The sequence below is a fragment of the Thermanaerothrix solaris genome, assembly GCF_032334255.1.
GTDB classification, from domain to species: domain Bacteria; phylum Chloroflexota; class Anaerolineae; order Anaerolineales; family Anaerolineaceae; genus Thermanaerothrix; species Thermanaerothrix solaris.
In genome coordinates, this window is record NZ_JAUHMF010000001.1 from 1206261 (window position 1) to 1263643 (window position 57383).

Annotated in this window: 60 protein-coding genes (2 of these 60 cut by a window edge); 22 read left to right on the forward strand and 38 right to left on the reverse strand. The window is 53.9% G+C overall.

Annotated features, from left to right (window positions below; genetic code table 11):
* The 8 genes from rplD to rpoB all read right to left on the reverse strand — a co-directional run.
* Positions 1-478, reverse strand: the 5' portion of a protein-coding gene (gene rplD, locus QYE77_RS05570) for a 50S ribosomal protein L4 (RefSeq protein WP_315624384.1). The gene continues 152 nt to the left of window position 1, outside the view; the window shows 478 of its 630 coding nt (coding positions 1-478); the start codon lies at positions 476-478; the stop codon falls past the left edge of the window.
* A 31-nt stretch (positions 479-509) separates the two neighbouring features.
* On the reverse strand, positions 510-1151 hold the full coding sequence (rplC, locus tag QYE77_RS05575; RefSeq protein WP_315624385.1) for a 50S ribosomal protein L3: 642 nt from the start codon (positions 1149-1151) through the stop codon (positions 510-512).
* Between the two features lie 210 nt (positions 1152-1361).
* Positions 1362-1670: a 30S ribosomal protein S10 gene (gene rpsJ / locus QYE77_RS05580; protein WP_054521310.1), complete on the reverse strand. Its 309-nt coding sequence runs from the start codon at positions 1668-1670 to the stop codon at positions 1362-1364.
* A 13-nt stretch (positions 1671-1683) separates the two neighbouring features.
* Positions 1684-2886: an elongation factor Tu gene (gene tuf / locus QYE77_RS05585; RefSeq protein WP_315624386.1), complete on the reverse strand. Its 1203-nt coding sequence runs from the start codon at positions 2884-2886 to the stop codon at positions 1684-1686.
* Positions 2887-2921: 35 nt separating this feature from the next.
* Positions 2922-4994 (reverse strand): elongation factor G, encoded by a 2073-nt coding sequence (gene fusA, locus QYE77_RS05590; RefSeq protein ID WP_315624387.1) that lies wholly within the window; start codon positions 4992-4994, stop codon positions 2922-2924.
* Between the two features lie 39 nt (positions 4995-5033).
* On the reverse strand, positions 5034-5501 hold the full coding sequence (gene rpsG / locus QYE77_RS05595) for a 30S ribosomal protein S7 (RefSeq protein ID WP_315624388.1): 468 nt from the start codon (positions 5499-5501) through the stop codon (positions 5034-5036).
* 29 nt (positions 5502-5530) lie between these two features.
* Positions 5531-5959, reverse strand: a complete 429-nt coding sequence (gene rpsL / locus QYE77_RS05600) for a 30S ribosomal protein S12 (protein WP_315624389.1) — start codon at positions 5957-5959, stop codon at positions 5531-5533.
* Between the two features lie 141 nt (positions 5960-6100).
* The gene (gene rpoB, locus QYE77_RS05605) at positions 6101-10036 is read right to left on the reverse strand and encodes a DNA-directed RNA polymerase subunit beta (protein ID WP_315624390.1); all 3936 of its coding nucleotides are present in this window, start codon (positions 10034-10036) and stop codon (positions 6101-6103) included.
* Positions 10037-10335: 299 nt separating this feature from the next.
* Between rpoB and QYE77_RS05610 the strand changes: the two genes are divergently transcribed.
* From QYE77_RS05610 to QYE77_RS05640, 7 genes are all read left to right on the forward strand, one after another.
* Entirely contained in the window at positions 10336-11229 is an 894-nt protein-coding gene (locus QYE77_RS05610; RefSeq protein WP_315624391.1) for a hypothetical protein, read from the forward strand.
* A 3-nt stretch (positions 11230-11232) separates the two neighbouring features.
* Positions 11233-12426: a radical SAM family heme chaperone HemW gene (gene hemW / locus QYE77_RS05615; protein ID WP_315624392.1), complete on the forward strand. Its 1194-nt coding sequence runs from the start codon at positions 11233-11235 to the stop codon at positions 12424-12426.
* A gap of 344 nt (positions 12427-12770) precedes the next feature.
* Positions 12771-13223 (forward strand): hypothetical protein, encoded by a 453-nt coding sequence (locus tag QYE77_RS05620; RefSeq protein ID WP_315624393.1) that lies wholly within the window; start codon positions 12771-12773, stop codon positions 13221-13223.
* Between the two features lie 19 nt (positions 13224-13242).
* Entirely contained in the window at positions 13243-14124 is an 882-nt protein-coding gene (locus QYE77_RS05625; protein WP_315624394.1) for an ATP-binding cassette domain-containing protein, read from the forward strand.
* A 4-nt stretch (positions 14125-14128) separates the two neighbouring features.
* Complete coding sequence (locus QYE77_RS05630) at positions 14129-14956, forward strand: ABC transporter permease (protein ID WP_315624395.1); 828 nt, start codon at positions 14129-14131, stop codon at positions 14954-14956.
* Between the two features lie 113 nt (positions 14957-15069).
* Entirely contained in the window at positions 15070-15690 is a 621-nt protein-coding gene (locus QYE77_RS05635) for an HAD family hydrolase (protein ID WP_315624396.1), read from the forward strand.
* Positions 15691-15726: 36 nt separating this feature from the next.
* The gene (locus tag QYE77_RS05640; RefSeq protein ID WP_315624397.1) at positions 15727-16347 is read left to right on the forward strand and encodes a metallophosphoesterase family protein; all 621 of its coding nucleotides are present in this window, start codon (positions 15727-15729) and stop codon (positions 16345-16347) included.
* A 9-nt stretch (positions 16348-16356) separates the two neighbouring features.
* Here the strand turns inward: QYE77_RS05640 and QYE77_RS05645 are convergent, their stop codons facing one another.
* Genes QYE77_RS05645 through QYE77_RS05660 form a run of 4 tightly spaced genes read right to left on the reverse strand, consistent with a single transcriptional unit; the run spans position 16357 to position 21037 of the window.
* Complete coding sequence (locus tag QYE77_RS05645) at positions 16357-18978, reverse strand: FtsW/RodA/SpoVE family cell cycle protein (RefSeq protein WP_315624398.1); 2622 nt, start codon at positions 18976-18978, stop codon at positions 16357-16359.
* A complete protein-coding gene (gene mtnP, locus QYE77_RS05650) occupies positions 18975-19844 on the reverse strand; it encodes an S-methyl-5'-thioadenosine phosphorylase (protein WP_315624399.1) in 870 nt (289 codons plus the stop codon). The genes QYE77_RS05645 and mtnP overlap by 4 nt, the downstream gene beginning before the upstream one ends.
* Positions 19841-20287 (reverse strand): FHA domain-containing protein, encoded by a 447-nt coding sequence (locus tag QYE77_RS05655; RefSeq protein ID WP_315624400.1) that lies wholly within the window; start codon positions 20285-20287, stop codon positions 19841-19843. The genes mtnP and QYE77_RS05655 overlap by 4 nt, the downstream gene beginning before the upstream one ends.
* Before the next feature lie 3 nt (positions 20288-20290).
* Positions 20291-21037 carry an FHA domain-containing protein gene (locus QYE77_RS05660; RefSeq protein WP_315624401.1) on the reverse strand — a complete coding sequence of 249 codons (747 nt, stop codon included), beginning with the start codon at positions 21035-21037 and terminating at the stop codon, positions 20291-20293.
* Between the two features lie 63 nt (positions 21038-21100).
* On the opposite strand from QYE77_RS05660, the gene QYE77_RS05665 reads away from it, so the two are divergent.
* Both QYE77_RS05665 and QYE77_RS05670 read left to right on the forward strand, forming a co-directional pair.
* Positions 21101-21517 carry an archease gene (locus QYE77_RS05665; RefSeq protein ID WP_315624402.1) on the forward strand — a complete coding sequence of 139 codons (417 nt, stop codon included), beginning with the start codon at positions 21101-21103 and terminating at the stop codon, positions 21515-21517.
* 117 nt (positions 21518-21634) lie between these two features.
* Complete coding sequence (locus tag QYE77_RS05670) at positions 21635-23086, forward strand: RtcB family protein (protein ID WP_315624403.1); 1452 nt, start codon at positions 21635-21637, stop codon at positions 23084-23086.
* Here QYE77_RS05670 and QYE77_RS05675 read toward each other — a convergent pair.
* On the reverse strand, positions 23083-23601 hold the full coding sequence (locus QYE77_RS05675) for a YbaK/EbsC family protein (protein ID WP_315624404.1): 519 nt from the start codon (positions 23599-23601) through the stop codon (positions 23083-23085). The genes QYE77_RS05670 and QYE77_RS05675 overlap by 4 nt on opposite strands.
* A gap of 7 nt (positions 23602-23608) precedes the next feature.
* A complete protein-coding gene (locus QYE77_RS05680; RefSeq protein WP_315624405.1) occupies positions 23609-24682 on the reverse strand; it encodes a CehA/McbA family metallohydrolase in 1074 nt (357 codons plus the stop codon).
* A gap of 64 nt (positions 24683-24746) precedes the next feature.
* On the opposite strand from QYE77_RS05680, the gene secG reads away from it, so the two are divergent.
* From secG to QYE77_RS05705, 5 genes are all read left to right on the forward strand, one after another.
* On the forward strand, positions 24747-24968 hold the full coding sequence (gene secG, locus QYE77_RS05685) for a preprotein translocase subunit SecG (RefSeq protein ID WP_315624406.1): 222 nt from the start codon (positions 24747-24749) through the stop codon (positions 24966-24968).
* Between the two features lie 104 nt (positions 24969-25072).
* Entirely contained in the window at positions 25073-26773 is a 1701-nt protein-coding gene (locus QYE77_RS05690; RefSeq protein ID WP_315624407.1) for an ABC transporter substrate-binding protein, read from the forward strand.
* A 96-nt stretch (positions 26774-26869) separates the two neighbouring features.
* Positions 26870-27439, forward strand: a complete 570-nt coding sequence (locus QYE77_RS05695; protein WP_315624408.1) for a hypothetical protein — start codon at positions 26870-26872, stop codon at positions 27437-27439.
* A 15-nt stretch (positions 27440-27454) separates the two neighbouring features.
* Entirely contained in the window at positions 27455-28006 is a 552-nt protein-coding gene (locus QYE77_RS05700; protein WP_315624409.1) for a cob(I)yrinic acid a,c-diamide adenosyltransferase, read from the forward strand.
* 17 nt (positions 28007-28023) lie between these two features.
* Positions 28024-28740 (forward strand): DUF554 domain-containing protein, encoded by a 717-nt coding sequence (locus QYE77_RS05705; RefSeq protein ID WP_315624410.1) that lies wholly within the window; start codon positions 28024-28026, stop codon positions 28738-28740.
* Positions 28741-28759: 19 nt separating this feature from the next.
* On the opposite strand, the gene QYE77_RS05710 is transcribed toward QYE77_RS05705, so the two are convergent.
* Genes QYE77_RS05710 through QYE77_RS05775 form a run of 14 tightly spaced genes read right to left on the reverse strand, consistent with a single transcriptional unit; the run spans position 28760 to position 40934 of the window.
* Positions 28760-29458, reverse strand: coding sequence for a DsbA family protein (locus QYE77_RS05710; protein ID WP_315624411.1), 699 nt, complete (start codon positions 29456-29458; stop codon positions 28760-28762).
* Between the two features lie 26 nt (positions 29459-29484).
* Positions 29485-30351 (reverse strand): GNAT family N-acetyltransferase, encoded by an 867-nt coding sequence (locus tag QYE77_RS05715; protein ID WP_315624412.1) that lies wholly within the window; start codon positions 30349-30351, stop codon positions 29485-29487.
* Positions 30352-30365: 14 nt separating this feature from the next.
* Positions 30366-30911: a tetratricopeptide repeat protein gene (locus QYE77_RS05720; protein WP_315624413.1), complete on the reverse strand. Its 546-nt coding sequence runs from the start codon at positions 30909-30911 to the stop codon at positions 30366-30368.
* Between the two features lie 18 nt (positions 30912-30929).
* A complete protein-coding gene (locus QYE77_RS05725) occupies positions 30930-31613 on the reverse strand; it encodes a helix-turn-helix domain-containing protein (protein WP_315624414.1) in 684 nt (227 codons plus the stop codon).
* A gap of 21 nt (positions 31614-31634) precedes the next feature.
* Complete coding sequence (locus QYE77_RS05730; protein WP_315624415.1) at positions 31635-32960, reverse strand: CpaF family protein; 1326 nt, start codon at positions 32958-32960, stop codon at positions 31635-31637.
* A gap of 8 nt (positions 32961-32968) precedes the next feature.
* Positions 32969-33277 (reverse strand): DUF6812 domain-containing protein, encoded by a 309-nt coding sequence (locus QYE77_RS05735; protein WP_315624416.1) that lies wholly within the window; start codon positions 33275-33277, stop codon positions 32969-32971.
* Positions 33278-33293: 16 nt separating this feature from the next.
* On the reverse strand, positions 33294-34001 hold the full coding sequence (locus tag QYE77_RS05740) for a response regulator transcription factor (RefSeq protein ID WP_315624417.1): 708 nt from the start codon (positions 33999-34001) through the stop codon (positions 33294-33296).
* Between the two features lie 22 nt (positions 34002-34023).
* Positions 34024-35223 (reverse strand): GAF domain-containing sensor histidine kinase, encoded by a 1200-nt coding sequence (locus QYE77_RS05745; RefSeq protein ID WP_315624418.1) that lies wholly within the window; start codon positions 35221-35223, stop codon positions 34024-34026.
* On the reverse strand, positions 35210-36286 hold the full coding sequence (locus QYE77_RS05750; RefSeq protein WP_315624419.1) for a sensor histidine kinase: 1077 nt from the start codon (positions 36284-36286) through the stop codon (positions 35210-35212). The genes QYE77_RS05745 and QYE77_RS05750 overlap by 14 nt, the downstream gene beginning before the upstream one ends.
* Positions 36265-37854 (reverse strand): amidohydrolase, encoded by a 1590-nt coding sequence (locus QYE77_RS05755; protein ID WP_315624420.1) that lies wholly within the window; start codon positions 37852-37854, stop codon positions 36265-36267. Before QYE77_RS05755 ends, QYE77_RS05750 begins: the two co-directional genes overlap by 22 nt.
* A 10-nt stretch (positions 37855-37864) precedes the next feature.
* Complete coding sequence (locus tag QYE77_RS05760; protein ID WP_315624421.1) at positions 37865-38713, reverse strand: ParB/RepB/Spo0J family partition protein; 849 nt, start codon at positions 38711-38713, stop codon at positions 37865-37867.
* Positions 38710-39516 (reverse strand): ParA family protein, encoded by an 807-nt coding sequence (locus QYE77_RS05765; RefSeq protein WP_315624422.1) that lies wholly within the window; start codon positions 39514-39516, stop codon positions 38710-38712. The genes QYE77_RS05760 and QYE77_RS05765 overlap by 4 nt, the downstream gene beginning before the upstream one ends.
* 15 nt (positions 39517-39531) lie before the next feature.
* Positions 39532-40383, reverse strand: coding sequence for a PfkB family carbohydrate kinase (locus QYE77_RS05770; protein WP_315624423.1), 852 nt, complete (start codon positions 40381-40383; stop codon positions 39532-39534).
* A gap of 29 nt (positions 40384-40412) precedes the next feature.
* Positions 40413-40934: a zinc ribbon domain-containing protein gene (locus QYE77_RS05775; protein ID WP_315624424.1), complete on the reverse strand. Its 522-nt coding sequence runs from the start codon at positions 40932-40934 to the stop codon at positions 40413-40415.
* A gap of 177 nt (positions 40935-41111) precedes the next feature.
* On the opposite strand from QYE77_RS05775, the gene QYE77_RS05780 reads away from it, so the two are divergent.
* The 4 genes from QYE77_RS05780 to QYE77_RS05795 are packed head-to-tail and all read left to right on the forward strand — an operon-like array spanning position 41112 to position 43924.
* Positions 41112-41375 carry a hypothetical protein gene (locus QYE77_RS05780; RefSeq protein WP_315624425.1) on the forward strand — a complete coding sequence of 88 codons (264 nt, stop codon included), beginning with the start codon at positions 41112-41114 and terminating at the stop codon, positions 41373-41375.
* 12 nt (positions 41376-41387) lie between these two features.
* Entirely contained in the window at positions 41388-41786 is a 399-nt protein-coding gene (locus QYE77_RS05785) for a cupin domain-containing protein (RefSeq protein ID WP_315624426.1), read from the forward strand.
* Positions 41787-41843: 57 nt separating this feature from the next.
* Complete coding sequence (locus tag QYE77_RS05790) at positions 41844-43064, forward strand: Tm-1-like ATP-binding domain-containing protein (protein ID WP_315624427.1); 1221 nt, start codon at positions 41844-41846, stop codon at positions 43062-43064.
* Positions 43065-43093: 29 nt separating this feature from the next.
* A complete protein-coding gene (locus tag QYE77_RS05795; RefSeq protein ID WP_315624428.1) occupies positions 43094-43924 on the forward strand; it encodes a phosphoenolpyruvate hydrolase family protein in 831 nt (276 codons plus the stop codon).
* A gap of 73 nt (positions 43925-43997) precedes the next feature.
* On the opposite strand, the gene QYE77_RS05800 is transcribed toward QYE77_RS05795, so the two are convergent.
* Positions 43998-44951, reverse strand: a complete 954-nt coding sequence (locus tag QYE77_RS05800) for a class II fructose-bisphosphate aldolase (protein ID WP_315624429.1) — start codon at positions 44949-44951, stop codon at positions 43998-44000.
* 154 nt (positions 44952-45105) lie between these two features.
* Between QYE77_RS05800 and QYE77_RS05805 the strand changes: the two genes are divergently transcribed.
* The gene (locus QYE77_RS05805) at positions 45106-45438 is read left to right on the forward strand and encodes a thioredoxin family protein (protein WP_315624430.1); all 333 of its coding nucleotides are present in this window, start codon (positions 45106-45108) and stop codon (positions 45436-45438) included.
* Between the two features lie 25 nt (positions 45439-45463).
* On the forward strand, positions 45464-47350 hold the full coding sequence (locus tag QYE77_RS05810; RefSeq protein ID WP_315624431.1) for a S9 family peptidase: 1887 nt from the start codon (positions 45464-45466) through the stop codon (positions 47348-47350).
* A 14-nt stretch (positions 47351-47364) separates the two neighbouring features.
* On the opposite strand, the gene mnhG is transcribed toward QYE77_RS05810, so the two are convergent.
* From mnhG to QYE77_RS05855, 9 genes are all read right to left on the reverse strand, one after another.
* Positions 47365-47781: a monovalent cation/H(+) antiporter subunit G gene (gene mnhG, locus QYE77_RS05815; RefSeq protein WP_315624432.1), complete on the reverse strand. Its 417-nt coding sequence runs from the start codon at positions 47779-47781 to the stop codon at positions 47365-47367.
* Entirely contained in the window at positions 47781-48044 is a 264-nt protein-coding gene (locus QYE77_RS05820) for a monovalent cation/H+ antiporter complex subunit F (RefSeq protein ID WP_315624433.1), read from the reverse strand. Before QYE77_RS05820 ends, mnhG begins: the two co-directional genes overlap by 1 nt.
* The gene (locus QYE77_RS05825) at positions 48041-48520 is read right to left on the reverse strand and encodes a Na+/H+ antiporter subunit E (RefSeq protein WP_315624434.1); all 480 of its coding nucleotides are present in this window, start codon (positions 48518-48520) and stop codon (positions 48041-48043) included. The genes QYE77_RS05820 and QYE77_RS05825 overlap by 4 nt, the downstream gene beginning before the upstream one ends.
* Positions 48517-50016 (reverse strand): Na+/H+ antiporter subunit D, encoded by a 1500-nt coding sequence (locus QYE77_RS05830; protein ID WP_315624435.1) that lies wholly within the window; start codon positions 50014-50016, stop codon positions 48517-48519. The genes QYE77_RS05825 and QYE77_RS05830 overlap by 4 nt, the downstream gene beginning before the upstream one ends.
* Positions 50016-50417: a Na+/H+ antiporter subunit C gene (locus QYE77_RS05835; RefSeq protein WP_315624436.1), complete on the reverse strand. Its 402-nt coding sequence runs from the start codon at positions 50415-50417 to the stop codon at positions 50016-50018. The genes QYE77_RS05830 and QYE77_RS05835 overlap by 1 nt, the downstream gene beginning before the upstream one ends.
* A gap of 1 nt (position 50418) precedes the next feature.
* Positions 50419-50832, reverse strand: a complete 414-nt coding sequence (locus QYE77_RS05840; RefSeq protein ID WP_315624437.1) for a Na+/H+ antiporter subunit B — start codon at positions 50830-50832, stop codon at positions 50419-50421.
* Positions 50816-53173, reverse strand: coding sequence for a putative monovalent cation/H+ antiporter subunit A (locus QYE77_RS05845; protein ID WP_315624438.1), 2358 nt, complete (start codon positions 53171-53173; stop codon positions 50816-50818). The genes QYE77_RS05840 and QYE77_RS05845 overlap by 17 nt, the downstream gene beginning before the upstream one ends.
* A gap of 137 nt (positions 53174-53310) precedes the next feature.
* Positions 53311-54651 carry a 6-phospho-beta-glucosidase gene (locus QYE77_RS05850; RefSeq protein WP_315624439.1) on the reverse strand — a complete coding sequence of 447 codons (1341 nt, stop codon included), beginning with the start codon at positions 54649-54651 and terminating at the stop codon, positions 53311-53313.
* An 8-nt stretch (positions 54652-54659) separates the two neighbouring features.
* Complete coding sequence (locus QYE77_RS05855; protein WP_315624440.1) at positions 54660-55640, reverse strand: N-acetylglucosamine kinase; 981 nt, start codon at positions 55638-55640, stop codon at positions 54660-54662.
* Positions 55641-55826: 186 nt separating this feature from the next.
* Between QYE77_RS05855 and QYE77_RS05860 the strand changes: the two genes are divergently transcribed.
* Together QYE77_RS05860 and QYE77_RS05865 are read left to right on the forward strand one after the other, a co-directional pair.
* Complete coding sequence (locus QYE77_RS05860; protein ID WP_315624441.1) at positions 55827-56789, forward strand: AAA family ATPase; 963 nt, start codon at positions 55827-55829, stop codon at positions 56787-56789.
* A gap of 34 nt (positions 56790-56823) precedes the next feature.
* Positions 56824-57383: the 5' end (the start) of a vWA domain-containing protein gene (locus QYE77_RS05865; protein WP_315624442.1), read on the forward strand. 817 nt of this gene lie beyond the right edge of the window; only the first 560 of its 1377 coding nucleotides appear in the window; its start codon is at positions 56824-56826; the stop codon falls past the right edge of the window.

Sequence of the window (57383 nt, forward strand, 5' to 3'; positions counted from 1 at the left end):
AGGCTTTTTGCGGTAGCAGGATCAACGCACTGGAGTCACCCACCAGAGCACTCAAAGCCTGAGCCATAAGACGCGTGCGCGGTTCAGGCAACGCCAGGTTATCCACCAACACAATCGCCTGCTCGGCAGCCTTTACCGAAAGCGCTGAACGCAGCGCTGCCCGACGCATCTTGCGTGGCATGGCCAGGGTGTATTTATGCGGATGCGGGGTATGTACACGACCGCCACCTTTCCACTGCGCCGCACGGATAGAACCCTGTCGTGCACGCCCGGTGCCTTTCTGCCGCCAGGGCTTGCGCCCACCCCCCGAGACCTCATTACGGGTCTTGGTGTCATGGGTACCCAGGCGCGCATTGGCCATCTGGCGCACATAAGCCTGGTGCATCAAACTCACATTGATTGGGGCATTGAAGATCTGATCAGGCAATTCCACCTGACCCACCTTCTGGCCCGAGAGGTTATAAACATCGGCTAACATAGTTCTACTACTCCCTCAGTCCCGGTAATACTCACCGCTTTTGTTTGCGTGCCTCGCGGATCATCACCAGGCCACCTCGCGGACCCGGAACCGAACCGCAAACACCGATTAGGTTGCGCTCAGCATCTACCAGCACGACCTTGAGATTCTGGGCCGTAACACGCTGGTTACCCATATGCCCCGGCCCCCGTGAACCCTTATAAACTCGCCCAGGCGTGGTACCGGAACTGCGCGAACCCGGCGCACGATGCCGATCCGACTGACCATGGGTTTTAGGGCCGCCGCGGAAGTGATAGCGTTTGACACCGCCCTGGAAACCACGTCCCTTGCTGGTGCCAATAACATCCACGCGTTCGCCGATCGAAAAGACCTCAACGGTAACTTTATCACCCTCGTTGACCTCTGGCGTCTTAACCCGGAACTCACGCAAAAAGCGCAATGGTGGAAGATTAAGACCATTGCGTTTGAGGTGCCCGAGTTCACCCGCCGTCAGGCGCTTGGGCTTGACTTCCTGGTAACCCAGTTGCACCGCTGAGTAGCCATCTCGATCCGGCAAGCGCACCTGGGTAACGTAGCATGGCCCAGCCTCAATGACGGTGACCGGGATAGCGGCACCCTGCTCATCGAAGATCTGGGTCATGCCGATCTTCTTGCCAATCAGCCCTTTGAACATCTCTGTTGTTCTCCTTACTGTTTTAGTTTTTCCGAGACTGTCAGCCTGGGCTAGGCTGCATCATCTCTGACCGCGGTGCAGTCAGTAGCGGGCTGCGTCACCTTCACGTTGTCTGCGCGGGCGCCCACCCGTCTACTCTTGCATCGCCTTGTCGGGTCTTACCCGAAAAACCGCTCTATTTTACCGCAATGTTGCGCTTTTGACTAGACCCTAAATCTTGATTTCAATGTCCACGCCCGCCGGTAGATTCAGGCGCATCAGCATGTCAATGGTCTTCGAATCAGGGTCTAAAATGTCAATCAAGCGCTTATGCGTTCGGATTTCAAAGTGCTCGTGCGAATCCTTATCAATGAACGTCGAACGACGAACGGTGAAGCGTTCAATGCGGGTGGGTAAGGGCACCGGCCCCACCACCCGCGCCCCGCTTCGCTCCGCGGTCTCGACAATCCGCCGCGCCGACTGATCCAAAACGCGATGATCATACGCTTTAAGACGGATGCGAATACGTTGTTTCGCCACCATAATTAGCCACCTAATCCAGAATCTTGGTGATGACGCCGGCACCCACGGTCAAGCCACCTTCGCGGATCGCAAACTTCGACCCTTGCTCCAGCGCTACCGGCACGATCAACTCCACTTCCATGTTCACGTTATCGCCCGGCATCACCATCTCTACCCCTTCCGGTAACTTGATCGTCCCCGTCACGTCCATCGTCCGAATGTAAAACTGCGGCCGATACCCACTGAAGAACGGCTTGTGCCGCCCTCCCTCTTCCTTCCGCAGCACGTACACTTCCGCCATGAACCGCTTGTGCGGCGTGATGCTCCCAGGCTTCGCTACCACCATCCCACGTTCCACATCCGTCCGCTCAATCCCGCGCAGCAACAACCCTACATTGTCGCCCGCAATCCCTTCATCCAGCGTCTTGTGGAACATCTCCACCCCCGTCACCACCGAACTCAAACTCCGATCCCGCAACCCAACAATCTCCACCGGGTCCCCTACTTTCACCCGTCCTCGCTCTATCCGCCCCGTTACCACCGTCCCGCGCCCTTTGATCGAGAACACATCCTCAATCGGCATCATGAACGGCTTGTCCACATCCCGCTGCGGCTCCGGGAAGTAACTGTCCATCGTGTCCAACAATTCTTTGATGCACGCATACTCCGGCGCATTCGGATCCTTCGACGGACTCTCCAACGCCTTCAACGCACTCCCTCGGATGATCGGCGTCTCATCCCCAGGATACCCATACTCCTTCAGCATCTCCCGCAACTCTAATTCCACTAACTCCAATAATTCCGGATCATCCATCTGGTCTATCTTGTTCAAAAATACAATGATATACGGCACTTCTACCTGCCGCGCCAGCAGCACATGCTCCCGCGTCTGCGGCATCGGCCCTTCCGGCGCCGCTACCACCAGGATCGCCCCATCTACCTGCGCCGCCCCCGTGATCATGTTCTTGATGTAGTCTCGGTGCCCAGGCATGTCCACATGCGCATAGTGCCGCTTCTCACTCTCATATTCGACATGCGCAATGTTGATCGTGATCCCGCGCGCTTTCTCCTCCGGCGCATTATCAATCTGATCGTACGCCTTGAACTCCGCGCGCCCTAATAAGTTACAATACTTCGTGATCGCCGCCGTCAGGGTCGTCTTCCCATGATCTATGTGACCCATCGTCCCTACATTCATGTGCGGCTTCGTCCGCTCAAACTTTTGCTTAGCCATGTATCACATTCCTCCTGATCATATGGCAGTTTAGATTATCCAAGAATTTTGACCCGAACTGACTCAGGCACTGGAGCATAATGATCAAACTCCATGGTATAAATGCCGCGCCCCTGGGTTGCCGAGCGCAGTTCGGTAGCATACCCAAACATTTCGGCCATTGGAACCAACGCCCGCACGGCCTGCATTCCACCCGGGCGCGGTTCCATCCCCTGGATCTCCGCCCGCCGGGCATTTAATTGACCCAACACATCTCCCAAATTGGCTTCCGGTACTAACACCTCCACTTTCATAATCGGCTCCAACAGAACCGGAGCGCCTCGTTGCACCCCTTCCTTGAAGGCAAACGAAGCAGCCACCTTGAAGGCCATATCGCTGGAATCCACCTCGTGGTAGGATCCCCCCAAGAGCGTGACCTGCACATCGGTCACCGGGTAACCCGCTAGAACACCTGCTTCAGCCGCTTCGAGAATCCCCTTTTCAATCGCCGGAATGTATTCCTTGGGGATCACACCACCCACAGTCTTATCAATGAATTTGATCCCATTCCCTCGCTCTAAGGGCTCCAGCGAGATGATGACATGGCCATATTGCCCACGCCCACCGGTTTGTTTCACATAGCGATAATTAACCTCGGGCACCGGGCGGCTGATGGTTTCACGATACGAAACGCGCGGGCGACCTACGTTGGCTTGAACACGGAACTCGCGCATCATACGATCCACGATGATATCGAGATGAAGTTCACCCATGCCCGAGATAATCGTCTGGCCGGTATTCTCATCAAAGCGCACTTTGAAGGTGGGGTCTTCTTCGGCCAAGCGGCGCAAAGCCTCAGCCATACGATCTTGATCAGCGGTGGTCTTGGGTTCAACCGCTACAGAGATGACCGGTTCGGGGAAGGTAATGCTTTCCAACAAAATAGGATGTTTGGGATCACACAGGGTATCACCGGTAAAAGTGTCTTTTAATCCCAACACCGCACCAATATCACCGGCACAGATTTCGCTCACGTCTTCCCGCCGATCGGCATACATGCGTACAATACGCCCAATGCGTTCTTTACGCCGCCGCGATGAATTCAGCACCATGTCCCCCTGGGTCACCTTGCCCGAATAAACACGGAAATAAGCCAACCGACCCACATAAGGATCCGCAACAATCTTAAAGACGAGCGCGCACATTGGCTCGTCATCCGATGGCCGGCGCTCAATAATAACGTCTGGGTTATCCGGGTCGGTGCCTTTAACGGGGGGAATATCTGCCGGTGAGGGCAAATAATCAATTACTGCATCTAAGAGGGGCTGAATACCGCGATTGCGCAGGGCTGAGCCACAGAATATTGGGGTAGCCTTGTTTGCGATAACGGCTTTGCGCAGTGCCTGTTTAAGTTCCTCGACGCTGATCTCTTCCCCTTCCAGGTATTTGACGATCAACTCATCCTCAAACTCGGCGATGCGCTCCACCATGATTGCTCGCCACTCCTCAGCCTGGGCGCGCAGGTCCTCTGGAATGGGCGCATACACCGGCTCGCGGCCTAGTTCATCCTCCCAATAAATGGCTTGCATCGTGAGCAGATCAACGACCCCGCGGAACGCCGCTTCGCTTCCAATAGGAATTTGCATGGGGATTGGATTGGCGCCTAACCGTTGACGAATGGATTCGATGGTTCGCTCAAACGACGCTCCCACCCGATCCATTTTATTCGCAAAGCAAATTCGCGGTACATTGTAGCGATCTGCCTGGCGCCACACCGTCTCACTCTGCGGCTCGACCCCTTGCACGGCATCAAAAACGACAATACCGCCATCCAAAACACGCAGGGATCGCTGTACTTCGGCAGTGAAATCAATATGCCCCGGAGTGTCAATCAGATTGATCTGATACCCTTTCCACTCCGCCGTCACCGCCGCAGAAACAATGGTTATGCCGCGCTCCCGCTCCTGCTCCATCCAATCGGTAACGGTTGTACCTTCATCTACCGACCCCAGGCGATAGGTGCGCCCGGTGTAGAACAGGATACGCTCGGTCGTGGTGGTCTTGCCCGCGTCAATGTGGGCAATGATCCCAATATTACGACACTTCTCCAACGGAAAATTGCGTGGCATAACCGCTTACCTCTAAGAGATCCCTTTCTGCTCGATAGCCTAGACGCGGTAGTGAGAGAAAGCGCGGTTCGCCTCGGCCATCTTGTGGGTCTCATCACGTTTGCGGATCGCCGCACCCTGGCCACTGGCAGCATCCAATAATTCCGCCGAAAGTTTCTCAACCATAGATTTACCCGTCCGTGCCTTGGCCGCCTCTAAAATCCAGCGCATGGCCAGGGTTGTGCGACGATAATCGGGTACCTCCATAGGCACCTGATAGGTCGCACCACCAACGCGCCGCGGACGCACTTCCATGATCGGACCGACATTACGAATGGCTTGCTCGAAGACCTCCAGCGGATTCTTACCCGTCTTCTCGCGGATGACGTCAAAGGAATCATAAACAATCCGCATGGCCAGGCTTTTCTTGCCTCGCCGCATCACATGATTGATAAACTTCTGCACCAGAACGCTTCCGTAGCGCACGTCCGGGGGCAATTCACGTCGTTCAGGTTTTCCGCGCCGCATGCTTTATCCTCTCCGTCTTCAGGACCTGATTATTTCTTGGCCTCTTTCGGCTTCTTCGTGCCGTATTTCGATCGCCCTTGCATCCGTTTAGCCACACCGGTCGCATCCAACGTACCACGCACGATGTGATACCGCACACCCGGCAGGTCTTTCACACGTCCACCGCGCACCAATACCACCGAGTGCTCCTGCAATTGGTGACCTTCACCAGGAATGTAGGCCGTTACTTCAATCCCGTTGGTCAAACGCACACGGGCGATTTTGCGTAGGGCCGAATTAGGCTTCTTGGGGGTCATAGTACGCACCACCGTACACACCCCACGCTTTTGGGGCGCGCCCTTATCCACACGGATACGTCGCTGACGCATCGTGTTCAAAATATACTGCAAGGCTGGCGCTTTGCTCTTTTCCTTTTTGACTTGGCGTCCTTTTCGAACAAGTTGATTTATCGTTGGCACGTCCTCGCCTCCAAAAAATCGTAGTACATCTGATCCGTTTCTCAACAACCGAGGCCATCGTATGTAGGCCGATGGCCTCACCATTGCTTGCCTACAACATCGCCGCAGGCAAAGGCACGGCGGCTGATTATATCATGGGGGTTATGAACCGTCAAGTTGAGAGGTTTCCTCCAACTCCTCACCCAACCCCAATAATCCGGTCTCTAACCGCGGCGGACGCACCCGCTCCTCATCTTTTCCGAAGCGGATAACCTCGCCGTTATCCATGTAGGCTTCCACCGCCAGACCCAGGCTTTGCAACTCCTTGACCAAGACACGGAACGAGGCGGGAAGGCCTGGTTCTTCGATGGGTTCACCCTTGACAATAGCCTCGTAGGTCGCCACACGCCCCTGCACATCATCCGACTTGACCGTTAACATCTCTTGCAGGGTGTAGGCTGCACCATAGGCTTCCAATGCCCACACTTCCATCTCACCAAAGCGCTGACCACCGAATTGCGCCTTACCACCCAACGGCTGCTGGGTTACCAGCGAGTAAGGGCCGGTCGAGCGGGCATGTACTTTGTCCTCAACCAGGTGGTGCAGTTTCATCACACTCATCACCCCAACCGTAACCGGTTGGTCATATGGCATCCCGGTTTTCCCATCGCGCAGGATCTGTTTACCGATGATCGGCATGGGCAACCCGGTGCGCGCCATGTAATCCTCTGCCGTCCGACGGATTTGAGCATCGGGCACCTGGCTAACGTCTTCACCCTGACGCATCAGCCACAACCGCAGACACACCTCAATAGCACGTTCGTCCTTTTGCGGCTGACGCTTGTCGTTGGCGATGACGCTCTCATAGACCAGAATCTCTTCAGGGTCATACCCCTGTTCGCGCAGCCAGGCTTCTAGATTGGCGTAGCGGGCATAGTTATAATCGTAGGATAAACGCGAGACGTCGTATCCTTTTTCCGCTAACCACTGCTCCAGGTAAACCAGCCGCACCTCATCGTCATCACGGAAGTATTCGGGGTCGTAATCGGGCTGCTGCTTGACCCAATCCCAGGCCGCCCTCATGGCATCCTTCCAAGCCTCATCCATTAGCCAGGCCCGCGCCAGTTCGGCTTCAATTTCTCGCTCCGACGCACCGTCGAATACCGGCGTAATCGCGCGGAAGCCGAGGCGATGGGCCGCCCAGCCCAGGTGAGTCTCCAATACCTGGCCGATATTCATACGGCCGGGTACGCCCAACGGGTTGAGGATGATATCCACCGGTGTTCCGTCTTCCAGGAACGGCATATCTTCAATCGGCACCACGCGCGATACTACGCCCTTGTTACCGTGACGTCCGGCCATCTTATCACCCGCAGTGATCTTGCGGCGCTGGGCAACGAATACGCGCACCATCATATCCACGCCCGCCGGTAAATCGCTGTTATCCTCGCGGGTGAAGACTTTAACATCTACGACCTTACCTCGCTCGCCGTGCGGCATGCGCAGCGAGGTATCCTTCACATCGCGCGATTTCTCGCCAAAGATAGCCCGTAATAGGCGTTCTTCTGGGGTCAGTTCCTTCTCGCCCTTGGGTGTGATCTTCCCAACCAAGATGTCGTTCGGCCCCACTTCAGCGCCGATGCGGATGATGCCCCGTTCGTCCAAATCCTTGATTGCGTCCTCACCGACATTGGGAATGTCGCGGGTGATCTCTTCCGGCCCCAATTTGGTGTCGCGGGCCTCCACCTCGTATTGCTCAATATGCACCGAGGTGTACATATCATCCCGCACTAAGCGCTCAGAGATGAGGATCGCATCCTCAAAATTACCGCCTTCCCATGAGAGGAACGCAACCACCACATTTTGTCCCAACGCCAAGTTGCCGTTGACCGTGGACGAGGAATCGGCCAGTACATCACCCTTGCGCACGCGCTGACCCTTGAACACCGCTGGGCGCTGATCAATGCAGGTGGATTGGTTGGAACGTTGATATTTCTTCAACGGGTAACGGCGCAGTCCATTAGCACCGCGAATGACGATTTCGCGCCCGGTGACCGAAACCACCTCACCGTCTTCTTCTGCAACCAGAACCTGGCCCGAATCAATCGCCGCATGGGCTTCCATGCCGGTCGAGACAATCGGGATATCCGGACGCACCAACGGGACGGCCTGGGCCTGCATGTTTGAACCCATCAGCGCGCGGTTAGCATCATCGTGTTCGAGGAAGGGAATGAGCGAAGCACTGATGCCAACCACTTGGTGTGGTGCCACGTCCATGTAATTCACACTGTCCGGGGGCACGACGCGGAAGTCGGAGTGGAAGCGGCAGGTCACGCGGTTAGAAGCAAACTCGTTGTATTCATTCAACGGCGTATTAGCCTGGGCGATCACAAATTTATCTTCCGCATCCGCCGAGAGATATTCCACCTCGTTAGACACAAACGGTACCACAAAGACTGTGCGCCGATCCAATTTCTTGATCAAGGGTAAGTGCTCGGGTTGAATGCGCTCACCCGGCTTTAGGAACACCTCCCCGGTTTCCGGATCGGCTAATGTCTCATTGACCGCTCGTCCAACCAGGTTCGGGTCGTCCGTTGACATGACCTTGATCACACGGCGGTACGGGGTTTCAATAAATCCATATTCATTGACCCGCGCGTAGGTCGCTAAACGTCCGATCAAACCAATGTTGGGACCTTCGGGCGTTTCAATCGGGCAAATGCGCCCATAGTGCGAATGGTGGACATCGCGCACATCAAAGCCCGCCCGTTCACGGCGCAAGCCGCCCGGCCCCAGAGCCGAGAGCGTACGCTTGTGACGTAGTTCGGCTAAGGGATTGGTTTGATCCATGAACTGCGAGAGCTGGCTGGAGCCAAAGAACTCGCGCAGAGCTGCCACGACCGGACGAATATTGACCAGGCTAACCGGGGAGAGTTGATCCTGGTCGCGGATGGACATGCGTTCTTTGATGACGCGCTCCATACGGCGCAAGCCGATGCGCAACTTATTCTGGATCAATTCGCCCACGGTCTTGACGCGGCGATTGCCCAGGTGGTCAATATCGTCTTTATCTTCACGCTCATTGTTAATCAAAATCATGCGGCGGATGATCGCCACAATATCCCAGCGCGTCACCGTGCGGTGCGTGATCGGGACATGCTCCATTAGATCCAGTTTCTGATTGAGTTTGTAGCGCCCCACCCGCTCCAGGTCATAGTGACGCTGATCAAAGAGTTGCTCTTCTAAGAACTGGCGCGCGTTTTCCAACGTCGCCGGATCCCCTGGTCGCATGCGCTTGAAGAATTCAATCAGCGCGGCTTCAGCAATGGTTAAGCCACCCGAGAGATCCCACTGCGGTTCCTGGTGGAACGATGAGGCAATGAAGAGGCGATCCGGATTGTTGTCTACATCGCGGAAAAGCGCGATCAGTTCCTCATCCGTACCCTCTTTGATCGGCGAGTCGGGAAGGCCATCGTTAACTGCCGCCAATGCACGCAAGAAAATGGTGATCGGAACCGTGCGCTTGCGGTTGAATTTGAGAATAATATAGTCGTTCTTGCGGGTTTCAAACTCCATCCAGGCGCCGCGGTCAGGGATCAACTTGGCCATTGCCATGCGATGCCCGGTTGCACGATCTACCGGGGCCTCAAAATAAACGCCTGGAGACCGGATCAATTGTGAAACCACCACCCGCTCTGTGCCGTTAATTATGAAGGTGCCCTTCTCGGTCATCTCGGGGAAATCCCCCAAGAAAATATCCTGCTTGATCGGTTCGGGCACATCAGGGCCCGCCAGCAAAACGGATACATACAGCGGGCGCGCATAGGTTAAATCACGCTCAACGCATTCTTCAATACTGTGCTTGGGCTCACCAAACCAATACTTCAACCCCCACTGTTGCGCCTCAGGGGTACGGCTGGGAAAATACAATTTCATCCCCTTGTTATAGGACTCAATCGGGGTAATCTCATCAAAAAGTTCCGCCAACCCTTCGCTCTTGAGGCGCTTGAACGACTCAATTTGCACCTCAATCAGGTTGGGTAAATCAAAAACAACCGGAATGCGAGCGTAGGATTTTACTGTGGGAATCGAAAGCATCACTCACTCCTGACTTAAATACCTGACCAAACCGTTTGCCGTAAAAGCGGAATACGCAAAGGTTTATTATAAGCCGCACAGATGAATATCGTCAAGGAAACCGCACGTCGAGATTTTGGCTTTATCTTTCCTTTTTTTCTCCCCCACGCCAAAATAGTATAACCCGCTATTGGATCGGGGACAAGACGGTCCTTTTTGCTATGCCACTGGCACACAGGCTACAGCAAAGGGTTCCCCTGAAGGCAGGCTTATTGTTTTGTGCATGTCCGGTGTTAAAATTCTTTAGAGGATTCTTGAGAATGACAGGGCTTCGTCCTTTGACTCGGCTACTCCTAGTTATGGGGCTAATGGGGTTAACGGCCTGCACCCCCCAGGTGCCTTCCCCAACCCTATTAGGGACTACGCCCATCCCTTCCCCTACCCTTCTACTGCCCACATCCGTATCCATTGAACCCACTCTGACACCGTGGATTTTCCCCTCCGGCCTGGTCATTGAAGAACACCCACTTCGCAATCTCCCTTCTGTCGAACCCTTATACTTCGAACCCTTGACGGGCACCTTTGACCAAATTATGGCCCGCCATGCTGACTTGCGCACCAATGTCATTCAGCACAACACCTTTTTTGATCCGCAAGAGAATGCCTTTGAACTCTGGACGCCATGGCAAGGACAGCGGCTGGAGGTCGTGACCAAAACCAACTCTGCTAACCAGGTCATGGCAGAAGTACGCCGGGGCGACCAGGTAATTTACACCCTGCCCCTTGGTCAACCAGGGGCACTCTCTCAGGTGCAGGGGGTGTGGGCACAGGGAGACACCTGGGTTGCCGAAGTGGTGTACCTCACCTGCCATTCCGTTCGCACGGGTGAAAGTCAAAGCGTCGAGTGTCAACCTCGAGGCCTGATCATTCAAAACGGTGAGGTACTGAATGAGCGTTATGGCTATGAAGAAGCCTTTGGCTTTCAATGGTTGAACGGAAAACCGTTCTACTTCTTCCAAAAATCGGGGTGGATCGGAATTCACTATCATGACCAAGAGATACCACTGAGATATGCTGAAATCCCTCACTATAGGTGTTGTAGCGCAGCCGAATTAAATCCGCTTCATGCTGCCCAAATGGTCGCCTTCTTCGCCCGTCGCGGCGAACAGTGGTATTATGTCGAGGCCGGGCTTTTTACCCCGGGCCAACAATAAACCATGAGCGACGTTTACAGCCTTTATCTTCATATCCCCTTCTGCCGCCACCGATGCGCTTACTGCGACTTCAATACCTACAGTGGTCAAGAGAGTCTCATCCCCGCCTACGTCAAAGCTCTCTGCGCTGAAATCCGCTATGTCGGCCAAACTGCCCCTTACCGCCTACCTGTGCATACCATTTACTTTGGCGGCGGAACACCTTCCCTTTTACCTGCGGATGCCATTGCATTGATCCTGAAGGCCTGCCACGAGGCATTTGATGTGATTCCCGAAGTTGAGATCAGCCTGGAAGCAAACCCCGGCAGTATCACCTTTGAGTGGCTGAAAGCCGTGCGGCGCTTGGGCATCAACCGCCTCAGCCTGGGCATGCAATCCGCTCACCCCGACGACCTGCGCCTGTTGGAACGGCAACATGATTTTTTTGATGTAAGCCAGGCCGTGCGCTGGGCACGCCGTGCAGGCTTTGACAATCTCAATCTCGATCTGATCTATGGGATTCCGCATCAATCGCTTTCCCGCTGGCAAGAGACCCTGGAGCGTGCGTTGGGATTACATCCCGAACATCTCTCGCTTTATGCCCTAACCATTGAGCACACCACCCCGTTCCATCATTGGGTCGCACGCGGCCTAATCCCGTCGCCTGATGACGACCTCGCTGCCGAGATGTACGAGTGGGCGGACGAGCGGTTAAGTCAGGCCGGTTTTGTACAGTATGAGATCTCCAACTGGGCCCAGCCACGGGGTGGTGATCTGCTGATGTGCCGACACAACCTGCAATACTGGCTCAATGCGCCATATTTAGGACTCGGCGCCGGTGCCCACGGCTTTGCCAACCACACCCGCACCGCCAACGTTCGGGGGATCAAGGCGTATATCGATCGCCTGGCTCAACTCACAGAACGTCCTTTCCCACTTACGCCAGCCACCGAACAGGCTCAAACCATTGATCTGTTAACCGAAATGCAGGAAACCATGCTGATGGGACTACGCCTGACCCGCGAAGGGGTCTCCCAGCAGCGCTTTTACGAACGCTTTCATCAGGCCATGGAAGAGGTCTTTGGTTCTACGATATCCTACCTGGTCAACTTAGGACTGCTAGAATGGCGCGAGGAACGTTTGTGTCTGACTCGCCGAGGCCGGCTTTTGGGCAACCGGGTATTCATTGAATTCGTGGGCGAGACTCGGCCCCGCTGATACCACATTGAAACCTTAAAATTTTCTAAATAAGCCCCAATTTCCTTGACAGATCGTACCGGTGCAGATAGACTAAAATCCGATATTGAAACGAAAGGACGCACTCGAGAGGATGGTGGAGATGACTTACTTTTCCGGAGGCACCTTTACCCTGCGCGATAGCAGTGGTGGGGTTGCTTTACCTTCTCGGAGTGCGCCTGTTTGCGGATAGAAAGCGGTTAGCGCGACAGCAACGGCCACGGGTGCACTCCGATCCCGTGGCCGAATTATTTTAAACTGATGCAATATCCCAATAGGCCACGGGAGTCTCCCGGTGGCCTATTTGTCTTTTGGAGGCAAGCATCATGTTTGAGATCCTGAGTCAACTTAATACCTTCCGTATAGACTACTTTGCCGACCCGCGTATCCCGCAACCCGAAGGCGTGGGGCTCTATGTGAACGGCGCCCTTTCCTCTAACCAGCCTTACAGCCGCGAAGCCAAACAGGCGTTAGTCGTAGGATTATGCCTCATCCTGCGCTGTGGATTGGCTGGACAACTGGCAGTTGTATATGTGGACATCACCTCAACTTCCAACTTGCTCCCGCCCGCCTATGCCCAAATGAAACAGGATTTAGAGCGCGGTTTTATCCAGTGCATCCTGGTGGCCAACCCCCCAGCCCTTCAACGCAGCCCCGCCTTGCACGAGGATTGGAAAGCCTTCCGAAAGCAACATTCCGAGGTCAGATGGTTCATCCCCGACCCACGCTGGAAACAAGTTCGTCCGATTCGCTCTACTTTACTCATCATGTCAGCCTGATTTTATAGGAGGTTCATCCATGTCGCACGCCGTTGTGGTAAACGATGTATACAAACAATTTGGAAAGAACGAAGGCCCTTTTTGGAAAGCGCTTTTCCCCCCTCGTTCTTCCAATGGTAACGGTAACGGAAAACACGGCGCCTCAACACCCCACAGCCCATTTCAGATCATCGTGGCCGTGGATCACGTATCCTTTACCGTGGAAGAAGGGGAAATCTTCGGTATCCTTGGGCCGAATGGTGGTGGTAAGTCCACCCTGATTCGCCTGATCGCGACCCTCTTGCTCCCGGATAAGGGCAAGATCAGTGTTTTTGGTTACGATGTTGTGCGCCAGCCCTTGCAGGTGCAGCGCCTGATCAATCGCGTGAGTGTCGAGGCCTCGTTCTTCAAAAAACTCTCCCCGATGGAGAACCTGATGTACGGCGCACGCCTGTACGGTCTTTCGGCACGTGAGACGCGCAAGCAGGTCGTCGAGATCTTATTACGCCTGGGGTTAAAAGAGCGCGATATCTACCACCCCATGGAAGAAATGTCGCGCGGGATGCAACAGAAAGTGGCCATCGCCCGTGCGTTGCTATCACGACCGCGCTTGCTTCTGCTGGATGAGCCTACCACGGGTCTTGATCCCCGTTCGAAACGTGAGGTGCAGGCCGTGGTGCGCGAACTGCGTGAGGTGCACGGCACCACCATCCTGCTCACAACGCACGACATGAACGAAGCCGAAACGTTGTGTGACCGCATTGCAATTATGGATAGCGGTCGCGTCGTTGCCCTAGATACCCCCGCGGGGCTCAAGAATCGTGTGCGCGGTTCATCGGAAGCCTCGCCCACACTGGAAGAGGTCTTTCTTGAATTGACCGGTAAACAACTGCACAACCCCGAAGAGGATGAGGAGGCATGATGTTATGACGACATTAAGTTACCAAATGCGCGCATCCTTTGCGTTTGTAGAGCGCAATTTTAACCTGATCAAACGCTATTGGTCCTGGGAGTTGGTCTGGCTGGTTTACTCCATTACCGATAGCATGGCGGTTTCGTTCATTGGACTAGGTATGGAACGGATTGGTGGAGCCGCCGCGGTCAATACCCAATACCTGGTGCTCTATCTGTTGGTCGGTACATTAGTGTGGCGTTTTCTCTCCACAATCTTTTACTGGATCACCGATTTGATCAGCATCGAGCGCTGGGAGGGTACCATTGAATACACGCTGATGGCCCCAATTCGACGCCTGACCCACATGGCCGGGCAAACGGCGTTCTCGCTCGTTTACAGCCTGATCTTCACCGGCGTCATCCTGATCGTCATCTCACTGGTCTTTGATATTGACCTGCGTCATGCTAACCTGTTCAGCGCCACGGTAATGCTCCTGGCCGGAAGTGTGTCCTTTGTCGGCATCGGGGTAATGGCTTCGGTACTGCCTTTACTCTTTCCGGAACGCGGTTCACAGATGACCCATGTGTTTATCGCCCTAATGCTGCTCATCTCCGGAGTGTATTACCCGGTGGATGTACTGCCCGGCATATTGCGCACTTTGGCTGTTTACAGCCCGGCCACGTATGTCCTGCGTGGAGCGCGCATGGCTATCCTAGAAGGTGCATCCGTGCCGATGTTGTGGCCGCAAATCTGGCCCGCGCTCTTAATGGGATTGTTCCTTATCCCATTGGGGTTGTGGATTTTCCAACAGGCGGAGCACTACGCCAAGCGCACTGGAAAACTACACCGTAATGGTTAAGCCAGTACCACTACTACAATCGCATTGGGTGGCAGCCAAGTTCTCACGGCTGCCACCCAGTGTTTTAGTCGTGTTATACTTTGAGCGCATATCCTAACGAGGGTAATTCAAAAATGATTAAAGCCGTGATCTTCGATATGGGAGGGGTGCTTCTACGTACCGAAGACCCCACACCTCGCACCCAATTGGCGGGGCAGTATGGATTAAGCGTATCAGCGCTGGAAAATTTGGTTTTCAACAGTGAGAGTTCCATCCGAGCCGAACGCGGCGAGATCTCCGAACAAGAACACTGGGCTTGGGTCTGCGCCCAATTGGGATTACCACCTTCCGCAATCCAGGACTTACAAACCCAATTTTGGGCCGGTGACCGGCTGGATACCGAACTAGTTACCTTCATTAAGAACCTGCGCCCCCACATCAAAACAGGTCTATTGAGCAACGCCTGGACTGGCACCCGTCAAATTGTGGAAGCACGCTATGGCTTCCTGGATGCGTTCGACGTGGTTATCTTCTCTGCCGAAGTGGGAATGCGCAAACCTGACGCACAGATTTTTCACCACACCCTCAAGCAACTCCAGGTAGCTCCCCATGAGGCTGTTTTTGTGGATGATCTACTCCCCAACGTCGAGGGAGCACGTCGGGTGGGTTTACACGCCATTCACTTCACCCATCCAACCTCCGTACGTGAGGCCATCCAAGCCCTCTTGGACCACCATTTTCAACCCCGCTCATAACCCTGATTTATGCAAGGCCAGATCCACCATCCACCCATGCCCTGGTCGCCTCCTCCAGAACTTGCTGCACGCCTTCCGCTTATGGTTGCCGTCGTCGCCGATACGCATGTGCCAGACCGCTTTGAGCAGTTACATCCCCACCTGCTCCCGGCGTTGCACAGTTATCATCCCGACCTAATCCTGCACGCCGGTGATATCTGTATCCCTGAGGTTCTGAAAACCCTTACCACAGTAGCGTCGGTGGTTGCCGTGCGGGGCAACCGGGATTGGGCTTTTCAGAATACCTTGCCCTGGCAACGCGAGTTCACCCTGGGAGGTGTTACCGTCGCCCTTATGCATGGTCATGGCTCATGGCGCACTTACGTCTTAGACAAATGGCAGCACCTTCTCAACGGCTACCAACTGGAACGTTATCGCCAACGCCTACTTAATCAGTCACCCAATGCCCAGGTCATCATCTTTGGACACACCCATCGCCCGGTAGCCGAGTGGTACCAAGGGCGCTTATTTCTCAATCCTGGTTCTGCCGGAACCGGGGTCAGACCAGATTACTTACCTTCCTTTGGTATACTCCATGTTCGATCCCCCGAACAAATTCACGCTACCATCCATCATTTACCACCCTTCCCACGGCGGGGCGTGACTGGTAAACCTTAAGGGTGGCTATTAGCGCAAAGCCACTGTAAGCACTTCGCGCACAATTTGTTCCCCTTCTTCTGCCGTACCTTCTTCCAGTGCCAGAACCACTACCAGCGGAGAGCCCTGCCAACTGGGCACCGTACCGGCCAGCACCCACACCACTGCCTTATTGCCGCTCTGGCCGCGACCAAAAGCCATCCAAATCGGCAAATTACTATCTGCCCAGGCTTCTAATTGTTGGACCCTACGCCCGGCCAGTTCAACCTTCGTCCCGCTTCCTACCGGTAGCACAATCCACTCTTGTTGGGGTGATTTAACCGCCCCAACCAGGTGAATATCCGGGCGCAACCCCTGCTGAAGAACCGCAACCGCCTGCGCCATTTGCAGGGGAGAAAGATACCAACCCGCTTCGCCAGTGATAAGGCTCTCCAAACTGGCATCAGCGGGCGGTAAACTTGCTTTGGCTATAGGCAGAGGAAGTTGAATAGGAGTTCCCCAACCCAATTCCGACCCAAGCGCCGATAATTGCTCCCCACTCAGTCCCTGTGCGAGCGCCAAAGTCACCCATGGGCACCCAGCCTGCGCCGCACTCGCCCAATTGAGCGGAAGTGCGGGCGTTCGCGCACAGGGGAACCGCCCTTGCGCCGTTTGCAGGGCCAGACTTTGAGGCGAGGTATCGGTCTGTTCTGGTGAAAGCCGTTGAATCCCCCATAAGAAAGGCGTCAGCGCTGTGCCCGGCGGATACTGCCCCTGGGTAACCCGATTCAACAACGGGGCGCGTGGATCCGCCTTCCACCGCTCCCAGTCTTCATCCAAACGGTTAGGATCATAGGAAGGTTGTGACACCATAGCCAGGATTTCACCGCTCTGGGCATTCAAAATCACCAGAGCGCCTTGTTTCCCCGTCATGGCAGTATCCGCGGCACGCTGAAGTTCCAAGCTCAGGGTCAATCTTACGTCTAAACCTTGTGGAGGCTGCGCATAGAGCAGGCGCGCCAGCAAGATATTCCAGGCCGGCTGTCCCACCCACCCTCGCAGGTAGCCATCTAGGCCGGCTTCTAAACCGGTCTTACCCAATTGAGGGTGGATAAACCCCAACGTTGAAGCCAGGGGAGGATAAAGCACAACCCGCCGATAGTTACCCGCTTGTCCTTCACTTTGAACCAGCACATTTTCCTGGCGATCTAATATCTGACCCCGCGGCACGAAGCGTTCAGCAACCACCCAACGCAAGTTATCGGCACGGTTGCGCAATGCCTCACCCCGAATTAGCCCCCACCATCCTCCCAGCACCGCGAGTAGGGCTAAAAGGCCTAGAAATCCACCCCCTACCACCCGAAAAGGTTGCACAGCGGTTACGGGCGTGACCATGGTTTCCTCGGTAGCACTGATTTGAAGTAAAAACAACAGCGCAACAAAAGAAACGATCAGAGATGACCCCCCATAAGAAACAAAAGGTAGCGTGACTCCGGTCAAGGGGAACAGGCGCAGGTTCCCCCCGATGATCAACGCTGATTGTCCCCCTAGGTAAACCCCTAATCCAGCCGCCAGTAAACGCCGATAGAGATTAGGTGCACGGACAGCCACAATGAAGCTGCGGGTTACCAGTAAACCAATCAACCCCAATAATCCCACCAACCCCAACAGTCCGGTCTCTTCGGTTATGGCCACCGCGATGAAATCCGAATGAGCCACTGGCACAAAACCCGGACTACCCAACCCCGGGCCGGTGCCCAAAAGCCCACCCTCGGCCACCGCAATCAGGGATTGGATGATCTGGTATCCCACACCTCCCGCTTGCGACCAAGGATCCCACCAGGCTAAAAGGCGGCCATGAATCAAACCAAACACAGCCCCACCGACCCAGGCGGCAAGGATCAACCCAGCCAGGGTAAAGAGCAGAATCCTGCGTTTCCCCGTTGCTAAATAAAGTACCAATGTATAGAGAATGAGAAGCAATGAAGCAGTGCCTAAATCGCGTTGGATCACCAGGAGTGCTACGGCAATCCCTACTACGACCAGGGTTGGCGCTATCAAGGAGGTTAAGTCAAACGAAAAAGGAAGTCGTTCGGCCAGGTAGGCGGCCAGATAAATGAGCAAGAGAATCTTCAACGGTTCTGCTGGCTGAAGGTAGAACCCACAACACCCCAACCACAGGCCTGGTCCTTCCCCCGCCGGGTAGGTGCCGAACACCAGGGTTAATGCCACCAGAAGCAGCCCTAATGCCAGCCAGACGTATTTATACCGCCGCAGCCAGAGCAACAGATTGGGCCAACGCACCCCCATGCCTAAAAGCAGCCAGCCGAAACCCAGCCAGAGCATCTGCCGCAATCCCAGGCTTGCATCCAGACGCCAAACCGTGAGCAATCCCCAACCGCTCAACAATGCCCCTAACGGTAGTAAATAAGGATCATGGTCGCCTAAATACGTCTGAAGGGCGCGCCGTACCCACCAGGCACCTGCGGCCCAAACCGCAAATCCCATCCAATGGCGCCAGTTAAGCGCCGTCTGCAGGGTATGCACCCGCACCGCCGGTGCCAGGGTAAGAATTAAAGCGTAGAGGAAAAGGAAAGCCGCCGCCAAATTAAGGAGACGGCTTTCCTTGATTGCGTTATCAAGAAAGGACGAAGACTTGAAGAGAGTGTTCACGCCGGGAGGTATTTATCCACCAACAAACTTAATTTACGCCGCGTTTCGAGGGGAATCTTCTCCGGGGCGGTAATCAGGGCTTTGGAAAGGGCTTGCGGGCATTCGCAGGTGCGTACCCCGTCTAATAATCCCACCAGGTTCCGAATCACCTCTTGAGCGGCTTGAACATTTTCGCTGAGCGTACGGATCACCATCTCCACGCTCACCGGCTCTTCGCTGGTATGCCAGACATCATAATCAGTGACATGTGCCAGAACCGCATAACACAACTCGGCTTCACGGGCCAGGAATGCCTCAGGGCAGGTAGTCATGCCGATTATGGACATACCCCACGCCCGATACAGATTAGATTCGGCGCGCGTGGAAAAACGAGGTCCTTCAATGGTGATAAACGTTCCGCCCCGATGGACCGTAGCCCCGCTCCCAGAGGCTGCGCGGTAAAGCAAACCCGAGAGATTGGGACAGAAGGGATCAGCCACACCAATGTGGGCCACCAGGCCCTCGCCGAAGAATGAACGTTGCCGGGCCCGGGTGAAGTCAAATAATTGATCTGGCACCACAAAATGCCCCGGACGATAATCATCCCGCAGTGAGCCGCACGCGCTCACACCGACGACATACTCTACCCCCAGTTGTTTCAAGGCGTAGATGTTGGCACGATAATTCACCTCGCTGGGAAGGATAAAGTGCCCCAGCCCATGCCGCGCCAGAAACGCGATCCGCTTGCCTTCTAAGGTGCCCAGCACGATGGGAGAACTGGGCGAACCGAACGGCGTTTCGACCTCGATAGTCTCCACATTCTCTAAAGCACTGAACCGATACAACCCCGAACCACCGATGACACCGAGAATGGGTTTTTCGTTCATACCTCCTCCTGTGATTGAATTTGAATGCGCAGCAGGGCCTGACCGCAGCGCAGAGTATCCCCAGAAACGACCACTGTGGGCATCTGCACCCGTTCGTCATTCAGAAACGTACCATTCGTTGAATGTAGATCCTCAACCCACCATTGGTGATCCCGATAACGTAAACGCACATGACGAGTTGAAACCGTCTCATCCTTTAGAACCACCTGACAAGAGGGATGTCTTCCTACCAGGATCTCCCGCTCCACAAACCGATAAACTTGATTTTCCCCTTCTTTTTCAGAGACGACTTCCAGGGCAATCGCGGGTGTCGCCTCCCGGGCCCCACGTTGCAAATGAAAATTCAGTTCACGCCACAGGGTCAGTAGTGCCCAGCCCAGGAATGCATAGAGCACAACCGCCAGCAAAATGCGCAAAATAAGCACGAAAATACCGGTGATCATACATTATTCCATAGGTTGGGTTCCGGCTGTGCCATCGGGCTGACTCTCTTCTCCATAGATCAAAGGGACACCAGCCAGTGAGATCACATCCCCTGCCTGCAGTTCACGCTGGAAAATACGCTCTCCATTAACATAAGTGCCACCAGTCGAATTGAGGTCGAAAAGCACAAAACAGTCACCAACGCGACGAATCTGCGCGTGATGACGAGAAACGCGCAAATCGGTAATGACCAGCGTGTTATCGCTGTGACGACCAATGCTGATCACGCTTTGTTCCAGGGGGAATACCTCCTGGCCTCGCACGATCAGAAAGGCCCGACGCCCATGTGGCACACGAGACTCCGGCTCCGCGTTTAGCGTGATGACTGCTGTTTCGCCCAACCTCTCATCCTCCCATTCCCAATGAACACGCATTTCATCCCCTTCGAGATTGGGATTCTCCCTTAGCACAATCTGAGGGGTTCCCAGGAAGTTAAACCCTGCCTCTCCAGCCAATTCTTCCAATGCCCGAATCAAAGGCGCTTGCCAATCACCTTTGCGATGCCATGTGGCGTAAATCGCGTGCGGCACCTCAATGACACAGAGATTCGGCAACGGGCGCCCGGTAGGTTGATTGAGCAAAGCGGTTTGCAGAGCCTCAAAGAGATGACGTGACCAGTCTTCGGTATGATCGCGCCAGGGTACACGCCCCAGGTAATCCTCAACCAGGGCGCGCAGGCGCTGTTCAAGGTGTTCGAGACGAAAACCCATACGTTATAATATTATAAGACACAACCTGAATCAAAAAATGAAGCCCGGTCAAGCCAACCTTCCATGAACACGGTGCCCATCTCAGGCTTTGAAGAAATCCGCCATACCGCCGATTGGGCGTTACGGGTATGGGCGCCGGATTTAGCTACCCTCTTCACCCAAGCAGCCCGTGGGATGTATTACCTGGAAGGTGTGGAAACGGCACCAGATCCTCAAGTAGACCGTCAGATTACCCTCCGCGGCGAAGATTTTGAAAGCCTATTGGTAGCCTTCTTGAATGAACTGCTTTATCTGCAAGAAACCGAGCGGCTGGCGTTTGAGATCCTCCACTGCAACATTCACGACCATGTCTTAGACGTCTTGGTTTTGGGTAAGCCTATTCGCCACCTCAACAAGGCCATCAAAGCCGTCACCTTTCACAATTTAGCCATTCGTTCCACACCTCAAGGGCTTGAAACGATCCTTACGTTCGACGTTTGATCATCACCGTTGTAGACCTTATTACAAAGGCTACCGCCGAGGCTGATAGAAAGCCACCACTCGCCGCTTCTTTTATCGTGCAATTTGGGATGGACGGATGAGAATGGAGGTGCTGCCATGATCCGTTTACAAGATATTCGTAAAGTTAACGACTATGAGTGGGAAATCCCGGCGACCTACCGCTCGGATATGCGTGCCTCGGTGCGCCTTTTTGTTACCCGCCGCCTGCTTGAGGCCTCACTTGAAGATCTCTCCCTCGAACAGGCCATTAATGCCGCCACCTTGCCCGGTGTGGTGGATCCGGTGGTCGTGATGCCGGATATGCACCAAGGGTATGGCTTTCCCATTGGTGGGGTTGCGGCTACCCGAGTCTCAGATGGCGTGGTTTCACCCGGTGCCATTGGTTATGATATCAATTGTGGGGTGCGCTTACTAGCCTCACAAATTCCTTACGAGCAAGCATTACCTTATCTCGACAACCTGGCCTCAGCCTTGAATCGCTACTGCCCGAGTGGGGTGGGAACCGAAGGCGAATACCGTCTCAGCCATGAGGAATTGGATCAAGTTTGCCGCCTAGGTGCGCGCTGGGCCCTCAAGCGCGGTCTGGCCAGTGAAGAGGATCTACGCCGCACCGAAGAAGGGGGTTGTCTCGAAGGGGCGGACCCTAACAAAGTGAGCCACAAAGCGAAGGAACGCGGCCGCACCCAACTGGGCACTCTGGGGGCAGGTAACCACTTCCTTGAAGTTGATGTCATCGAACAAATCTTTGACCCCGAGGCCGCTCAGGCGATGGGGCTGCAGGAAGGCAACCTCGCGCTTTTGATCCATTGCGGATCGCGTGGATTCGGTCATCAAATTTGCACGGATTACGTTCAGGATCTGCAGAGTGCCGTTAAGAAATACGGTATTCACCTGCCCGACCGCGAACTGGTTTGTGCCCCCATTAACTCACCCGAAGGGCGTGATTATCTGGCTGCCATGCGTGCCGCCGCAAATTATGCCTTTTGCAACCGACAATTGCTGGCCCACGCCGCCCGTCGCGCTTTTGAAGAGGTCTTTGCCGGCAAAGTGCGCAACTGGCATCTGCACCAGGTTTACGATATCGCCCATAATATGGGAAAGATTGAGACGCATATCGTCAATGGAAAACCCCTTAAGGTTTGCGTTCATCGTAAGGGAGCCACACGTGCCTTTGGACCTGGATTTCCTGAATTGCCTGAAGAATACCGCCACCTAGGGCAACCCGTATTGGTGCCGGGAAGCATGGGCACGGCCTCATGGGTGCTCATTGGCACGGAAACCAGCATGCAACGCTCATGGGGTTCCACTTGCCACGGCGCCGGGCGTGTCCTTAGCCGCCACAAAGCCAAGAAAGAGATTCGGGGTGAGCGATTGCGCGACGAACTTGAGAAGCGCGGCATCCACGTGCGCGCCGGCTCCATGTCGGGATTGGCCGAAGAAGCGCCGCAGGCTTATAAAGATGTGGATGAGGTGGTCGAAACCGTTGCCGGCGCAGGGATTGCGCGCAAGGTCGCCCGCCTGCGCCCGGTGGCCGTGATCAAGGGTTAGAGGTCGTCTTCCCCAAACTCTGCAGTTTCACCCTCCGCCAACGGTCGGCTGATCTGGGCCGTGCGCGCGCGAGTCAAGTCTAAAAAAGCCCGCACCGGCAACCTCAAGTTAAGACCGCGTTGTCCCCCAGAAACATGAAACGTTTCTTCATCTAACGCGCTCTCGTCCACAACCACCTGAAACCCTCGTTGCAGTAATGCCAGTGCCGAGATTCCCCCGGCTTGTAAGCCGGTCAATTGTTCAGCTTCACGCTGGGTAGGCACGCGAAGTTTTTTCTCCCCCAAGAAGGCCGCCAATGCTTTGAGGTCCACAGCACGCGTGCCCGGGATAACGGCTAAGATCGGTTTACCCCCACCTTCGCGCACCACCACAATGGTTTTAAATACTCGCTGAGGTGGCACCCCCAAACGGCGCGCCGTCTCCAATGCTCCCAGTTTTTGAGGGGGTAACTCAAACACCTCAAAAGGAATATGGCGCGCCTTAAGTAATCGAATCACGTTATTGGTCGCCACCATAATTTACCTACTCCCGCCCGGGCTTTAAGTAAATCGGATTGCTGAAAATCCACCCTCGCCGCCGCCCCAGATATGAGAGGTAACACTCCACCCGATACACGCCGGGGGTCTGCGTAATCCAGGTACAGACTTCCTGCCGCTTCCAAATCTTAATCACCTGCCCGTCTTTAATCAGTCGGCATTCTGCAGCCTGGGGTAGGCGAATCTTTAAGGTCACCCCACCGTTGACATCCAGGGAATCCCCCATGACGACCGTGCGAGAACGTCCCTGAGCAGTAAAACGGAAACCCCGCGTTGATGCAGGTAAATCATAACCAATAAAGCAGTGCCCTTGGCGTAACGCGGTCAAAACGCTCTGCTTATCAGTATTAAAATCCCCACTTAACGCTTCGGGCAACAGGACATGTGTGTTGATCGCCCGAAAGTGAAACTGATATGGAAATACGACCCGCCGCAAGAAGCCGGCGCGCAAATGCAGTGCATGCGCATCCGATCCTCCAATGGCGACCACCGGCTGTCCTTTCTGAAGCAGTGCATCCCAACGCTGCAGTGTCGCCGGGATGGGTCCATGAGCCACAAATTGGGGGAAAAAGGCGTAAAAGAATGCCTGAAGGCGAAAGCGAATCACATTTTTAAGTTCACTAAACCCATTCCAAAGTTCCAGGCCGGTAAATCCATAGACCTCCCAGTCTTCCCATGAAATATCTTCCTCACCAAACATCGGTAAGGCGGGGTCGTTAGGATGGGCAATAAAGACCAACCCACCCGCCTGACGCGCCGCGTCTATCACGCGTTGCGGCGAGCCGGCCAGCAGGGATAACTCGCGATTAGCGCCGATCACCAAAAGGTGATTTTTCTGTGGGTTGCGCATTCGATCATGAACTTCCTCACCTACCAGTAATAAAACGCGGCGGTCATGCGCTTCGCGATACCCCTCGACTCCCTGCACCCACACATTATGATCAGTAACGATCACCCCATCCAAGCCTGCGCGAGCCGCGGCTTCAACAATATCGCGATGCAGGCCGCTCCCATCCGAATAGCGCGTATGCATGTGCAGGTTTAAAATGATCTCTTCCATGGCGGTTGACGATTCTTGAAATTAGACGGTATAATCCTGGCGTTGCTTCCTAAAGGAGGAAAACGTGACCACTTACTTGGATATCGCATTGATTATAATCTCGCTTGCATTAACAGCCAGCGTCATTCTACAAAACAAAGGCGTTGGCTTGGATGGGTTGACTGGTGCCGATAGCACTCAGGTCTTCAGTGCACGTCGCGGCCTCGAGAAAACCCTTTTCAATATCACCATTGGCTTGAGCGTCATCTTTTTTATCTTGACCATTTTGACCATTGCCTTACGGTAAACGACCGCGTTGCCGTGCCGTGCGTGACTAGGGATCAAATTGATAACCAAGGGCCTTTGCCCTGATCGAAGGGAAGGTGCCCTTATCTTGCTTTCACAAGGCCTATGAAAAATTTTCGCTGGCAACTTCTTATTATTTTCTTAACTGGCTTGGTGGTTAGCATTCTGCTATTGAGCGAACGCCCCAATCCGGTTCTCTCACCCCAAACCCCCGAACCTCGCCGCGGTGGTGCTTATACCGAAGCCCTCATTGGCCAGTTTAATCGTCTGAACCCCCTACTGGACTTCTATAATCCAGCCGATCGTGATGTGGATCGTCTGCTCTACAGCGCCTTACTGCGTTTCGATGAACGTGGGTTACCTCAAGCCGACCTGGCCGAGTCATGGGGCATTTCGCAAGACGGTACCGTCTATAATTTCACCTTACGTCCAGGCATAAAATGGCATGACGGACAACCCCTGACTAGCGCTGACGTGGTCTTTACCATCGAGAAATTGCGTGAGGGCGGTTCAGCTGTCCCGGCGGATTTGCAAGAATTCTGGAAATCCATTGACGTCAAAGCGCTCAGCGATACTGCCCTCCAATTCCGCCTGCCGGAGCCTTTTGCACCTTTCCTAGACTACCTGACCTTTGGGATCGTCCCTAAACACCTTCTCGAAGGAAGGACCTTTGACGAGATTGTTAACGCTGACTTTAATATGCAACCTGTTGGTAGTGGCCCCTATCGGTTTGATCGCCTTATCGTAGAGAACGGCACCATCACCGGTGTAGTACTTAGCGCCAATGCGGACTACTATATTCATCCCCCATACATCGAGCAAATCGTTTTTCGTTACTATCCTGACTCCGCGACCGCGTTACAGGCCTTCCGCGACGGGCAGGTTCAGGGCATCAGCCAAATCACATCTGATGTATTGGCAGAAGCCTTGGCCGAGCCCAATCTCGCCCTTTATACCGCGCGTCGCCCCGAATTGAGCTTGATCTTGTTCAACCTAAAGAACGCCGATGTACCTTTCTTACAGGATGTGGCAGTGCGGCGTGCGCTTTACACTGCGATCAATCGTCAGTACCTTGTGGATCGAATCTTACAAGGGCAGGCTATCTTGGCAGATGGGCCGATTTTTCCCGGCACTTGGGCTTATTATGAGGGCACACCGCGGGTAAACTACAACCCAGATGAGGCTCAAAACCTCCTGCGTGAGGCTGGCTACACCTTACCGGCGGAGGGTGAACCCGTTCGTGTGAACAAAGATGGAGTTGCAATTCGTTTCACCCTGTTGTATCCAGATACACCTCACCATCGTGCCCTGGCCGAAGCCATTCAAACCGATTGGGCACAACTCAACATTGACGTCCAACTCGAAGCCGTACCTTACGACGTTTTAGTGCAACAGCGCCTTGCCGAACGAACGTATCAAGCCGCCCTTGTGGATCTGAATCTCTCCCGGTCGCCGGACCCCGATCCCTATCCCTTCTGGGATCAGGTTCAAGCCACCGGAGGGCAGAACTATACTCAATGGGATCACAAACTAGCCAGTGAATACTTGGAAAAAGCGCGCATCACCCCGGATATCGGCGAACGCACTCGCCTCTACCGCAATTTCCAGGTCATCTTCGCCGAGGAATTGCCAGCCTTACCCTTGTTCTATCCGGTTTATAATTACGGCATTAGCCAGCAGGTTCAGGGCGTGCGCGTTGGTCCACTCTTTGACACTGCGGATCGCTTTGCTACGATTTTAGAATGGCATCTCCTGGCAGCACGTCCACAACGTACAGAAATCACACCGTCACCTACCGCACCCTAACTTTTCTAAATATTCTCCCTATCGCCATGGGCAACCCGTCGGCCTCGAATGCCTGACGGGTTGCTGTAAATTTAGGGCTTTTTGCTTGAGGTGATCATGAACCTTCTCGATAAAGACTGGGCTTTCTTCCAAGCCGCCGTGCCCGAATTGGAAGATTACCTCCTCTCGCCAGTGTTATTCTGGCCGCTCAACCTCCGCATCGGCTACCCCATTCCTGAGGATCTCAATCGCTTAACGCTGGGAAACCTGCTCCTTGCCCAGGCCCGCCTCAATGCTCACCCCTGGCCCGAACCACAACACCGCCAATTAGCCCAACTGACCCAGCAGGTACAACAAATCCGAGAGCATTGGCGCGCCAACTGGCAAAAGAAAGCCGCACAAGAAATTCCAACTCGACTAAACTTATGGAAACAAGCCCTCGCAGAGGCACTTGACCCATCGGCGACGCCTTCATCCACCATGTGGGCGTATCAAGTGCGACATCGTGCCATCTTGCATTTTCTCTTCCTAGAGATTCCCGCTATTGAGCCCTCGCATCGCGAGGCACTCGCAGCCCTGGATCAACGCCTGCGCAGCACCAAACCACTGAACGGCTTTTTGTGGGAACCCGAGCTCCAGGCTGCTTTCCCCCCCGAGACCTTTTGGTTCCTTTACATTATGCCCTAAAAGCGAAGGAGCAGCATGATGACATTTTACACCCGCAATGGCGATGATGGTTTCACCGGGTTGTTAGGCGAGGGTCGTGTTCCCAAAGAGGAAAGCCGGATTGAAGCTCTGGGCACTCTGGATGAGGCAACCGCTGCCCTGGGATTAGCGCGCAGCCTCATCCAAGATCAAACCCTAAAGCAGGTTGTTTTACACATCCAGCGAGATCTCTATTTGCTGATGACCGAGGTCGCAGCTACCCCTGAAAACGCGGTGCGTTTCCGCCGGATTAACTCGGCTTCCGTAGCCTGGTTGGAGCAACAAACCGATACCTTCGCCCAAAAGGTTGCTATCCCTGATGAATTTATTCTACCCGGCGAAACACCTGCCGGCGCGGCCCTTTCTCTTGCGCGCACAATCATCCGCCGTGCCGAGCGGCGAGTAGCAGCTCTCTTCCACCAAAAACTGCTTGAAAACAATGACGTACTTCGTTACCTCAACCGCCTATCTTCGCTCTGCTTTGTACTGGAACTTTTCGTCTATCAATCCGGTGGGGTAGATCGCCCTACGTTGGCAAAAGATCTCTAACATCATCAGAGGGCATTATGGTAGGCACTGGAACATTGCTAAACGTCACAACTGTATTGATCGGTGGCTCTCTCGGCCTTTGGTTGGGTGGGCGCTTGCCCGAGCGCCTGCGTCAAACCGTGGTAGCCGGCTTAGGATTATTCACCTTGGCCTACGCCCTGAAAATGTTCCTCACCACCCAAAACTCCCTGGTTGTATTAGGGAGCATCTTGATCGGCGCCCTCTTAGGTGAATGGTGGCGTGTTGAAGAGGGTTTGGGGCGACTGGGTCAGTGGTTAGAAAAGCGATTTGCGCACCAGGATAGTGCCGCGAGCAGTCAGCGTTTCGTCCGTGGTTTTCTCACCGCTTCGTTGGTCTTCTGTGTTGGCCCAATGACCATCCTGGGCTCAATTCAGGACGGCTTGACCGGTGATTACCAGACCTTGGCCATCAAATCGGTGCTCGATGGGTTTGCATCGTTAGCCTTTGCTTCTAGCCTAGGTGTCGGTGTGTTATTTTCTGCGCTGGTGATTTTAGTCTATCAAGGTAGTTTAACCTTGTTGGCGGCACAAATTCAGCAGATCATCAGCGCACCGATGATGACCGAAATGAACGCTACCGGTGGGGTAATTCTCATGGCCATTGCAATTGGGGCATTGCTGGAAATCCGCCCCATTCGCTCTGGCAACCTGCTCCCTGCCCTTTTTATTGCACCGCCCCTGGTCTGGATCATGAGCCGCCTCGGCTTGTATTGAGGCGGCTCATGAAATGACCTTACGGCTGAGTACTGGAAGCCAACGCCTGGTCAATGGTCGCAAACAGTTCTGTTTGCCCCACCAGCGTACCATTGACGTCGAAGGTGGGAGTGCCAGTTACGCCTTTGCTGCGCGCGTATTGACCATCTTCTTGAACTTTTTGGCGATATTTACCACTTGCCATACAGTTATCATATTGGGCAAGATTGAGTTTCAGGTCCTGGGCAAATGCCCGCAACAACTTTTCGGTCATTGGCAAATCGTAATTGGCAAAGATGTAGTCGTGAAATTCCCAAAACTTGCCCTGATCCATAGCGCAGTAAGCGGCTTCCGCTGCCAGGAACGACTCGTCACTGATAAAAGAAAACGGCGTATATGTGAAATAAACCTTACCTGTTGCCACATACTCTTCAACTAAACGCCGCTCTGACTCGCGCCAGAAAGCAGCACAATGCACACAGCGAAAGTCCGAGAACTCCTCTACTTTGACCGGGGCGTTAGGGTCACCCACCGAGGTAGCATTTACCGGTGAGCGTTCGATCGGTTCGGGGCGAGTAAATTCAACCGGGCGATTACTTAGGATTAATACGACCACCACAGCAATTGCTGCCAAAGCAACAAACACCACGGCAATAAGACGTTTCTGGCGCTGACGTTGTTGTTGTAATTCGCGGTAGGAGACCCGTTTGCTTTTAGACGTACTTTGAGAAGACGGCATTGAAACCTCCTCTAAAAATGATAACGTTAATGAGTATAGAGATAAACCAGATACTCCTCACCGGTGAGACGGAATCCCGCCTTCTGGTATAGGGCAAGTGAGGCCTGGTTATCTTGCTGTGTATTAACGGTTAACTGCGTCACTCGATAGGAACGAAAATGGCGAATCACATCATTGAGCAGGGCTTGTCCAACCCCATGGCGCTGCCAGGAAGGATGAACCGCTAGGCGCGCCAGATGGGCATTCATGGGACTGAGGGTGCTGAATTGAAACCCAACGATCCTATCGGCAATTACAGCCACGCTGGCATACGCCGCCTGCTGCCAGGAACGATAGATATCCGCGGCGCTGTTACGCCATAACCACTCAAAGGCACTGTTATCTATGCTTGCCACGGCCTCCAGGTCGTCCATACCCATAGGACGAATGGTGACCCCTAATCTTCTCAATTCGTTTTCATGCTCACCCGGAGGATCGTTTAGGCTCCGCCAAAGCGTGACCACATGTTGATACAAGGTAAAATGCTCTCGTTCCAGCAAGTGTGCAAACCAGGGGCGCAGCGCAATGGCTGCCAGCACATTTTGATGGGCTAAGGTTTCCCACACTTTGGGAAAGAGCGCATGCCATGCTTCAGCAGGTCGTTCCCATTCGGAACATGCAAAAAGACGCACCCACGCAACCCCAGGCGGATCCGGTGGACAGGCCAAGGCTGCATCCACCCGCTCACCAGTGAGCAATAACCAAAACGGTTGATGCCCAAGCCAATCTAAGGGAGTGCGCCAGTCGAGGTGACGATGAATATAGCGGCCACCTTGTAGGAGTTGACGCAGATGGGCGATATCTTCAGGAGTGGCGCGACGAAGTTGACGCTCAATAATCACCGCTGATTTCAACCCTGTATCCTGCCTTACTTAATGCCCATGACACGCCGAAGTACACCGAAAAGCGATTTTAATGCTTTTTCTCGAGCAGAAAGGCGCGGTTGGTGTTCTAGGGCATCGTCCATACTAAAAACGGCCGCGATCTGGTTCCCCATCTTTACGTGCAAGGCGGAAATGCGCCGTTTCACCACAGCGTAGTTTTCATTGTCCCCCACAGCCATAAGCCGTTCTGCCGCTTCACGGTAGACTGTTAACGCCTCTTCAAGCTGCCCCAAAGCCTCTAACGCCGCCGCCCAGTTGCCTAATGCCAGGGCTTGGCGATGTTCATCCCCAGCGTGAGCAAAAATTTCCACAGTACCCTCGACACACCGCAACGCCTCATCCGCTCGATTGGCTTGTAGCCACGCCACACTGGCATTGTTGCGCATTTCGGCCGCCTTGAGGACATCACCCATTGCCTCATAACCTTTGGCAATCTCTTCATAGAGGCGAGCCGCCGTTTCAAAAGTCCCCTGCGTGTAGGCTGCTTGGGCTTCTGCTAGTTGAGAAGATAGATCAGGTGTTTTCTCCATGTGGTGGATGACCTCAACTTAATAGGTGATTTCCAATAGAGATTCGGCCACCGCACGCAGTTTATCCGCCGAGAGTTCGCTTAATCGCATGGCCAATTCCAGATAGGGGCGATTGACCGGTTTTCGGATAAACGCCTGCACTTCCTCCGGTAACTCCAGAAACTGCTGGATCGCCTGATGACGCAAACGCCACTCTCCCACCGGGCCGCGCTGATCAAATAGATCCTCCAGGCGCAAATCCAGCGCATTTGCGATTAATTCCAACTCAGGCAGTGGAATCGGGTGAGTTCCAGTTTCGTATTGTTCTAGTAAATGCTCATCTAAACCCACCCGCCGCGCTATATCGCCCTGGGTAAGGTTACGCTGTTGGCGGGCTAAGCGCAAACGGGCTCCAATCATACGCTGACGCAGGCTCAAGAGAGTGTGTAAATTCTCGGGAGGTAGCGGGGGTTCGGTTTCAGAAAGGGCTCGGCTTTCCCAAAAATGCTCCAGTGGAACATCCAGATAGAAAGCCAGTGCCTCGAGTTGGGGCAGCGATGGGGCCAGTTGTCCGGCTTCCATGGCTTCATACTCCTCGACCGTGCAGCCCATCGCTTGAGCACATAGCGCTGTCGAATGATGACGCGCCAGACGGGCGTCGCGCATTAGCAGACCCAATTTTTTCGTCCGCAATCGCACTTTTTGTTCAAAGAGTGTATCCATGTCTCCTCCCAACCCAATTCCTCACCGCCTGCGACCCGAGATCATCTCGGTCAAATTAGCCCCAAATACCTCAGGCCCCAACTTGAATCCAGCCGCCTCTAACCGCGGGGTAAACATCGGACGTATTCCAGTGGGTTTCACTTCACCCAAAACCCGGCCATCGGGTCCAATGCCAGTTTGTTCGAAGCGGAAGATTTCATTCATCACTACCGTATCCCCTTCCATCCCCACTACTTCAGTAATTGAGGTCACCTTGCGGCTACCGTCTCTCAAGCGCGACTGGTGGATGATCAAATCAATAGCAGAGGCAATCTGTTGCCGGATAACACGAACGGGTAAATCCATCCCGGCCATCAAACACATCGTCTCCAAACGCGAGATGGCGTCCCGCGGTGAGTTGGCGTGCAGGGTGGTCAGCGAACCATCGTGACCAGTATTCATCGCCTGCAGCATATCCAGTGCTTCGCCCCCGCGTACTTCTCCAACCACGATGCGATCCGGGCGCATACGCAACGCGTTACGCACCAAATCCCGCACCGTAATAGCCCCCTTACCCTCCGAATCAGGGGGCTTGGTTTCCAAGCGCACCACATGTTCCTGTTGCAACTTCAACTCTGCTGCGTCTTCAATCGTAATGATTCGTTCATCGGCGGGAATAAACGATGAGAGCACGTTAAGCAATGTTGTCTTACCGGAACCGGTTCCACCCGATATGACGATGTTAAAACGGGCAATGACGCAGGCCCGAATGAACTCCGCCATAGCCGGGGTCAGGGAACCCAATGCGATGAGTTGATCCACCGTCAGTTTATCCTTTTGAAATTTGCGAATCGTGATCGTCGGGCCATCAATTGCGACAGGTGGAATGACGGCGTTCACCCGTGAACCATCTGGCAAGCGTGCATCTACAGTTGGGCTATCAGCATCAATCCGCCGTCCTAACGGCAGCACAATTTTTTCAATCAAACGAATCACCTGGTCATCATTCACAAACGTAATATTCGTTTTGATGATCTTACCCTTGCGCTCAATATACACCTTTTTAGGCCCATTGACCATAATTTCACTGATCTCGGGATCGTCTATTAACGGCTGCAAGGGACCAAACCCTAACAACTCATCCAGAACTTCACGAAATAGTTGCTCGCGGATTGGAGTTGCCAGGTTGATCTTAAGACCAGCGTAGATTTGCTGCAAAGCCTGAAGGACAGCTTCACGCCGCTGGTCTCCTTGGATGTAATCTTTGCCTTCTAACTCCCGCGCTACAGCGTTGACCAAGTGATCCCTGAGTCGAACCAAATCAGGGTGTAATGGAGACGGAGTTGTTGTACTGCCACTTGTAACCATAGGTCTTCTCAGTCTTCTCCAGCTTCAGGGGACGGCATTAGTTCCTCTAATGGGGTAATCCAAACAATTTGTTGAACCTGCAAAGCCAGAAAATGGGTGCGCAGGACAATCTGTTCCCCGGTTGTATCATAAATTGTAGCCTCGGTAACGGCTAAAAACGCCCCTGTCTGATCCAGTTCATCCTTGAGGCGCTCATCCGGGCGCACATGCACCTGTCCATAAATACGATGTGTGGGTGTCTGAATCACCACATTGACCGGGCGTTTGGTAATCACGCGCGTAAAGAACTTACCCTTTTCGTCAAATTGGGTCACCATGTTATCGCTCCACAGTCTATCCTATTGCGCTTGAGTCCTCTGCCGGCATTAAGTAACCCAACCCCGGACGGGTAAGAATATGCTGAGGATTATGCGGATCATCCTCGAGTTTTTGGCGCAAGCGTGCAATACTCACCCAGAGGATCTCTTTATCCTCACGGTACGAATCTCCCCATACTGCAGATAACAATTCCTCGGCACTAAGCACCACCCCTGCGTGTTGGGCAAAATGGATAAGCAGCCGATATTCCGTTGCTGAAAGAAACACCGGCCGATCGCCCTTCCACACTTCTGCTCGTGCCAGATCGATCTTTAAGTCCTTATGCACAAAATAACGTTTGCTTACCTCTTGCTGGGAGGTCTTGGCGCGCCTTAGCACCGCCCGCACTCGCGCCACCAACTCCATCGCCGAGAAGGGTTTCACCACATAGTCATCTGCCCCCACGTTCAGCCCTTTGACCCTATCTTGTTCTTCCCCTTTGGCTGTCAAAATGATCACCGGAACATCTGAGAATTGGCGGATGCGTTCGCAAGTAGTAAAGCCATCCATGCCCGGCATCATCACATCCAGGATCACCAGATCAGGTTGTTTACTCGTCACCTGCTCAATCGCTTCTGTGCCATCACGCGCAACATAAACCTCATAGCCTTCCGCTTCAAGGTTAACGCGCAAGAGATGACGATAACGTTGCTCATCATCCACAACCAAGATTTTTGTGCCCATTTAAGCCCAACACCTCCTTCCCCTATGGCTTCCAGGGCAAATAAATATGAAAAACAGTGCCCTGTCCCAATTGTGATTCCGCCCAAATCTGGCCATAGTGCGCCTGGATAATTTGCTTACAAATGTACAAACCCAGCCCGGTTCCATGTACAGAGGGTTGTATATCGGGCACACGGAAAAAACGTTCAAAGATTTTCTGGCGATATTTTTCGGGAATGCCCGGACCGCGGTCGGCGAAAGCGAGATGAACACCTCCGGCATCGGGTGTAATTTTAATGGAAACCGGAGAACCTGGTGCATATTTCACCGCATTAGAAAGTAAATTTTCAAAAACCTGCGCCAGGCGTTGTGGATCCGCTAATATCGGACTCAGTGGTTCATCAAGTTGAACACTCACCTCCAGTTCGGGATGGCGCAACCTAATTCGTGCCACCACATCACTGACCAGCGAATCCAATCGCACTGGTTGGAAATTCATCTTGATCCGCCCGGTCTGCAAACGTGCCGAATCGAGCAGATTATCAATTAATTCCTGCATGCGATCGGCCTCTTGATCAATAATGTTTAGAAATTCACGTTGTGTAGCGGCATCCCAGGTAGCGTCCGGGCGTAGCAACGTGGTGGTGTATCCTTTGATAAATCCTAATGGGGTGCGAAATTCATGCGAAAGCGCCGAGATAAAATCTTCCTGGGCTTGCAAACCGCTGTATTGAATTTCCAGGCGTGAAATCTCGTGTGCTAACCGTTCCCGTAAAATGGCCTGTGCCAACTGCTGGCCGAAAAACTCCACAAATGGAAACGCTACCGAATCAAAGGGCGGGCCACCAAAGCGGATCCAAATCAGTGCCCCAAGCAGTGTTTCCCCCACTTGGAGAGGTACACCCAACATATAGGGACGTTGTAAGCGATCTTCGATGGTGTCGGCTGGTTCTTGAAGGATTAACTGCCGCTGTTCCACCACCTGATTGCTCAGCGCTTCCCCCCAAGCCACATCGGCTTCAGCAGATTTTCCACGTCCGGTTGCGCGAGCAAAGCCGACCTCAAGATTCAAGGTAACCGGATCCAGCAAGTACACCACCAGATTATCAAACACAAAATGGGGACGTACCACCTGAATGGCCTCATCCATCACCTTCCGCCAAGAAGATGCTTGCCCCAATATACGACTTAGAGCAAAAAGTGCTTCAACTGGTAATACTTGGGGAATATCACCCACCTTCATAATTGCTCTTCACCTCCTCATTAGAGAACACACGCCGCAAGAGAAATGAAAACCGACTTCCACGCCCTAATTCAGAAGCCACTGAAATTACAGAATCGTGGGCCTCGATGATCTTTTGAGCGAGTGAAAGCCCCAGTCCTGTCCCTCCATAGCGACGGGTGGGAGAACTATCTAACTGATGAAAAGGTTCAAACAGTTCCTGCAAGCGATTTGCCGGAATCCCAATCCCGGTATCGGTAACGCTTACTTCCACGTGTTCATTCATCAATTCGATGGCCAAGGTAATATGCCCGCCGGCCGGAGTAAATTTGACGGCATTATCCAGTAATTGATGAACAACCCAACCAATTTTTTCCCAATCACCATAAACTAATAACTCCCCGTTTGTGGGGCATCTCAATTCCAGGTCCAAGTGATGATCACGAGCACGAGGGGATACCTGCTCGATAATCTTGTGACACAAATTGCAAAGATCAAACGGTTCAATTCGAACCGGTAAATTTCCTCGTTCCGTCGTCGAGAACAAGATCAGGTCTTCAATCAAGCGTTCCAAGCGGGCAATCGCCTTCTCCATAGTGAGCAAAGCTCGATGCTGTTCTTGATTCAGCGGCCCTAGATCACCTGAGAGTAGAAGTTCATGATAGCCCTTCAAATGCGTAAGGGGCGTGCGCAACTCATGCGAGATATTGGCTACAAAATTGGCCTTCAACTGGTTGAGTTCGGAGAGTTTTTGTAGCGCCCGCTCTAGTTCTGCCGTGCGCTGTTGCACCCGCTGTTCGAGTTGGGCATTGCTTTCTTCAAGGGCAGTGCGCAATTGAAGCACATACTCGGTAATCGCATGATCTAAAAGGGTCTGGCTGATTTTGCCCAATTCAACTAACAATTGCCCTAACAGGGGTACCTCTCGCCCCTGTTCGCGTAATTTTGCCTGGTAATCCAGTACAGCGTCCAAATCATCTTGCGAGAGAAAGCCGCGCTCAACCAGGTAATCCCCTAAACGAGGCACCAATAATTCAGGTTTAAGGATTGGGGGTATCGAATTCACATCTCTTCCGTCTGCCATACCCACTCTCCCCCCACCATGGTCGCAACTGGGTGTAATTGGTGCAGATCTTCGGCTGGCATTTCCCATGGGTTCCGATCCAGAACAATCAAATCTGCGTAATAACCTGACCGTAGGCTTCCGAGACAATTTTCCAATCCGGCTGCATAGGCTGCACCAAGGGTGTAGGCTTCAATCGCTTGTTGAACGGTAACTCGCTCTTGAGGATACCAACCTTCCGGGCCGGGTGTCCCATCCAGACGCCGGCGGGTTACTGCCGCATGAATTCCCCAAAACGGGTTGGGCGATTCCACTGGCGCATCCGAACCGAATGCCAGCCGCGTTCCTTGGCCAAGCAAGGTGCGGTAAGCATATGCATAACGTGATCGTTCACCCCAATAGCGGTCGGCCATTTCCATATCCGAGGTTGCATGTATGGGTTGCACTGAAGCGGTGACATTGGCTTGGGCCAATCGCCCGATATCTTGGGGACGCAAAATCTGAACGTGCTCAATCCGGTGGCGCAGGTGAGGCTTTCCAGTGTCATGTTCCCATTGGCGTAACTGTTCTAAACCGGTGAGTACCTCCGCATTCGCACGGTCACCGATTGCATGCACCGCCAAGCTTAAGCCAACCTCTCCCGCCTTACGCCCAATTTCAAATACCTGCTCTGCCTCCAAGAACAACAGGCCATAGTCTTCTCGTCCAAGATAAGGCTCAAACATGGCTGCCGTTTGTGGCCCTAACGCCCCATCGGCAAAAAGTTTAACCCCTCCGATGCGCAACCAGGCGTCCCCAAAACCGCTCCCAACTCCAAGCACAACCGCCTCATCCAGTGCGTCAAGCGGGAGACTCTTGAGCACACGCAATTTCAATTCACCTTCGCCACGCAGTCTTTGCAACGCCATAAAACATGTGCGCTGATCAAAATCATGAACGCCGGTTAAGCCCATCTGCCAGAGGATTGGCAGAGCCGCTCGAATTGCCCTGGCAACATCCTCCACCTCCGGCTGAGGGATGCAACGTTGCACCAGATCTACCGCCGCCTCAAATAAGATACCCGTGGGATGCCCTTGAGCATCGCGTTGAATCCGCCCCTCGCTAGGATCAGGGGTATCGGGCCCAATTCCGGCTAAGCGTAACGCCGTTGAATTGACCCACGCCGCATGAAGTGACTTGGCAGTGAGAAAAACCGGGTGTTGAGGGGCAATAGCATCTAAATCCTGGGCTGAGCCAAACCCTTCGGGCCATTCGTTTTGGTTCCAGCCGTGCCCTAAAATCCATTGGCCAGGTGGGGTCTGAGTGACACGTTCGGCCACCCGTCTCAAACATTCTGCCCGAGTCGCCGTAGCACAGTCCACCCGCTGCAAACTAAGCGCCAGATGCTGCAAATGAATATGCGCATCGGTTAACCCTGGCAGGATAATCTTCCCGTCCAAATTTTGAACCGTTGTGCCCGGTCGAGATAATGCCAAAATGTCAGTCTCACGACCTATGGCCACAATTCGATCCTGTTCAATCGCCAGGGCAGTTGCTACGGGTTGTTGTGGATCGAGAGTAAAAACACGGGCGTTGTGCAGGATCAGCATACCCTTTACCTCAGCCCAATAAGATCTTTAACAATGTCTCTAATTCCTCATCCGAGTAGAAGCGAATGATCAAACGCCCCCCTTTCTTTCCCCGCTGCAATGCCACCCGCGTCCCTAGGCGCTCTTCCAGGCGCGCTTCTAAATCCCGCACCTCCGGAGGAGCTCCAGAACGCGCCTTAGATGCTGAACGCTGCCCTTGATAACGTTGCACTAACGCTTCTGTCTGGCGCACACTGAGATTTTGGCGCATCACCACGGCTAAAACCGCTTCTTGCGCCTGAGCGGTGGGAAGCCCTAAGAGCGCCCGGGCATGACCTTCGCTGATTTTCCCCTCAGCCAGGGCTGCCCGGACAGACAAGGGTAGTTTGAGTAATCGCAAGGTATTGGTTACCGCCGCTCGGCTTTTGCCAACCTGATGGGCTATATCTTCATGGGAAAGTCCAAAGTCCTCATGCAGTTGACGATATGCTTCAGCCGTTTCTAGCGGGCTGAGGTCTGCGCGTTGGAGATTTTCGATCAAAGCCAACGCTAGGCGTTGAGCATCACTGGTCGGTCGTATCAGCACCGGTACCATCTCCAGGCCAGCCTGACGGGCCGCCCGCCAGCGGCGTTCACCAGCGATTAAGGTATACCGCCCATCTCCCTCCGGGCTGACCAAGAGGGGTTGCAATATTCCATGCTCGCGGATGGACGCCGCCAGATCTTCTAACCCCTCGGCCTCTATCTTACTTCGCGGCTGATGTGGGTTGGGAACAATCTGGTCAACAGGCACATAAGTTACCCCACCCTCCGCAGGCGTCCCACTTCCACCGGGGATCAAGGCTTCGAGTCCTTTGCCTAAACCACCTTTGCGTGTCATGCCAACCCCTGTTGGGTATCAAATACGGGGATCGTTAGCCCATCTCCTTGGAGCAATTCGCGCGCAAGCGCAGCATAGGCTTTGGCCGCGCTCGACTCAGGAGCATAGACTGAGATCGGCATGCCATATGAGGGTGCTTCGGCTAGACGGATACTCCGCGGGATGATGGTTTGAAATACCTGGGTGGGAAAGAAACGCCGCACTTCATTAACCACGTCGAGGGCCAGGCGCGTGCGCCCATCAAACATGGTCAAGATCACACCACGTACGCTGAGATCCGGAAAAATCGAAGTTCGCACCCGCTGAATGGTTTGCATCAATTGTCCCAGCCCTTCCAGCGCTAAATACTCACATTGCACCGGGATAATGACGCCATCGTGGGCAGCCACAATGCCGTTGATCGTCAGCAAACCCAATGAGGGAGGACAATCTATCAGAATGTAATCATAACGTTCAATTAGAGGCTGTAGTGCCTGGCTCAAACGATATTCCCGCCTGGCAACCTCGATTAACTCAACCTCTGCACCAGCCAGTGCCGGTGAAGAGGGTAGGATGGAGAGTTTAAAACGCGGATTGTGCAGGATATTCGCTCCCGCGGGTTGAAGCCCCAATAGAGTTTCATAAATTCCACTGCGCACAGTGCGTTTATCAATTCCCAACGAAGACGTGGCATTGGCTTGGGGGTCCAAATCCACCAATAACACCCGCTGCCCATAATAACCTAAATACGCCCCAAGCGAGATTGCAGAGGTTGTTTTACCCACCCCACCCTTCTGATTGACAAATGTATACACTCGTCCCATGACACTTACCCAGTTTTAGGGAATAATTTCAATAAGTTTCTCCTGGGCTTCAGCAGGCGTGGGGACCCCTAGAAGCCCCGGTCGTGTTACTGAGATTGCCGCCAGTTGGGTCGCGTAGCGCGCGGCTTCCCAGGGATCGTGGGTTTGATGCAAACGAATAAAAAAGGCCGCCGCGAACACATCACCGGCCCCGGTTGGATCCACTTCTTGCACCATGGGGGGACGAAAATAACGCAAATCGCCGTTCCAGTATAAGCGCGCCCCCGCCGCGCCCTCGGTCACCACCAACACCCGGATTGATGCCAACATCTCCTCAATGATTATCTCGTTCCCTGCCACATCTTCCACGCTTAATACCGCCGCATTAGCAGCTTCGAGCACATAGCGGGCTTCCGGCCATTCGGTAAAATGCACCCGCCCTCGGGAATCCCACGCCCGTAGCCAACCCTGCGGTGTCAAGCCGATAAACGACTCGGGAAAGGAACGCACCAGTTTGGGATCAACCTCTTGCGCGACCGGTGCCAAGTGAACGATGGGTGTCTTCCGCCAGGCCTCTGGTATCATGTTCAATTGCAAAGGCGCAGCAACGTGGTGCAGAATCTGTTCTCGACCATGTACCCCGGGTAGGTTTTCAAACGTTGTAGTATGATCTGCTGGCCAGGCCATGACCTGCACCTCACTGAGCAGGCTCAGGTCGGTTTCCGGGTGACATGAGGTCACCACCCCAACGCGCAACCCCATAGCCCGCGCGGTCAGAGCCGCATAGGCCGCCGTACCCCCCAGTACCGGTCCATTTGGGGTCAGGTCCTGGGTAACGTGACCAATGACCAGATAATCAATAGGTTGAACAAACAAGGTGTAGCGCATGGTGTCAACAATTATAACGATGCCAAAGACTAAGAGGAGGATTCAACAGAGGGCGGTTCTTCATTTATCAGCGTAGTCTGTAACGCTTCATCCAGGGTGATATTTTCACGCCGCGCCCCCGGAACCGCTGTGCCACAATATGGGCAAATATTCCAGGCCAGTTCCATTAAGCGCCCGCATTGATGACAGCGCTTGCGCAAGCGGGTATAGCAACTCGGGCACACCACCCAATCCAGCATCACCTTACGGCCACACCCCGGGCATTGAGGTGTCTCTTCAATGGTTTGAAGGAGCGCCTCTTCCTCAAGGCTGCGCTGGTACTCTTCTTCTAAGGTGTGAGAGGGGCGCAAGATTAGGTAGATCAACACCCCGGGTAGGAACAGCACCGCTGCTACCAGTGTGGCCAGAATATGCACCAGGGGATCACGGGTACGTTGGCGAATATCACGATAGGTCCAAAAGATCAGGCTCAACCATAGCGCAGCTACAAAAGCCGCCGCGAAGCCCGTCAGAATCAGGATAAAGTTGCTCAAAACACCCGGATCAAGCATCAGTCATCCTTTGGGATGATTATAGCATGGGTTAAGAGACACTAAGGGAAAGGCCACGAACCGATCTTGATTGTATCGGTTTTCAAATCTCCCTATAATAAATTGTAGCAAGCGCGGGTGAATTATAAAGGGTTGGTTAGCAGGCATTCTGCTCGATCTTTTCTTAGCAGTTAGAGTATGGGGATTATCCTCTCGGCTGGCGTGGGCTTTATGGTCTACTCGATGCGCTGGGCAAAAGTCTTTCAGGAGGGATCTTTGGCCTTCTTTAACGGCATTACAATGTGTTTAGGGGTCTATTTTAGTGGATCTTATCCCAATATCATTGCTGCGCCTTGGAACACCGTGTGGGCAGGCATTTGGGCATCACTCATGGCTATTTTCGGTGTCTGCTTGGGTGTGTTCAATATCTGGCTTACGTTTCCCAAAGAGGTAAAAGACTAGAAGGGAGGAAGAATGAGCAAGTACTTTGTCTCTCCTGAGGAGGTTGAAACTCAAGCCTTTGACTGGGGATTGCTCAAATGGATGAGCGCCCCCAATGTAACTGGTGCACAGAAATTTAGTGCAGGGGTCGTCTTATTAGCCCCCGGCAAGGGTCACATGACTCACAATCATCCGGGACCGGAGGAAATCCTCTACGTCATTTCCGGCTATGGGCGGCAAACCGTCGCAGACGAATCCATGGAATTAAGACCGGGGATGATGGTCTTTATTCCCGAGGGCGTCAACCATAGCACCCTCAACACTGGCTGGGAAACCCTCAAACTTATTGCCATTTATGCCCCTCCTGGCCCTGAGATCGCCCTGCGCGAACTTCCCGATTGCCGCATCCTACCACCCGGTGAACTGCCATAACTGGCACCAACCTAACAATTCCATCTTCTAAAACCATTCAGCAAAAGGAGGTATTCTATGACTAAGACCGTTGTGATTGCAGGTGCTTTAGACACCAAAGGCGCAGATTTTGCCTTTCTAAAAGAATTGATTGAACGGGAGGGGGTGAATACCCTGGTCATAGACTTCGGTGTCATGGGCGAACCGGCCTTCCCGCCCGATATTACCCGTGCGGAGGTGGCCCAAGCTGGCGGTGGAGATATTGCCTATCTTGCCACTGGTGAGCACAAGGACGAAGCCATGCGCATCATGGCCGAGGGTCTGGCCGTCGTGGTGCGCCGCCTGTACGACGAAGGGAAATTGGACGGCATCATCAGCATGGGGGGTAGCGGCGGCACCTCCATTGCGACAACTGCCATGCGCGCTTTGCCTATCGGCGTGCCCAAGGTGATGGTTTCTACCGTTGGTGGTGGGGATGTTTCAGCCTACGCCGGCACTAAAGACATTACCTTTATGCCATCCATTGTAGATGTGGCCGGACTCAATCGCATTAGCCGCGTCATTTATGCTAACGCTGCCGGTGCCATCGCCGGGATGGTCAAGATGGAACGCCCCTCCGCAGCCGAAGCAAAGCCCATCATTGTAGCCTCAATGTTTGGGAATACCACCCCCGCCGTCAATCATGCCAAAGGCATCCTCGAAGCCGCAGGGTACGAGGTGCTGGTCTTCCACGCCACTGGTACCGGTGGGCGGGTGATGGAATCCCTGATCACAGATGGCTACGCCGTGGGCTCCCTGGATATTACCACCACCGAATTGGCCGATGAAGTCTGCGGTGGCGTCCTCAGCGCCGGGCCAGAACGTTGTCTGGCAGCGGCACGCGCCGGTATTCCGACCGTGTTGGTGCCCGGCTGCGTGGATATGGCTAACTTCTGGGGAATGGATACCGTTCCTGAGAAGTACCGCAACCGTAAACTCTACCAGTGGAATCCCAACGTCACCTTACTCCGCACCAACGTGGAAGAAAACATCAAAATTGGGGAGATGATAGCCCGTGCCGCCAATGAATCCAAAGGTCCGGTAGCGGTGTTGATCCCACTCAAGGGTGTCTCAATGTTGGATAGCCCCGGTGGCGCCTTCTGGGATCCCGAGGCCGATCGTGCTTGCTTCGATGCCATCAAGCGCAATCTGCGCCCCGATATTCCTTATATTGAGTTGGACTACAACATTAACGACCCTGAATTCTCCGGCAAGGTCGCCGAAACCTTGCTTGAGATGCTGCGCAAACAATCTCAATAAATCACTAATGCGAAGGGAGGGATGTTAGTATGGCTTTCACACGTCAAGAAATCCTAAACCGTTTAGAGGCCCAAGTTAAAGCCGGGCGCCCCATAGTGGGCTGTGGTGCCGGCACCGGAATATCAGCCAAGTTCGCTGAGGCCGGTGGGGCCGACCTGATCATCATCTATAACTCCGGGCGCTACCGCATGGCTGGGCGCGGTTCATTGGCCGGGTTGATGCCCTACGGTGACGCCAACGCCATTGTGGTCGAGATGGCTTCGGAGGTGCTCCCTGTGGTCAAGAATACCCCGGTGCTGGCCGGTGTCTGCGGTACCGATCCGTTCCGTCTGATGCCGGTCTTCCTCAAGCAACTGAAGGAGATTGGCTTTTCCGGCGTGCAGAATTTCCCCACCGTGGGGCTGATTGACGGCAACTTCCGCGCCAACCTGGAAGCCACCGGCATGGGCTATGATAAAGAAATCGCCATGATCAAACTGGCCCACGAAATGGACCTCTTCACCTCGCCTTACGTCTTTGATGAAGATCAAGCCAAGGCCATGGCTGAGGTTGGGGCCGACATCTTGGTGGCGCACGTTGGCCTAACCACCTCAGGGAGCATTGGCGCCGGAGTGGCTCTAAGCCTGGATGAGGCTATTGATCGCACAATGCGCATGGCCGAGGCTGGGCGCAAAGTGCGCAAGGACATTATGGTGATCTGCCACGGTGGCCCATTTGACGAACCGGATAACGTGGGTGTAGCCCTGAAACGCATGCCCGGTGTGGTGGGCTTCTTCGGTGCATCCAGCATCGAACGCCTGCCGGTTGAGCGTGCCATTCGGTCTCAAGTTGAAGCATTCAAGTCCTTAACCCTGGCGTAACACCCCCCTATAATGAGAGACCCCATGGCTTATTAGTCTGCCATGGGGTCTCTCATTCGTCATTAACACCGGGCTATGCTAAACCTAACATTTTGCGAATTTCCGGCAACTTGCCAGCACTGCCAAGTTTTTCGTTCTTGTGAGCAATCATCTTAGCATACTCGGCCATAAAAATCTTACCGATGGGACGAAAATCCACCGCTTCAGGGTGTTCTTTCAGGTATTCGCGATGCACGCGGACCCACACCAAGCGCCCATCGGTATCAATATTGACTTTAGTAACCCCTAATTCCGCCGCGCGTTTGAAAAGATCCTCATCCACCCCCTTGGCGCCTTTGAGGTTGCCACCCGCCGCGTTAATCCGCTCAACTTCCTCCTGAGGAATCGAACTGGCACCGTGCAACACCAAGGGGAAGCCGGGTAAGCGCTTCTGAATCTCGGCCAGGACATCAAAGCGCAGAGTCTGTGCCCCCGAGAACTTGTACGCCCCGTGGCTGGTACCAATCGCTACCGCCAGCGAGTCACACCCGGTCCGTTCAACAAATTCTTTGGCCTTATCGGGATCGGTTAATTTTGCCCCGGCTTCATCCACCGCCACATGTTCCTCAACACCCCCCAACTGCCCCAATTCTGCCTCTACCACCACGCCCTTGGCATGAGCGGCCTCGACCACACGTCGGGTAATGGCCACATTGGTCTCAAAATCCTCGTGGCTGGCGTCTATCATCACTGAGGAATAAAATCCACTGTTGATCGCATCATAGCAGGTTTCTTCATCGCCGTGATCCAGATGTACAGCAAAAATGGCTTCGGGGAAAAGGACATCCGCGGCACGAATAATGGCCTCGAGCATAGACTTATGGGTATAAGACCGTGCTCCCTTACTAATTTGGATGATAAACGGCGCTTGGCTTTCGATGTTACCGCGGAACAGCCCCATCGCTTGTTCCAGGTTATTGATGTTATAAGCCCCGATTGCGTACTTGCCATAAGCGGCTTCAAATAATTTCTTGGTGGTGACGATCATGCCTTTTTCTCCTTCCTGAATAGTTTTTATACGAGCCGAACAGGTTGTATTGACAAGGAATTGCTCATATTATATCCACAAATCCTGCCCAGGGTGAGGAGAATCGGCTATACTTGAAGACGTTATTCCTAATTCGTGTGGAGCAAATATTAGAATGAACGACTCCTTTCCTCTAATCCACGAAAATGACTTCGAATCAAAAGTCTTATCCTCACCTCTCCCTGTCCTGGTTGAATTCAGTGCTGTTTGGTGTGGCCCTTGCCGCCGCTTAGAACCAGAACTGCATAAACTGGCCGAAATGCTCGGTAACCGTGTCCAGTGCTATAAGGTTGATGTGGACGAAAATCCTGACTTGGCATTTCGCTTTCAGATTCTTAGTGTGCCCACGGTCATTCTATTTCAAAACGGCGAGCCCCGTGGGCGCATTAACGGTTACCAGCCTTACCCTAGACTATTGGAAATCTTCTCGCCTCATTTTGATCTCTAAAGCACCCTCTTTTGGTGAAGGCATTATGAGCGCTCCTTCCTCTACCCAACCGTTTGGCCTGTGGCCCAGCCCGATCAACAGCGCCTTCCTGGCCTATCGTTTACGCTTTGATGATGTGGAATGGAGCGGGGATGGTCAGCACCTTATCTGGGTAGAAGGCCGTCCCAATGGCCAAGGCGTGCTGGTCTCAGCGCCTATCGGTGGTGCACCCCGTGACCTGACGATAGAACAATGGGTACGTGGCGGTGTGGGCTATGGAGGCGGCGAGTTTACCGTTTGGAAGGATCAAATCATCTTCACCGAGAAACAAGGCTGCCTTTATCGCTGTGGGTTACATCACCAAGCACCTCAACCCCTCACACCCGCCTTCGGTTTTGCGGCTTCACCGGTGATTTCTCCAGATGGGCAGTGGGTGGTCTACATTTGGACGGATCATCAGACCGACCTGCTGGCGTTAGTAGATCGAGAAGGCCATTTGTGGCCGATGAAACTGGTTCAAGGAGCGGATTTCTACATGCAACCCGCCTGGCATCCTAGCGGGCAAATGCTGGCCTGGATCGAGTGGTATCACCCCAACATGCCCTGGGAAGCGACCTGGCTGAAAATCGGCACCCTTGAAGGCACTCCCCCGCACTTAATCAGCGAGGAACCCCTGGCTGGCGATGGCAGTCTTACGGTTACCCATCCACTGTTTTCACCGGATGGACGCTTCTTGACCTACATCATTAATCAGGGTGATTGGGATCAGTTGATCCTGCTCGATCTACAAACACGCCAGCGCCGCATCTTGGTTGAAGGGGATGGCGTTCTTCTGCGTTATCCCGCTTGGGTGCAAGGGATGCGTTCGGTGGGATGGAGTCCTAATGGGCAACGCCTCTACTACCTGCGCAATTACGGGGGGCAGGCAACCCTGTGGTGGGTAGACATTGACCAGGGACAATCCCACCCCATAGATACTGCCCCCTATACCTGGCTAGCCCAATTGGCTGTCTCCCCGCGACGCGATGAACTGGCCGTGCTCGCCTCCGCCCCCGATATTCCCGACCGCATCCTACGCTGGGATGGCGAGCGATGGCATATCGTCGCTCACAGTGATAGTGAACACCTCCCGCCGGAGTACCTTCCTCGCCCTCAGCACCTATCCTGGCAAGCGGAAGATGGTCTAATCGTCCATGCCTGGTATTACCCGCCCACCCATCCACATGTGCGGGGTGAAGGGTTGCCCCCAGCCATTGTCAATGTCCACGGTGGCCCTACCTCGGTGGCCTATGTGCGCTACAACCCAGAAATTGCTTACTTCACCTCCCGCGGCTACGCCTGGGTAGAACTTAATTACCGTGGCAGCAGCGGGTATGGACGCACGTACCAGGACGCACTTCGCGGACGTTGGGGGGTGAGCGATGTCGAAGATGCCGTCGCGTTAGCCAACCTTTTGGAAGAACAAGGCCTGGCAGATGGAAAACGACTGGTTATCCGAGGCAGCAGTGCGGGCGGTTACACAGTGCTGAACGTGCTTGCGCGTTACCCCGAACGCTACCGTGCCGGCCTTTGCCTCTACGGGGTCAGCAATCCATTTACCTTGGCCATGGAAACACATAAGTTCGAATCCCACTACACCGATACCCTGGTAGGCCCCCTACCTCAAGCTGCTCAAATCTATCGTGAGCGTTCCCCTATTTATTATGCTACCCAAATTCAACGCCCCTTGGCTGTATTTCAAGGGGCTGAGGACCGGGTGGTACCTCCCAATCAGTCAGAAACCATTGTCGAGGCTCTGCGACGGCGGGGTATTCCCTGTATTTACCGCCTCTACCCCGGAGAGGGACACGGCTTTCGAAAAGCCGAAACCCTGACGGATTATCTCCAAACCGTCGAGGCATTTCTTAAAGAACACGTCCTCTTCAGCATCTGACCTCGAGCCAGAGGTCAAGCAGTAAAATCGTCACCCTCTTCGCCTTCTGGAATCACTGCTTCCACCGGTGGAACAACCTCGCTATCCAGACGGTGATCTACGCGGCTGTAATGTCCACGCAACTCATCCAGTACAGTGCCTTCCCACAACGGCACACCGTCAAAATAGGCCGCCCGGCCAATCATATGGGCGGCCACGGGCACGGTGAGCAATAGAAACACAATGATAGCCAGAACCCGCACCGCAATGCTAAACTCGTTGAAATAAACCGCCGCCGCCAGCATCACCAGACCACTGCCCAGGGTCGCCGCTTTGGATGTGGCCGACATGCGGGTATACAAATCCGGCATACGCAATACGCCCAAACTGGCTAGGAACATGAACGCTGCCCCTCCAATCATAAGTGCATCCACTAAAATCTCGCGCGCCATCACACCCTCCGCTCAATGTAGTACGCAAAGGCTACCGTCCCCAAGAACGAGACCAAAGCCAGGATGATGGCCACATCTAAAAAGGCAGCCTGATCGTTCAAAATGGCGTACGTGGCAATAATCCCGATCAACAGAGTTACCATCAAATCCAAAGCCACTATCCGATCTGGAAGGCTAGGACCGCGGAATAGGCGAATGAACGTCAGAATCATCCCCGCAGTTAAAACGGAAAGGATAAGTATTGCAACCAGGGTAAGGCTCATGTTTCAAACAACTCCTTGATTCGACGCTCGTAACCTTCTTTAACTTCGCGGCGGATTACCTCGGGGCTTTCAAGGAACAGCGTATGTAAGAAGAGAGTCCTTAAATCGTTCGAAATATCCACCGAAAGTGTTCCCGGAGTCAGGGTAAGCATATTGGCCAAAAAGACTGCCGCCGAGCGAGTGCGTAATGACAATGGCACAGCCACAATAGCGGGACGTAAATGCTTTTTGGGATCGCGTGAAAGCACGATCCGCGCCACGCGCAAGTTCGCCAGCACTAATTCCCGCAAGTAAAATCCCAGAAACAAAAGAGCCAGTGGCATCTTGCGGAAATAATTTGGTCCGATTTGGCGCGCCGTTAACCAGAGGGCAAAGTAGCCCAAAATGAAACCAAAAACCAACGTGGGCACATCAAACTGCCCCATCAGGGCTGCCCAAGCCAGCGCCAGCAGGACATTGAGCAAGAGCAAATTCACGGCATACCTCCCATTACGGCGGCAACATAGGTACCTGGATCCAGTAACTGCGCCGCGGCGCGCAGTGCAAACGCATATAGGGGCTCTGCCCAAAGGCCCAACCCGATGGTGATCAGCCCCATCACCACTATTGGCGCTATCAGCGCGAAACGCTGTCCCCACGACCCGGAAAGGGGCCTCAACGCACTCTCGGCGGGCTTCCAAAAGGCTTCCTGCCAAATCTTAGTCATAGAGAACAGCGTGAGCAGGCTCACGCCCAGTGAAACGCCCACGATCACCCCTTGTCCCTGGGCCAAACCTGCTTGGACCAAGGCCAATTTGCCAAAAAAGCCCGAGAGGGGCGGGATGCCGGCCAGCGAGAGGGCTGGCATGAGAAACCCCAGCGCCAACCAAGGATATGCTCGGTATAACCCTCCCAAGTGGCGCAAGTCAAACGTCCCCCCCAGGCGATACATCACCTCAGCAACCAGAAACAGCACGGCTTTAGCCATAATTACATGCACCATAAAATACAGGGTAGCCGCTAATGAGGATTGGCTGAAAAGCCCTAATCCCATCAAGAGATATCCAATCTGACTGATAATGTGGAAGGAGAGAAGGCGACGGATATCATATTGCGCGGCAGCTCCCAACACGCCGGTTACCATGGTCAAGCCCCCCAACACCAGTAGCAGTGTATGCGTAAACGCGACATCGGCCAGGAAGAGCAACGTGAATACCCGCACCAACGCATACACCCCTACCTTGGTCAACAATCCTGAGAACAAGGCCGTTACCGTTACCGGGGGCGTATGGTAAGACGCCGGTAACCAGAAAAAGAGGGGAAAGACCGCAGCTTTAATGCTGAAAGCCACCATATACATAACCGCAACGGTGGTCACCAGATCCGGCGCAATGGTAGCGCGCAGACGGATGGAAAGATCCGCCATGTTCAGCGTGCCGGTCAGGCTATACAGCACCGCGGTCGCAGTGAGAAACAATGCCGAAGAGAGAAGATTCAAGATCACATATTTCAGCGCCCCTTCCAGTTGCGCCCGCTCGCCTCCCAACGCAATCAGCACAAACGAGGCCATAAGCATGACCTCGAACCACACATAGAGGTTGAAGATATCGCCGGTGATGAATGCCCCGCACACCCCCATAAGAAGGACAAAAAACAAGGGGTAAAATCCAAAGCGCAGTCGTGCTTCATCCATGCTACCAAGCGAGAAAATGGCAATTAGCAAAGCCAGACCGCTCGCTACGGTCACCATCAGCGCACTAAGACGATCCACCACCAATGAGATACCATAAGGGGGTGGCCAGTTCCCGACCTGTACAACCTGAATTCCCTCTCGCTCCACCAGTCCAAGCAACGCCAAACCACACCCCAAGAGTAGAGCACTTCCAGAGACTGCGATAACCCGTTGCCAAACCAGTTTATGCCAGGCAAGCAAGGTCAGGATAGCAAGAAACAGCGGTAAAACGAGGGGCGAAAGCACCAAGTAGTCTGCCATCAATGTTCCTCCACCTCGTCGTCTTCATGATAATGATCGGGGTGATAACGGGGTTGAATATCCGTATCCCGTAACTGATTTAGATCACTGGTGCCCAAGGTCTGATAGACCTGGCGCATTAAGGTGATGGCAAATGCCGTAACGCCAAAACTGATCACGATTGCCGTCAGGATCAAGGCTTGGGGCAAAGGATCTGCATATGGGGGTTGTAATGCTGTGGCTCCCATTGGGATGAGCGGTGGGCGCCCACGCACCAAGCGCCCCAGGGTAAATATCAGCAGGTTGATGGCATTGCTGAGAATAATCAGCCCGATCAACACCTTGACCAAATTGCGTCGCATCATTAGATAGAGCGAAACGGTAAATAGAACTCCCACCAACAAGGCTAGGGCCAGTATCATCTCAATCCTCCGCTAGGGTAAATAAAATCAGCAGCGTAGTTCCCATCACCGTCAAATAAACCCCGATATCGAAGATCAACGGTGTGCCCACCTTGCCAACTACCGGTAATGCTTGCTTCCACCACAGTCCGGTCATGAACGGTTGCCCCACCAACCAAGCCACCATAGCACTGCTCAAGGCGACCAACAACCCTGCGGCGATCAACACCCGCGGCTCAACGCGGAGCAATTCACGGGCGGCGGCCACCCCCTCCGCGATCATATAGAGCACAATCGCCACGGCTGCCACCAAGCCACCAACAAAACCACCCCCAATCTCATTGTGTCCGCGCAAGAGCAGGAAAACCGAGAATACAATGAGCAAGGGCATTAAATAACGCGTGGCAACGGATAAAATCTCAGAGCGTCCTTTCATGCACCACCTCTTCCTCTTCTTCGTTTAACCCCTCAAAATGAACCGCCAAATGCCCCAACGTCAAACGCACCAGGGCATAGACCCCAATTCCAGCCAGGGCAAGCACGGTAATCTCACCCAACGTATCCAAGCCGCGAAAATCCACCAGGATTACATTGACCACGTTTCGACCGTTGGCCAGAGACAGGCTGTTTTGAGCAAAATAATCAGAAATATGGGGCACCAGGGGACGCGCAGTCACAATCAAGATAATGGCGGTCATTAAGAACCCACCCCCGATTGCCACCAATAAGTCTAGGAAACGGGTCGGAGAAGGGGCCAAGCGAGTAAATTTGGGCAAACGGTAAACCACCAGTACAAAAAGGATGACCACCAGCGTCTCGATGGCGAACTGCACCATCGCCAGGTCAGGGGCGGAATAAATCAGGTAAACCGCCACCAATCCATACCCAATCATCCCCATGGTGGCTACCGTAGCCAAGCGGGAACGTAAACGGGGGATGACCACAGCCGCAGCAATCATTAATGCCACAATGGCCCCTTCATAAAAGCGAATTTCTCCCCACCCCCCAACACCCAACCAGGTCAACCGGCTGAGTAATGTAAAACCGGTGAGCCCGACGGTGGTAAGGATAACCGCCATCACGTAGAGACGCAGATAGCCGTTCTGAATTAAGCGTGTCTGCCAGGCCGCAAAGCGACGCATGCCGTGAAAGAGATACTCATATATCCGGGCTGGCCCAAAAGGGGCGAGAACCTGCCAAAGCCACCCACCCTGCCAGAGCCAGCGATAACCGGCCCAACCCAACCCTCCAAGAAGCATAGTAAGCAGGCTCAGTCCAAACACCGGCGTTAAGCCATGCCAGAGCACCAATTTGACCTTCAGTGAGTGTTGGAGAACGCTCTGCGCCGCGCTCTGAACCATTGGGCCGGCGAATAGATTCGGAAATAAACCGCCCAGGAGTCCCAATGTACTCAACACCAGCGGCCCCAGCCAGAACGCAAGTGAAACTGTATGTGGCTCATGAGGGAGATCACGTTGACGTTTCCAAAACGGCCCCACCGCGACCAGCCCCGCCACCACAAAGGTCAACGCCCCGGCCAGGATCGCCCCGCCCAAAGGCAACACAGAGAGCCAAGTGCCTTCCGCCAGGGCTTCATAGAAAACCTCTTTGGCCACAAACCCCAATGCCGGCGGTAACCCGGCCATGGAAATTCCGGCCAGGGCTGCTGCCAGCGTTACCCATGGCAGAACGGGTGCCAAGCCCCCCAGGCGTTCAACATCACGGGTGCCCGCACTGTGATCCACCGCACCTGCCACCAGAAATAACGCCCCTTTATAGAATGCATGCGCCAGGATATAGAGTATCGCCCCCTTGACCGCTAAATCGGTGCCTAACCCCAGTAGTAAGGTCATTGTTCCCAGTGCACCAACGGTCGTGTACGCCAGCAAACGCTTGAGATCACGTTGGCCTACGGCCAATAATGCGCCGGTCAACATCGTTACAAAGCCCACACCGCTCACTAGGGTTGACCAGAGCGGTGTTCCGGCTAGAACCGGGGTGAGGCGTGCCAGTAAAAATACCCCCGCCTTGACCATGGTAGCCGAATGGAGATACGCACTCACCGGGGTTGGTGCCGCCATCGCATTGGGGAGCCAGAAATGAAAGGGAAATTGAGCCGATTTGGTGAACGCTCCGATCAATATCAGAAGCAAAGCACTGGTATAGAGTGGGCTGGAACGGACTACTGCGCCATTTTGATTGATGACGCTTATCATTCCACTCCCGGCCATCTGGCTTAAAAGCACCAATCCGGCCAAGAGGGCCAGACCACCTCCGGCGGTGACTAATAAGGCTTGCCACGCTGCCGCACGCGAGGTGTAGCGCTGATGATCAAAGCCGATTAAGAGGAAAGACGTGATGCTGGTCAACTCCCAGAAGACAAAAAGAAGAACCAGATGGTCACTGAGCACAATCCCCAACATGGAGACCATGAACAGGGTGATGATGATGAAAAAACGTCCCTGGTAAGGATGCCCAGCCAGATAACCACCGCCGTAGATAATGACCAACGCACCGATTCCGGTGACCAAAAGGGCAAATAAAAGCGCTAGCCCATCCAAGCGAAACGCCAGATCAACCCCCAGAGAGGGTACCCAGGCGTATCGCTCCTCAATCACCTGCCCCTGAATCAAGATAGTTGGTGCTTGGGTCAAGAAATAACCCAACCATCCCAGCGGTAACAGAGCAATGAGCCACCCACTATGGGCCTGAAAACGACGGTATAACACTGGAATTAACGCCGCAGAGAAAAATCCAGATAGGACAATAACCAGCATCCTCCCTCCTTTCCTGTTCTTTTTCTACACGCAACGCGTGGCATAAAATTACAGGAGGATACCTGCCTTGTCAAGGTAGTTGGTCGTTTTTTTTTTGTATAAGTGCCTTACCAAGTCAGAAAACGGAGGATGCGATCCTATTGATCTCGATCCGGGGCAACCGATACACGTTTGGGTGGTGTTACCCTGCCGTGAAACTGAAGCAGGAAAGGCCAGTTCGTCGCCAAAATGTCCTCAAGCACGGCTTCAGCCCGGTTCAAGCGCGGCCCCAAGGGATGGGTAATCAACGCTTGGTAGGCCGCCTCAACATCCCCTTCTGCCGCTGCACGCACGGTGAGTATTTCATAGGCCTTGACCGTTGTCACCAAACCAAAGGCAAATGGCGGCAAAGGCTGTGCTGGCAAAGGTTCAATCCCCTGGCGTGAAATGCGCGCCGGTAATTCCAAAACCCATTGCGCATCCCATTCCTTAACCGCACCACGATGGGGCACGTTGACCACGTGGACTTCGCCCAGGTTGTTGTAATGTGCCGAAATTAACTGAGTGGCAACGGTGGAATAGTAGGCTCCCCCTCGCCGCATCAAGTCAGGTGGTAAATCTACCCGCGTAGGATCTGCATATTGCTTAAGTAATTGAGTCTCAATTTGCATCACCTGCTCGGCACGCGAGGGTGGCCAGTGTACTTGTTCGTGCAGTTTCTCGTCGGTGTGATAGTAGTAATGCAGATAATAGTTAGGGATCATACGTGTGCTTTCCAGGTAACGCGGCTCCCACTCCGGGTGTTCCTGCCCCCTGACTTTCTGAATAAACGCCCTCAACACGTAAGGCCAGAAATCCTCCCCCTCTATGGCTAGCCCATAATGCCACGTGAGATGGTTAAGCCCTAATGTCTTCAATTCCGCCTGCCCTGGAGCAATCTCTCTCCCCGTGCTTTCCTTCAGTAGTGCCAGGAATTGGATTTTGGCTGTATAAGGAACGTTGCAAACCCCCACCGCCCTCACCTCGGGTATGTACCGGTTGAGGGCTTCCACAATCAACCCGGCTGGATTAGTGAAGTTGATCAGCCAGGCATCTGGGGCCACGGCTTTCATCTCGCGCGCAATGTCCAAAATGACCGGGATGGTGCGAAGGGCTTTCGCCAGCCCCCCGACTCCAGTAGTTTCCTGCCCGATTAGCCCATGCCGTCGTGCCAGATATTCGTCCTGCCGCCGCGCTTCCATCTGTCCGACTCGGAGTTGGGTGCATACATAGGCTGCACCCGCCAGCGCTTCACGCCGGTCGGTCGTCAGGACAACCCGAAACGGGTGTCCCTGGGCTTCCACCATGCGTTGAACAAACCCGCCCACAATCGCCAGACGATGCTGATCCACATCCATCAGCCATAATTCGCGCAGCGGCAATTGCGCTGTCCGCTCCAGAAATCCCTTGACCAATTCCGGCGTATAGGTCGAGCCACCACCGATGACGGCAATCTTCATATCCCACCTCACTGAAAAGAGATCACAGTCTGTTGCAGGTTTTCCAACGCTTGCTGGATACGGTTCCGAGGAATTCGAACCACTTCCATCGCCAGCACAACAGCCCCCACCACCGGCAAAGTTGGTAATGGGAGTAGACGAGCCTTTGGCATTGCCTCCAGCACAACCGGCCTCACGAAATCGGCCAATGCCGGTTGATTCTTAAACATGCTTCCGATCAAAATGATATCTGGCGCTAAGTGAGTCATGTTCAGCCGCCGTGCCACAGTAACCACCATGGCTCCCAATTCACGGCCAGCCCAGTCTAATAACGCCAGAGCAACCTGATCGCCCTCTCGGGCACATTCAAAGACCAGCGGTGCAGCCTCTGCCCCTAAATGATAGTACCCACGACAAAGGCCTTCAATTAAGTCCCCCAGGTCCTTTGCCCCGGCTTTTTGGATAAACAAGGGAGTTAGCCCTGTGGGCTGCCCACGTCCGGTCCATTGATACGCTACAAAATGGATTGCCCGCGCCACCAATTCCGTGGCGCCGGCATATTCCCCCATTAAATCCCCATAACCCGTCATGTGAGCATAATCCCCCTGAGGGTTACGTCCCCAGCAATTACACCCGGTACCTGAAACCAGGGAGATCCCCCAGCCACGAGGACTGATAAGTAATCCTAGCACAGCGTCATTCACAATCTCGAGAGGCAAATCGGGACCCAACACATGATAAAGCGCCTTCAGAAAACCTATGCGTTGAGAAGGCCAATCAAACCCCGAAATGCCCACCCCTGCTGCCCGCAAATTAGGTAGTGAAAGACCAGCCACCGCTAGTGCTTGCTGCGTAGCCTGGGCAACGACCTGCTGAAAAGCCGCCATTCCGACCACATCCGGGTTACCACCCCCCGCCTGGCCCAGGCCCAACACTTGCCCATCCGCTGTGGTCACCAGAGCCTGGGTTTTGCTTGACCCAACATCTACGCCCAAAAAATAATCCATCATTTAAGTCTGATCCTTTTTTCAATTCTAACAAATCTTCTCCAATCCCCCATCCTGAACACCCCCACATATGACAACCCGATACAACCCCTAACAAAATGGGATATAATGGATACAACTGGTAAATTATTATCGCCCCATTCACAGCCTCCCCGGATTTTGAGTGTCACAACTTTAAAGGTAATGGCTATGTCACCCTTTGATTCTCCCCACAGTTTGAAAGCCGCTCTACGAGCGCAGAATTATATCGCCAGCGATGAAATTGCGACCGTGCTTTACCTCAGCCACGCCCTGGGCAAACCTGTGCTTACCGAAGGCCCTGCTGGTGTGGGTAAGACTGAACTGGCAAAAGCCTTGGCCGGCGCAACCGGTTATCCCTTGATCCGCTTGCAGTGCTACGAGGGCTTAGACGAAACCAAAGCCCTCTATGAATGGGAATACGCCAAGCAAATGCTCTACACCCAGTTGCTACGAGATAAACTGCAAGACCTTCTTTCCGCTAGCGAAACTTTACGTGAAGCCGCCGACCGCCTGGCTCAGGAGGAAGATGTCTTCTTCTCCCTACGGTTTTTACTTCCCCGCCCCCTGCTTAAAGCCATCCTGGCCGATACCCCGACCGTGTTGCTGATTGACGAAATTGACCGTGCCGATGCCGAATTTGAAGCCTTCTTGCTCGAAATTTTGAGCGACTTCCAGATCAGCATTCCTGAAATTGGTACCCTCACCGCCAAGCACCATCCTTTGGTGGTGCTCACCAGCAATAACACCCGTGAATTGAGCGAAGCCCTCAAGCGCCGCTGCCTCTATCTGTTTATAGACTATCCTACGCTGGATCAGGAATTGGCTGTGGTACGCCTCAAGGTGCCGGAACTAAGCCCTAAACTCGCCCGTCAAGCCGTGGAATTGGTGCAACGGTTGCGCAACATGGATTTACGCAAAGCCCCCAGCATCAGCGAAACCCTCGATTGGGCAAAAGCCCTGGTTTCTTTGAATGCCTCTGCGCTGGATGAAAAGACGCTTGAAACGACATTGAGCGTCTTGCTCAAGCACGAGGCTGATTTACAACGGGCACGTCGTGCGTTCATGCACCCCGACGACGAAGAACCCCGTCCTCCACGTCCACCTGCGCCGCGCCCGCGGTGGCAGAATTGATGGATTGGTCTCAATCGTTGTTGAGGATAGGTCTATGGAACGGCGAATGGTTCAATTTATTGCCGCCTTACGTGCCAGTGGGGTACGCATTAGCCTGGCCGAAAGTACCGATGCTTTCCAGGCCGTAGAGCAGTTAGGCGTTCAAGACCGCGAACGGTTTCGCCTCAGCCTGCGGGCCACTTTGATCAAAGATGCGCGCGATATCCCTGTCTTTGAGCGACTCTTTCCGCTTTTCTTTCAATCTCAAGAACCGCCTCCCTTACAAAACGTCTTCGGCACGTTAACTCCCCAGGAAGCGCGCCTGCTGGCCGAAGCCCTGCGCCAATTGTCCCAACATCTTCAACACATAATACAAAAACTGCTTGCCGGGCAGCCGCTTTCGCCCCAGGAATTAGAACAACTGGATGCGCTCTTCAATGCCGAGCCCCCCACAGATCCTCGTTACCGCAACTGGTTAGCACGCCAATTCGAAGCCGCATTGCATTTTGACGAAGTACGAGAAGCCCTGGAAGGCCTGCTTCAGCGCTTGCGCGAGTTGGGATTTAACCGCCACAAGGTGGATCAAATCCGCCGTTCCCTTCAGGCCAACCTCCG

Bases quoted from the DNA above. Each gene is read 5' to 3' on its own strand.
- rplC (WP_315624385.1), bottom strand. From the start codon at position 1,151: ATGTTCAAAGGGCTGATTGGCAAGAAGATCGGCATGACCCAGATCTTC.
- tuf (WP_315624386.1), bottom strand. From the start codon at position 2,886: ATGGCTAAGCAAAAGTTTGAGCGGACGAAGCCGCACATGAATGTAGGG.
- fusA (WP_315624387.1), bottom strand. From the start codon at position 4,994: ATGCCACGCAATTTTCCGTTGGAGAAGTGTCGTAATATTGGGATCATT.
- rpsG (WP_315624388.1), bottom strand. From the start codon at position 5,501: ATGCGGCGCGGAAAACCTGAACGACGTGAATTGCCCCCGGACGTGCGC.
- rpoB (WP_315624390.1), bottom strand. From the start codon at position 10,036: ATGCTTTCGATTCCCACAGTAAAATCCTACGCTCGCATTCCGGTTGTT.
- QYE77_RS05610 (WP_315624391.1), top strand. From the start codon at position 10,336: ATGACAGGGCTTCGTCCTTTGACTCGGCTACTCCTAGTTATGGGGCTA.
- hemW (WP_315624392.1), top strand. From the start codon at position 11,233: ATGAGCGACGTTTACAGCCTTTATCTTCATATCCCCTTCTGCCGCCAC.
- QYE77_RS05620 (WP_315624393.1), top strand. From the start codon at position 12,771: ATGTTTGAGATCCTGAGTCAACTTAATACCTTCCGTATAGACTACTTT.
- QYE77_RS05625 (WP_315624394.1), top strand. From the start codon at position 13,243: ATGTCGCACGCCGTTGTGGTAAACGATGTATACAAACAATTTGGAAAG.
- QYE77_RS05630 (WP_315624395.1), top strand. From the start codon at position 14,129: ATGACGACATTAAGTTACCAAATGCGCGCATCCTTTGCGTTTGTAGAG.
- QYE77_RS05635 (WP_315624396.1), top strand. From the start codon at position 15,070: ATGATTAAAGCCGTGATCTTCGATATGGGAGGGGTGCTTCTACGTACC.
- QYE77_RS05640 (WP_315624397.1), top strand. From the start codon at position 15,727: ATGCCCTGGTCGCCTCCTCCAGAACTTGCTGCACGCCTTCCGCTTATG.
- mtnP (WP_315624399.1), bottom strand. From the start codon at position 19,844: ATGAACGAAAAACCCATTCTCGGTGTCATCGGTGGTTCGGGGTTGTAT.
- QYE77_RS05655 (WP_315624400.1), bottom strand. From the start codon at position 20,287: ATGATCACCGGTATTTTCGTGCTTATTTTGCGCATTTTGCTGGCGGTT.
- QYE77_RS05660 (WP_315624401.1), bottom strand. From the start codon at position 21,037: ATGGGTTTTCGTCTCGAACACCTTGAACAGCGCCTGCGCGCCCTGGTT.
- QYE77_RS05665 (WP_315624402.1), top strand. From the start codon at position 21,101: ATGAACACGGTGCCCATCTCAGGCTTTGAAGAAATCCGCCATACCGCC.
- QYE77_RS05670 (WP_315624403.1), top strand. From the start codon at position 21,635: ATGATCCGTTTACAAGATATTCGTAAAGTTAACGACTATGAGTGGGAA.
- QYE77_RS05675 (WP_315624404.1), bottom strand. From the start codon at position 23,601: ATGGTGGCGACCAATAACGTGATTCGATTACTTAAGGCGCGCCATATT.
- QYE77_RS05680 (WP_315624405.1), bottom strand. From the start codon at position 24,682: ATGGAAGAGATCATTTTAAACCTGCACATGCATACGCGCTATTCGGAT.
- QYE77_RS05690 (WP_315624407.1), top strand. From the start codon at position 25,073: ATGAAAAATTTTCGCTGGCAACTTCTTATTATTTTCTTAACTGGCTTG.
- QYE77_RS05695 (WP_315624408.1), top strand. From the start codon at position 26,870: ATGAACCTTCTCGATAAAGACTGGGCTTTCTTCCAAGCCGCCGTGCCC.
- QYE77_RS05700 (WP_315624409.1), top strand. From the start codon at position 27,455: ATGATGACATTTTACACCCGCAATGGCGATGATGGTTTCACCGGGTTG.
- QYE77_RS05705 (WP_315624410.1), top strand. From the start codon at position 28,024: ATGGTAGGCACTGGAACATTGCTAAACGTCACAACTGTATTGATCGGT.
- QYE77_RS05710 (WP_315624411.1), bottom strand. From the start codon at position 29,458: ATGCCGTCTTCTCAAAGTACGTCTAAAAGCAAACGGGTCTCCTACCGC.
- QYE77_RS05720 (WP_315624413.1), bottom strand. From the start codon at position 30,911: ATGGAGAAAACACCTGATCTATCTTCTCAACTAGCAGAAGCCCAAGCA.
- QYE77_RS05725 (WP_315624414.1), bottom strand. From the start codon at position 31,613: ATGGATACACTCTTTGAACAAAAAGTGCGATTGCGGACGAAAAAATTG.
- QYE77_RS05730 (WP_315624415.1), bottom strand. From the start codon at position 32,960: ATGGTTACAAGTGGCAGTACAACAACTCCGTCTCCATTACACCCTGAT.
- QYE77_RS05735 (WP_315624416.1), bottom strand. From the start codon at position 33,277: ATGGTGACCCAATTTGACGAAAAGGGTAAGTTCTTTACGCGCGTGATT.
- QYE77_RS05740 (WP_315624417.1), bottom strand. From the start codon at position 34,001: ATGGGCACAAAAATCTTGGTTGTGGATGATGAGCAACGTTATCGTCAT.
- QYE77_RS05745 (WP_315624418.1), bottom strand. From the start codon at position 35,223: ATGAAGGTGGGTGATATTCCCCAAGTATTACCAGTTGAAGCACTTTTT.
- QYE77_RS05750 (WP_315624419.1), bottom strand. From the start codon at position 36,286: ATGGCAGACGGAAGAGATGTGAATTCGATACCCCCAATCCTTAAACCT.
- QYE77_RS05755 (WP_315624420.1), bottom strand. From the start codon at position 37,854: ATGCTGATCCTGCACAACGCCCGTGTTTTTACTCTCGATCCACAACAA.
- QYE77_RS05760 (WP_315624421.1), bottom strand. From the start codon at position 38,713: ATGACACGCAAAGGTGGTTTAGGCAAAGGACTCGAAGCCTTGATCCCC.
- QYE77_RS05765 (WP_315624422.1), bottom strand. From the start codon at position 39,516: ATGGGACGAGTGTATACATTTGTCAATCAGAAGGGTGGGGTGGGTAAA.
- QYE77_RS05770 (WP_315624423.1), bottom strand. From the start codon at position 40,383: ATGCGCTACACCTTGTTTGTTCAACCTATTGATTATCTGGTCATTGGT.
- QYE77_RS05775 (WP_315624424.1), bottom strand. From the start codon at position 40,934: ATGCTTGATCCGGGTGTTTTGAGCAACTTTATCCTGATTCTGACGGGC.
- QYE77_RS05780 (WP_315624425.1), top strand. From the start codon at position 41,112: ATGGGGATTATCCTCTCGGCTGGCGTGGGCTTTATGGTCTACTCGATG.
- QYE77_RS05785 (WP_315624426.1), top strand. From the start codon at position 41,388: ATGAGCAAGTACTTTGTCTCTCCTGAGGAGGTTGAAACTCAAGCCTTT.
- QYE77_RS05790 (WP_315624427.1), top strand. From the start codon at position 41,844: ATGACTAAGACCGTTGTGATTGCAGGTGCTTTAGACACCAAAGGCGCA.
- QYE77_RS05795 (WP_315624428.1), top strand. From the start codon at position 43,094: ATGGCTTTCACACGTCAAGAAATCCTAAACCGTTTAGAGGCCCAAGTT.
- QYE77_RS05800 (WP_315624429.1), bottom strand. From the start codon at position 44,951: ATGATCGTCACCACCAAGAAATTATTTGAAGCCGCTTATGGCAAGTAC.
- QYE77_RS05805 (WP_315624430.1), top strand. From the start codon at position 45,106: ATGAACGACTCCTTTCCTCTAATCCACGAAAATGACTTCGAATCAAAA.
- QYE77_RS05810 (WP_315624431.1), top strand. From the start codon at position 45,464: ATGAGCGCTCCTTCCTCTACCCAACCGTTTGGCCTGTGGCCCAGCCCG.
- mnhG (WP_315624432.1), bottom strand. From the start codon at position 47,781: ATGGCGCGCGAGATTTTAGTGGATGCACTTATGATTGGAGGGGCAGCG.
- QYE77_RS05820 (WP_315624433.1), bottom strand. From the start codon at position 48,044: ATGAGCCTTACCCTGGTTGCAATACTTATCCTTTCCGTTTTAACTGCG.
- QYE77_RS05830 (WP_315624435.1), bottom strand. From the start codon at position 50,016: ATGGCAGACTACTTGGTGCTTTCGCCCCTCGTTTTACCGCTGTTTCTT.
- QYE77_RS05835 (WP_315624436.1), bottom strand. From the start codon at position 50,417: ATGATACTGGCCCTAGCCTTGTTGGTGGGAGTTCTATTTACCGTTTCG.
- QYE77_RS05840 (WP_315624437.1), bottom strand. From the start codon at position 50,832: ATGAAAGGACGCTCTGAGATTTTATCCGTTGCCACGCGTTATTTAATG.
- QYE77_RS05845 (WP_315624438.1), bottom strand. From the start codon at position 53,173: ATGCTGGTTATTGTCCTATCTGGATTTTTCTCTGCGGCGTTAATTCCA.
- QYE77_RS05850 (WP_315624439.1), bottom strand. From the start codon at position 54,651: ATGAAGATTGCCGTCATCGGTGGTGGCTCGACCTATACGCCGGAATTG.
- QYE77_RS05855 (WP_315624440.1), bottom strand. From the start codon at position 55,640: ATGATGGATTATTTTTTGGGCGTAGATGTTGGGTCAAGCAAAACCCAG.
- QYE77_RS05860 (WP_315624441.1), top strand. From the start codon at position 55,827: ATGTCACCCTTTGATTCTCCCCACAGTTTGAAAGCCGCTCTACGAGCG.